We start from the raw sequence: 57353 nt of genomic DNA on the forward strand, positions 1-57353 counted from the left end.
GCAGGTACTGCAGGTCTGGGTGGTGATGAACTTGTTAACCCGGGCGAGACCCTTCTCGCTGGTCGCATTGCTCAGAGCTTCCTGCACAGCGCGTCGCGCATTTCGATAGGTGAAGTCCAGCTCGAAGAGCTTGCCGTTCTTCGAACGGACCGCGATGTGCCGCTTAGCCTGCGGGCCGTTCATCACGATCTCTCGCTCGCTGCCGGTGAGCGCCGAGTATGGGACGTCAGTGCGCACCCCCATCTCTGCGACGACCTGCGGCATGACCGTGAGGCCGAACATGCTCCAGGCGACGACCGCGCCGTCGGCGATGGTCTTCGACATGTCCGGAACCAGCGCATCGTCATCGATCTCGCGCGCGACGCCGGTGCCGGAGCATGAGGGGCATGCGCCGCTCGAGTTGAACGCGAGCGACTCCGCTCCCGGTGGAGAGAAGGTCGCGTTGCACACGGGGCAGACCAGATCTCGGTTTGCGGCGACGTCAATGGTGGGACCGAGTCGATGTCCGTTGGGGCAGAGGTGCTCGCCGAGCCTGGAGAACATGATTCGCAGGACGTTGAGCAACTCCGTGGACGTGCCGAACGTTGAACGAACGCCGGGAACGCTGGGCCGTTGACGAAGCGCCAGTGCCGCGGGCACGTGCCGCACGGAATCCACGGACGCTCGTGCTGCGTGGGACATTCGCCGCCGGGTGTAGGTAGACAAGGCTTCGATGTAGCGGCGCGACCCCTCCGCGTACAGGACACCCATTGCCAGCGAGGATTTTCCTGATCCCGAGACGCCGGCGATTGCCACCATCTGTCGTAGGGGAACATCCACATCGATGTTCTTCAGGTTGTGGACGCGGGCGCCACGTATCTCGGTGACCATCGGAAGGTCGGGGTCCTGGCGCGGTGCGTGCTCGATCATCGAAATGTACCGCACCGAGTGCTAGTGGCCTACGGGCGGCTCGATGATGGAGTCTTCTGGCTTCCGGATCAACATCGCCCCAGCGATCAGAGGAAGAGACGCAACGGCGGCCAGCGTAAACGCGGCTTGCGCGCCCGACGCACTTGCAGCCAACGCGCTCGCCCCCCTAGAGACCTCGCTCGCGGAGACCGCCGACATGATGGTGATCATCAACGCGATTCCGGCTGCGCCGGACACTTGCTGAACGGTGCCGAGCACTGCGGATCCGTGCGAGTAGAACTGTGGGCTCAGAGATCCGAGGGAAGCAGTGAACAAGGGGGTGAACGATAGCGCGAGACCCATGGACAGCACAGTCTGCACGACGGCGATAGCCCATACCGGTGTGAACTCATCGAAGGTCGTGAAGATCCAGAGCATCGCACTCGCGATGACTGCACCCGGTATCAGCAGAGTCCTCGTACCCCGTGCATCGTAAACCCGCCCGATGAACGGTCCGGCAAGTCCCATCGCAAGTGCGCCAGGAAGGACGACGAGCCCCGTCTCGAGCGCCGAACTCCCGAGAACTGTCTGCATATAGAGGGGAAGCACCGTGATGGTGCCGAAGAAGCCGAGCGCCAGCAGCCCCATCTGAGCGATGGAGAGAGAGAAGTTCGCGGACCGGAACACGCTGAGGTCGAGCAGGGCGTCGTTCGTGCGCTGCAGCCTGATCTGTCGCCACCCGAACAAGCCGAGCGCGATGGCGCCGATGCCGAACGATGCGATGAGCGTGAAGGTCGCCACTGAGTTAGCGGCCATGTCCTCTATGGCGCCTTCGCCATGCGCCGTCGATCCACCAACCTGGCTGAGGCCGAACACGAGCCCACCAAATCCCAGAGCGGAGAGAACCACCGAAAGCACGTCGATGTGCACCTTGGAGGTCTCGCCAACATTGTGAATCCATCGCGCGCCGACCACCAGTGCAACGATGGCGATGGGCAGTACCACGCCGAATATCCAGCGCCAACCGGCCGTATCGAGGAGCAGCCCGGACATTGTCGGGCCGATAGCGGGAGCTAGAGACATGACGATGCTGACGCGTCCCATCATCCGACCTCGAGTAGAGGTGGGAACCAATCGCATGATCGTGGTCATGAGGAGTGGCATCATGATCGCCGTACCGGATGCCTGCACTACTCGTGCCACGAGGAGCACCTCGAATCCGGGCGAGACTACGGCAATCAGCGTGCCCAGAGTGAAGAGGCCCATCGCCAGGACGAAAACGGAGCGCGTCGTGATGCGCTGGAGTAGGAATCCCGTTGTGGGGATGACCACCGCCATCGTCAGCATGTAGGCGGTGGTCAACCACTGTGCAGCGACCGCGGTGATGCCCAGGTCGTCGATGAGATGCGGAATCGCGACACCCATCGTCGTCTCGTTGAGAATCGCAACGAAAGCCGCTCCGAGCAACAGCCAGATGACGCGGTTGCTCTCGGAGGTCACGCCACTTCCGGCGTCTTTCTGGGTTACATCCACGGCCTCTACCTGTCCTTGAGAGGCGACGATCCACGAGAACGCTCCGAGCTAGCTGCCGGAAATCCGTGGTTCGTCATCTCCGGTCTGCAATGCGCGAACGGGTGTCCGCCGATCCAGATTATTCTACAAGGCGTAGAGGTGAGTCGGATGCGGAGTTCGTTGTAGACGGTCGTGTCTCGTCGAGGAACGCGCGTTCGATCCACGGCGGACTCGGGCAGATGCTGCCACGGTGAGACTTCGATTCCTGGGCTGATGTCGAAGCTCATCACATGCCGCTGCGTCGTTGATCGTGGGTAAAGAGTGAGAAAGTTCGGCGAAAGATCGCCCCGATTGAGGTGCGCACCTGAAAGGTCAGGAACCGCGGAATGACAAGGAAGCTGTGCTCGAGGGTGCCGCTGGAAGGTGCTCCTTGGTGGGTTCAAATCCCACCGTCACCGCCACCACGAAGGCCCCGAATCCTCACGGATTCGGGGCCTTCGTCATTCTTGTGCGACGTCGCGGTGCCCCGGCGACGTGTCGAGCTCGGCGCAGAACCAGCGCCCCATCCCCGCCCGGTCAGCCCACCCGCGGTTGCTGCTGCGTGATGCAGTGGATGCCGCCGCCGCGGGCGAAGATCGCACGCGCGTCGACCGTGACCACCCGCCGCCCGGGGTACGCGTCGGCCATGATCTCGACGGCGCGCGCGTCGGTGGCCTCGTCGCCGAAGCCGCACAGCACGACGCCGTCGTTGGTGACGAGGTGGTTGATGTAGCTCCAGTCGACCCACCCGTGGTCGTCGCGCAGCGTGGTCGGCGCGGGCACCCCGGTGATCGCGACGGTGCGACCGAGTCGCGCGAAGGCGGTCTCGAGCTCGCCGCGGATGAGGCGTGAGACCTTGAAGTCGGGGTGCGCGGCGTCGGTCTGCTCGTGCAGCAGTACGTGCTCGGGCGAGGCGAAGGTCGCGACGATGTCGACGTGGCCGTTGGTGCCCAGGTCGTCGTAGTCGCGGGTGAGGCCGCGCGAGAGCCAGATGGCGTCGGTCGCACCGAGGGTGCGCGCCATTTCGGCCTCGACGCGGGCGCGGTCGGCGTGGGGGTTGCGGCGGGGGTCGAGCTGCACGGTCTCGGTGAGCAGCACGGTGCCGGTGCCGTCGACGTGCAGTCCGCCGCCCTCGGCCACCAGCAGCGAGTCGATGCGTTCGGCGCCCAGATGCTCGGCGACGACGCGGGCGATGCCGGCCGAGGTCTGCCACTCGGCCCAGTCGGGGGCGCCCCACCCGTTGAAGATCCAGTCGACGGCGCCGAGGACTCCCGGGCGGTCGGGGTCGACGACGAAGGTCGGTCCGATGTCGCGCATCCAGAACTCGTCGAGCGGGGCCTCGACGATCTCGATCGACGAGTCGAGCATGCGGCGGGCGCGGGCCATCTCGGTGGGGTCGACGACCATGCTCACCGGTTCGAACTCGGCGACGGCGTGGGCGACGTCGGTCCAGGCGCGGTAGCCCTCTTCACGCGTCTCGGCGCCCTCGCCGAGGGTGATGCCCTCGCGGGGGAACGCCATCCACGTGCGCTCGTGCGGGGCGGATTCAGCGGGCATGCGCCACATGTCGTGCTCCTTGGTCGGTCGGGTCGGGTCGCGCGGGTCGCGCGGAGGGGTCGGTCAGAAACCGGTGGTCAGCACGCGATCCAGGGCGTCGACGAAGACGTCTACCGAGGCGCGCGTGATGACCAGCGGCGGCTTGATCTTGAGGACGTTCTGGAAGTCGCCGGTGGGTTGCATGATGACGCCGAGCTCGAGCAGGCGATCGCAGATGGCGGCGGTTTCGGCCGAAGCGGGCTCGAGGGTCTCGCGGTCGCGCACGAACTCCACGCCCAGGTACAGCCCCGAGCCGTGCACGGTGCCGATGATCGGGTGGGTCTGGGCGAGTTCTTCCAGGCGGCCCTTGAGGTGCGCGCCGACGACGCGCGCGTTCTCTTGCAGGCCCTCCCGCTCGATGACGTCGAGCACGGCCAGGCCGATCGCCGATGAGACGGGGGAGCCGCCGGTGGATGAGAAGAAGTACCCCTGCGTGCGGTAGCGGTCGGCGATCTCGCGGCGCGTGATGACCGCCCCGAGCGGGTGCCCGCCGCCGATCGACTTCGCCACCGCGACGATGTCGGGTACGGCGCCCTGCTGCTGGAAGCCCCAGAACCACTCGCCCAGGCGGCCGAAGCCCACCTGCACCTCGTCGGCGATCGCGAGGCCGCCGTGGCGACGGATCGCGGCGTAGACGTCGGTGAGGTACCCCTCGGGCAGGGCCACGCCGCCGGCGTTGCCGAAGTACGTCTCGGCGATGAATCCCGCGGGCGCGCGACCGGATGCCGCGAGCTCGTCGATGACGGCGACGGCCTCGGGGGCGTAGTTCTCGGCATCCGTCCCCCGGTGCCGGCCGCGGTACGAGTTGGCCGCGTCGACGGTGTGCACCCACGCGGGGCGCGTGTCGAGGGCGAAGGGGTTGTCGGCGACCGAGGTCGACACCGCATCGCTGGCGTAGGTCCAGCCGTGGTACGCCTCGCGCATCGCGACGATGTCGGGGCGGCCGGTCGCCGCCATCGCGAGGCGGAGGGCGAGGTCGGTGGCCTCGGAGCCGGAGTTGACGAGGAACACCGTGTCGAATCCGTCGGGCAGCGTCGCCGCCAGGCGGTCGGCGTAGTCGGTGATCGCGCGGTAGTGGAAGCGCGAGTTGGTGTTGAGCAGGCGCATCTGCCGCGAGCCCGCTTCGACGACGTGCGGGTGGGCGTGGCCCACCGATGCGACGTTGTTCACCATGTCGAGGTACACGCGTCCGTCGACGTCGATGAGGTGTTCGCGCCAGCCGCGCTCGATGCGCGGGGGAGCGGAGTAGTAGTGCTCCTGCACCTCGGCGAGCACCTCGTGCCGCCGGGCGAGCACGTCGTCGTCGGCTGGGATCGTGGTGGGGATGCCGAGGGCCTCGCCGGGGTCGCCGACGACGTTCCGCCATGCCGCGGCGAGGGCGGGCGAGACGCGCGCGGGCGGCACGGCGCCGTCGGCTGCACGCCGGACGACGAGGCGGGTGCGCGCGGGCAGGATTCCGGATGCCGAGTCCTCGGGCACCCCGCTGACGATCACCGTCTCGTCGCCCGAGGTCCAGGTGAGCGTGTCGCCGTCGACGGTGATCTCACCGGGGGCGAGCGGGGTCGGCTCGGCGAGCCAGAGCGTGACGCCCGTCGGGATGGTCGCCGTCGTCGACGGCAGGGGGGCGACGGTGCCGGTGAGCTGCGCGCGCCCGGCGGGCACGGTGACCATCGCGGCACCGGCGTCGAGGGCGTCGACGGCCGCGGCATCCAGCGTCGACGGATCGAGCCAGGCTCCCGCGTCGTTCAGGGGCGATTCGGTCGAGGCGTCGAGTTCCACGCGCGGCGAGGCGAAGGGCAGCAGGGTTTGCCCCGTCCAGCCGCGCGCGTCGAGCGCGGGGCGACCAAGGGCGGCGCGCGTCACGGCGGTGATCACCGGGAGGGGGACCGATGCCGCCTGCACGAGGATGCGGAACTCGCGGTCGAGTCCGTCGGTGGCGTAGGCGTTCCCGTCGTCGAGGCGCACCTGGGCGCGGCCGCTGAGCACGAGCACGGCGCCGCGCAAAATGACGAGCGGCCAGAGCGCCGTGATCTCGTCGTCGGTGAGATCGCGCAGCTCGTCGAACGCGCGGATGGCGGGGAGCGCCGACTCGGGGGAGGCGCCGTCGTGGTGCAGCACCGACGACACGGTCGTGGCGATCTCACCCACGCGCCACGACGTGCACACGTCGCCGAAGTCGATGACCGCGTCGGGCACGACCGTGCCGTCGGCGCGCAGCACGTTGTCGTCGGTGACGTCGAAGTGCCCGGCCTGCACCGGCAGGGCGTCGGCCACCGGGGCCAGCGCCGCACGGGCGGCGTCGGACGCCCGCTGCACGACGCCCCGCACCTCGGTGTCGGGTTCGAGGGGGAGCAGCGTGTCGATGACGCGACCGGCGTGCCGCAGGTCCCACTGCAGCACCCGGCCGCTGGCGGGGTGGGTGAAGTCGGCGAGCGAAAGGCTCACGGCGCCCGAGAGCGCGCCCAGCGCCGCGACGACGGTGGGGGAGAGGTACCCGGAGCCGTTCAGGGTGCGGCCCGAGATGTTCTCGATCACGCGGGCATGGATGCGGCCCTGCGACGACTCCCACCAGGCGGACAGGACGCCGCGCGGACCCTCGACGATCCGGGGGATGCGCACGTGCGGGCTGCGCTCGGCCACGAGGGCGGCCGCGGCGTCCTGCATGTCGATCTCGGCCGCGCTGAAGACGGGGTTGCTGAGCTTCAACACGCCCAGCGGATCGCTCTCGCCCCGGGGGAACACGCGGAAGTTCTGATCCTGCTGGCTGCCGAGGGCGTGCACGTCGATCTCGACGCCGAAGACGTCGGCGAACAGGCGGCGCACCTCGTCGTCGGACAGCGTGGGCGTGGGCAGATCGACCTGCGAGAAGTAGTCGAAGACGGCGGTCGTGTCGGTGGTCATGTCGATTCCTCGGAGACTCGGGATGTCAGAGAGAGGCGTGCGGGGTGGTCGCGACGGCGCCGGCGACGGCGCCCGCCGCGTCGCGGGCGACGACGACGACGAGCGGACCGGTGGGGGCGACCCATTCGCTCACGGCCTCACCGTAGGCGCCGGGGGTCACCTCGGTCGAGCCGCTCACGCGGTCGCCCTCGCGGCTCGTCTCGACGCGGATGCCGTCGACGTAGGCGACCACGTCGGCGGCGGGGCCCCCGCTCACGATCGCGGTGAAGCGCACGAGCGTGCCGTCGAGCGAGACCTCGTCGACGCGCAGCGAGAGCGCGCCCTGCGCGGCCGGCTTCGGGTCGGCGAACACGGTCTCGTCGGGCAGGGCGGGCGTGCGCGGCGGTGCCGTGCGGCGCTCACCGAGGTCGGCGATCGCCGAGCCCAGCTGCACGAGCCGGGAGTCGCTGTACGCGGGCCCCGCGATGGTCAGGCCGACCGGCATCCCCGTGTCGGCCATGGTGCCCATCGGCACGGTGACGGTCGGGATGCCGAGGTGGCGGGGCACGAGGTTGCCGTTCGAGACCCAGACGCCGTTGCGCCACGCGATGTCGGCCGAGGCGGGGTTCACGTCGGCGTCGGCGGGACCGACGTCGGACTGCGTGGGAAAGATCACGGCGTCGAAGCCCTCGGCCTCGAGCCAGTCCTCGAAGTCGACGCGGCGGGTGTGCTCGAGGCCCCGGAGGCCCCGCTCGAGGCTCGCGACGTCGTGCCAGTCGGGTTGCCACTCTCGGGCGCGCTGCACGTAGTCGGCGATGTCGTACGAGATGTCGAAGTGCCAGATGCCGTAGCGGTCGTGCAGGGAGCCGGGCGGCGGGGGGAAGATGAGCGCGGCGTCGGCGTCGGCCAGGCGGTGCAGCTCGGGGTCGCCGTTCTGACGCAGGAACGTGTCCATCGCCCAGACCGCCAGGTCCCCGACCTCGTCGTCGAGGAACTCGCGGGTGACGAACCCGCGGTCGAGGAAGTCCTCGTCCCCGTCGTGCAGCTTCTCGTAACGGTCGACGACGGGGAAGTCGGTCTCGACGACCTCGGCGCCGGCGGCTTTGAGGTCGGCGCGCAGGGACTCCCACAGCCGAATGACGCTCGCGCGCGTGGCGATGGGGATCGCGTTGTCGGGGTCGCCGTTGATGTAGATGCGGGGCACGGCGAAGCGCAGACCCGCGAGCGACGGGGTCTCGAGCTCGGCGAACGAGGCGGGGCGCACCTCGGAGGGACGCGGGAGCGCGATCCAGGGCTGCGTGCGCCACAGGTCGCCCTCGGTCACGGCGTCGTCGGCGATCACGGCATCCAGGACGTGACGCAGGTCGGCCATCGAGCGGGTGTGCGGCACGACGACGTCCATGGTGGGCACGAGCGGCCAGTTGCCGCGCACCGAGATGACGCCGCGCGAGGGGGTGTAGGCGACGAGGGCGTTGTGCGAGGCCGGCGCGCGCCCCGACGACCACGTCTCCTCGCCCAGGCCGAAGGCGGCGAAGCTGGACGCGGTGGCCGTGCCCGAGCCGTTCGACGAGCCGGAGCCGAACGCCGAGGTGAGGTACTCACCGTTGTAGGGCGATTCCGCGCGGCCGTAGACGCCGCGCTGCATGCCCCCGGCAGCCATCGGCGGCATGGTGGTGAGGCCGAGGAACACCGCGCCCGCGGCCCGGAGGCGTTCGATCGCGAAGGCGTCGTCTTGGGCGATGAGGTTTCGGAAGGCGGGGGATCCGGATGCCACCGGCAGGCCTTCGACCCGGTAGCTGTCCTTCGCGGTGAAGGGGATGCCGTCGAGGCGACCGCGCTGCTCGCCATGGGCGCGACGGGCGTCTGCGGCGCGCGCCTCGTCGAAGACGCGCGGGTTGAGCACGGGGACGGCGTTGAGGCGGATGCCCGAGCGGTCGTAGGCGCCGATGCGGTTGAGGTAGCGGGCGACGAGCTCGACGCTGGTGACGATGCCGGCGTCGAGGGCGGCGTGCAGTCGGTCGATGTCCGCCTCGACGACGGTGAAGGCCTCGGTGGTCATGGCCGTAAACATACACCGTTTGTTTTACGGGAACCAGGCTTTTCTAACACCCCGATGCGTAGGCTCGGAACGAACCCCGGAGGCCACCATCGCTCGACCCACGACCCCGCTGCTGAACCGCGATCTCATCGCGCGTACGGCGCTCGCGCTCGTCGACCGTCACGGCCCCGACGGGGCGAGCGTGCGCCGGGTCGCCGCCCGTCTCGGGGTGAACCCCGCCTCGCTGTACAACCACGTGCCCAATCGCGCGGCCATGGTCGAAGACGTGCGGGCGCTGGTGTCGGAGCACATCGACTTCGCGCCGCTGCGCGACCTCCCCTGGGAAGAGGGCCTGCGCGCCTGGGCGCGGTCGTACCGCCGCGCGTTCGCCCGTCACGCCCGGGCGATCCCCCTGCTCATGACCGAGCGGGCGTCGGCGCCGGTGCTGCTGGCCGGGTATGAGCACTTCGCCGTCGCCGCCGAGGCGGTCGGGTGGCCGCAGCGCGACCTGCTGCCCCTGCTCACGGTCTTCGAGTCGTTCATCCTCGGCAGCGTGCTCGACATGTCGGGTCCGAGCGTGGTGTTCGATCCCACCGGGCAGGAAGAGACGGTGCCGCGCTTCGCGGCCGCGTTCGCCGCGCTCGCCGACGAAGATCCCGACGACCCGGTCGCCACCCGAGCGTTCGAGCTGGGGCTCGACATGCTCATCGCCTCGGCGCGTCCGCGCTGAGGAGTGGTTCGACGCCCCGGAGCAAGACCTCGCCGTCACGGCATCGGACCTGCGACGATTCCGGGATGGATGCCACCACCGACGCCGCCCTGCTGCCCGACCGGCCGCGGGTCGATCACCGCCGTCCGATCGCCCTCGTGGTGGGTGTCGTCGCCGCGGTGCTCTTCGTCGGACTGCGCTTCGCCGTCGAGCTGAGCGGATCGGCGCCGCTGCCGATCGACCAGTGGTGGGACGACGCGATGGCCGACCTGGCGAACCCCGTCGCGGTCATCATCGCCTGGATCCCCGCGATCGTCGGCGGCACGATCGGCATGATCGTCATCGGGGTCGCGACCACGCTCGTCTTCCTGCTGCGGCGGCGCCCCTGGGACGCGCTCGCCGTTTCGGCGGCCATCGCCCTGGTCGTGCTGATCGGTGCGCCGCTCGCCGCCGTGATCGCCCGCGCGCGGCCCGCGGACTCGCTGGCCGAGACCGTGGCCACCTCGTTCCCCTCGGGGCACACCGCCGTGGCGACCACCATCGCCGTGGTCCTCGGCCTGATCCTGCGCCGAGGCTGGGTGTGGGCGGCGGGGGTGGTGTGGGTCGTGGTGATGATGTGGAGCCGCACGTACCTGCACGCGCACTGGTTGTCCGACGTGACGGCGGGCCTGCTCGAGGGGATCGCGGTCTCGACCCTGGTGTGGGCGCTGGTCGAGGTGTGGCGCGTGCGTCGAGCGCAACGCCTCGTCGCGACGGGCGGGTGAGCGTTATCGTTCGCGGATGACCTCCGCATCCGCCGCCGCCGGCAAGGCCCAGGATTCCCGCGCTTTCGAGGCCGCCGCACGCGTCGGCTACGTCGTGCTCGGACTGCTCCACCTGCTCATCGGCGTGATCGCCGTCGGCATCGCCACCGGTGGGGGAGGCGACAGCGCCGACCAGAGCGGCGCCCTGCAGCAGGTGCGCGATGCTCCCGCCGGTCTCGCCCTGCTCTGGGTGATCGCTGTCGGTCTCGCCGCCCTGGCCGTCTGGCAGATCGCCGAGGCCTTCGTCGAGCGCGACTCGGATGCCAAGAAGCGCTGGGCGCATCGCGCGAAGTTCGTCGGCACCGCGATCGCGTACGTGGCCATCGCGGTGACCGCGGTGACGTTGGCGATGGGCGGCAGCTCCGACTCGTCGGAGTCGTCGCAGACCCTGAGCGCGCGCGTCCTCGCGATGCCGGGTGGCGTCGCCCTGCTGGTCGTCGTCGGCGTGGCGGTCGCGGCCGTCGGCGTCGCGTTCGTCGTGCGCGGGTGCACGCGCGCCTTCACGAAGAACCTGTCGATCCCCGCGGGGACCGCCGGTCGCGGCATCCGGGTCTTCGGCACGGTCGGATACATCGCCAAGGGCGTCGCCGTGGGGGTGGCGGGTGTGCTGTTTGTGGTGGCCGCCGTCACGCACGACCCGAACGCCGCGGGCGGGATCGACGCCGCCCTGCGCTCGCTCGCCGCTCTGCCGTTCGGCCAGGTCGTGCTGTGGCTCGTGGGCGCGGGGCTGATCGTGTACGGCCTGTTCTGCTTCGCCCGCGCGCGCTACGCGCGGATGTGACGGTCAGCTCCGCCGGCGCCTCACCCCCGTGAGGGGGGTCGGGCGCCGGCGATGAGCAGCGCCAGACCGCGCTCGAAGGCGCGGGTCGCCACGGGGTCGGACGGATCGTGGTCGGCGAGCGTCGCGTAGGCGGCGGCGAAGCGCGGCACCGTGTCTTCTTGACCCGTCGGGTCGAACATGACCGACGGCCCCGACATGTCGAGCACGCTGCCCAGGATGAAGGACTCGAAGGCCGTCAGCAGAGGCAGGATGTCGTCGCTCGTCCAGCCCACGCGTTCGGCCGCGACCGCGAAGTCCTCGTACTGCGACATGAGCAACGGCGTCGACGACCGGTGCGACATGAGCAGCGGGATGGTGCGCGGGTGGCGCCGGAAAGCGTCGCGGTAGGAGCGCGCCCAGAGCGCGAGGCCCTCTTCCCACTCGCGCTCCCGCAGGAACGATGAGTCGATGCGCGACGACACGAGGGCGCGCACGTCTTCGATGAGGGCGGCCAGGTTCGGCACGTGGTTGTAGAGCGACGTCGGGTGCACCTTGAGGCGGTCGGCGACCCTGCGGATGCTCGCCCCGTCGGCTCCGTCGCGGTCGACGAGCGCGAGGGCGGCGCGCGCGATGGCCTCGCGCGAGAGCTTGGGATGCGACGGCCGGGGCATGTCGACGCCTTCCGATGGGGGTCTGTCCACGCTACGCGACCCGTCGTGTTTCGGCCATGTAAGGCGTGAGTGACGAGTCTGCGAAACCGCCGTCGACGCGGCTCCGGACGCCGTAGATTTCGTAAAACCTACGCTGTATGTTTCATTCAGCTCAGGTCACGAGGAGGTTTCCATGGCAGTCGTCGTCTTCCGCGGCGGAACCGTGCGCATCGACGGGCACCAGCCCGACGTCGACCGGCTCGTCGTCGTCGACGGCACGATCGCCGAGTCCTGGCATCCGGTGCCCGACGATGCCGAGCACGTCGACCTCGAGGGAGGGCTCCTGCTCCCGGCGTTCGGCGACGGTCACGCCCACCCGCTGCTCGCGGGACGCGAGCGCCGCGGCCCGGAGCTCCGCGATGCGGCCAGCGTCGCCGAGATCGTCGCGCGGGTCGGAGCATGGGCCGCACGGTCCGAGGCGCCGTGGCTCGTGGGCGGGAGCTACGACGCCACCATCGTGCCCGGGGGCATGTTCGACGCCCGCTGGCTCGACGAGGCGGTGCCGGATCGCCCCGTGGTGCTGCACGCCTGGGACTATCACACGGCGTGGGTCAACACGGCGGCGCTTCGCGAAGCCGGAGTGGATGCCGACACCCCAGACCCGCCGCTCGGACGCATCGTGCGGCGCGACGACGGTTCGCCTCTCGGCACGCTCGTCGAGCGACCGGCGATCGACCTCGTGCTCGATCGCGCGCCCCACGCCGTCGTCGCCGCCGACGTCGAGGCGCTGGTCTGGGCGGGGGAGCAGCTGGCCGCCCGCGGGATCTCGTGGGTGCAGGAGGCGTGGACCGAAGCGCACGACGTGCCCGCGTGGGTCACCGCCGCGCGGAGCGGCCGGCTCCGCGTCGACGCCGACCTCGCCCTGCGCGCCGACCCCACGCGGTGGCCGGCGCAGCTCGCGGAGCTGCGACGCACCGCCGATGCCGTCGCCGGCGAACCCGGACTCACCTGCCGCACGGTGAAGTTCTTCGTCGACGGCATCATCGAGAACCACACCGCCCACCTGCTGGAGTGCTACCACGACGCCGAGACGCGCGGCCTGCCGAACTGGCAGTCCGAGCACCTGCGCGACGCGGTCGCCGCGTGCGATGCGGTCGGCTTCGACGTGCACCTGCACGCCATCGGCGATGCCGCCGTGCGCGCGGCGATCGACGCGGCCGAGGGGATCGCCGACAGCCTCCGCCGCGGCCGCCGACTGACCATCGCCCACGCCCAGGTCGTCGACCCCGCCGATCTTCCCCGGCTGGCCGACCTCGAGGTCACCTTCTGCTTCCAACCGCAGTGGGCGATGGCCGACGCGGTCATGACCGACCTGACCCTGCCGCGCCTCGGGCCCGGCCGCGAGCGGCAGTACCGCATGCGCGCGGCGCAGGCCGCGGGGGCTCGACTGAGCTTCGGCAGCGACTGGCCCGTCACCTCTCCCGACGTGCTCGCCGGGATCCGCACCGCCGTCACCCGCCAGGACCCCGACGGGGCGCCCACCGGTGGATGGCAACCCGACGAACGTCTCACCGTGGACGACGCCCTCGATGCCGCCACGAGCGGCGTCGCCTTCCAGGCCGGCGATCAGGACCACCGGGGGGCTCTGCGCCCCGGAATGACCGCCGACCTCGTCTGGCTCGACCGCGACATCCGTCGCGGTCCCGCCGACCGCATCGCCGATGCCCGTATCCGGGGCACCTGGCGCCGTGGCGTCCGCACCTTCTGAACCGCTCTTTCCGACTCGAACAGGAAATCGCATGTCCTCATCCGACACCTCGCTGCGGCGAGTCATGGGGGTCCCCTCCCTCGTCATCTTCGGTCTGGCGTACATGGTGCCCCTCACCGTGTTCACGACCTACGGCCTCGTCGCCGTCACCACCGGCGGTCACGTGCCGACCGCCTACCTGGTGACCCTCATCGCCATGCTCTTCACCGCCTTCAGCTACGCCGCCCTCGTGAAGGCCTTCCCCCGCGCGGGCAGCGCGTACACGTACGCCCGCCGAGCCTTCGGCGGCCACGTCGGGTTCCTCACCGGCTGGTCGTTGATGATCGACTACCTGCTGCTGCCGCTCATCAACTACGTGCTCATGGGCATCTACCTGAACGCGCAGCTCCCCGGCATCCCGCCGTGGGTGTTCGCCCTCGCCGGTGTCGTGCTGATCACGGGGCTGAACGTCGTCGGCATCACCGTGGTGCGCAACGCCAACCTGGTCCTGGTGGGTCTGCAGCTGGTGTTCGCCGCGGTCTTCGTCGTCTGCGCGGTGCTGCACGTCGCCCAGAACCCCGGCGTCTCGCTGCTGCAGCCCCTGTACGACGCCGGCCTCACCTTCCCCGGCCTGCTCGCCGGAGCCGCGATGCTCGCGCTGTCGTTCCTCGGATTCGATGCCATCTCGACGCTGTCGGAAGAGGCCCGCGACCCCGAGCGCACCGTTCCCCGAGCGATCATCCTCACCACGATCATCGGCGGGCTCATCTTCACGGTCATCGCGTACGTGTCGACGCTCGTCATCCCCCGCGTCGCCGACCTCGAGAACCCGGATGCCGCCGCCAACCAGATCATGGAGGTCGCCGCCGGTCGCTGGCTCGAGGTCTTCTTCCTCATCGCCTACATCGCCGGCTGCATCGCCGCCGCCCTCGCCTCGCAGGCGAGCGTCGCGCGCATCCTGTTCGCGATGGGACGCGACGGAGTGCTGCCCGCGTTCTTCGCCCGTCTGAGTCCGCGGTACCAGACCCCCGTCGGCGCCGCGCTCTTCGTCGGCGTGGTCTCGCTGGCGGCGCTGGTGGCCGACCTCAACACGGTGGCCTCGCTCATCAGCTTCGGTGCCCTCGCGGCGTTCTCGCTCGTGAACCTGTCGGTCATCAAGCACTTCCTCATCGACGAGCGTCGCCGCGGCGGTGCCGCGATCCTCCGCTTCGGCGTTCTACCGGCGCTCGGCTTCGCGCTGACCGCCTGGCTGTGGTTCAGCCTGTCGGCTCTGGCGTTGACGGTGGGCCTGGTCTGGATCGGCGTGGGGATCGTGTGGCTCGCGGTGCTGACCCGCGGGTTCCGCCGCCGCCCGCCCGAGGTCGAATTCGACGACGAGGCACCGGCGCCCGAGCGCATCGTCGCCTGACGCCCTCGACGAAGCGCCCGCCCCTCGCCGGGGTCGGGCGCTTCGCCGTGGGGGCGCAACCCCCGGGCCGTTTCCAGGTGCGGCGGGTATTCCGGAAGTCGAACCTTCCGATCGAGAGGAACCGCCATGCGGGGAGTCATCATGCACGCCGCCGGAGATGTGCGCGTCGAGGACCGCGCCGACCCGGTCATCGAAGAACCGACGGACGCCGTCATCCGCCTCGCCGCCTCCTGCATCTGCGGCTCCGACCTCTGGCCGTACCGCGGATCCGACGACGTGGATGCCACGCCCATGGGCCACGAGTACGTCGGCGTCGTCACCGAGATCGGCTCCGAGGTGAAGAACGTCGCGGTCGGCGACTTCGTCGTCGGGTCGTTCATGGCCTCCGACAACACGTGCGAGATCTGCCAGGCGGGCTACCAGTCGCGCTGCGTTCACGTCGTGCCGATGGGGCGCGTGGGCACCCAGGCCGAGTTCGCGCGCATCCCGCACGCCGACGGCACGCTCGTCGCCACCCCAGGGCACCCCGACGACGACCTCATCCCCTCGCTCCTGGCCGCGAGCGACGTGCTGGGCACCGGCTGGTTCGCCGCGGTGGCGGCCGAGGTCGGCCCCGGCAAGACCGTCGCCGTCGTCGGCGATGGAGCGGTGGGACTGCTCGGCATCCTGGCCGCGAAGCAGCTCGGCGCCGAGCGCATCATCGCGATGTCGCGGCACGCCGATCGGCAGGAGCTCGCCCGGCGGTTCGGCGCGACCGACATCGTCGAGGAGCGCGGAGACGAGGGCAACGCCCGGGTGAAGGAGCTCACCGGCGGCCTCGGCGCGCACTCGGTGATCGAGGCCGTCGGCACGCAGCAGTCGATGGAACAGGCCGTCCGCTCCACGCGCGCGGGTGGTCACGTCGGCTTCGTCGGCGTCTCGCACGACGTGACCCTCGAGGGTCAGGAGCTGTTCCGCTCGGCCGTGCACCTGCACGGCGGTCCCGCTCCCGTACGGCGGTTCCTCCCCGAGCTCATCCAGCTCATCTGGGACCGCGAGATCGATCCCGGCGCCGTCTTCGACCTGACCCTTCCGCTCGAGGAAGCGGCCGAGGGGTACAAGGCCATGGACGAGCGTCGCGCCACCAAAGTGCTGCTGACGATCCCATGACCACCGCGACGCGGGAACGTCGCGCGGGGGCGGCGGCGGGCCTCGCTCTCGCGCTGATCGCGCTCGCCGGCTGCACGGGGGAGAGGGCCGCGTCCCCCGCGGCGACGCCCGCGTCGACCCCGACGGCCGGAACCCCCGGGTTCGTCGTCCCCGACGGGGAGCCCGAGGTCGTGGCATCCGGATTCACCACCCCCTGGTCGGTGGCCTTCGTCGGGGACACCGCCCTCGTCAGCCAGCGCGACACCGGCGAGATCCTCGAGATCGTGGGCGACGACACCCGCGTGGTGGGGGAGGTGCCCGACCTCGCGGCGCGTGGCGAGGGCGGGCTGCTCGGCATCGCCCACGCCGACGGCATGCTCTACGCCTACGTGACCACCCCCGACGGCAACCGCGTCTCACGCTTCGCGCTCGAGGGCTCGGCCGGATCCTTCGCCCTGGGGGCCGCGCAGACGGTGGTGGACGGCATCCCCTCCGCGAACACCCACAACGGAGGCCGCCTCGCCTTCGGTCCCGACGGCATGCTCTACGTCACCGCGGGCGATGCCGGCGATCCCGACGCGGCGCAGGACCCGGAGTCGCTCGGCGGCAAGATCCTGCGCGTGACCCCCGAGGGTGACGTGCCCGCCGACAACCCCCTCGTGGGCTCGCCGGTGTGGAGCATGGGGCACCGCAACCCGCAGGGCCTCGGGTGGGATGCCGAGGGCACGCTGTTCTCGTCGGAGTTCGGCCAGAACACCTGGGACGAGCTCAACGTCATCGAGCCCGGCGCGAACTACGGCTGGCCCGAGGTGGAGGGCACCGGCGGCGACGACCGGTTCGTCGATCCCGTGCAGCAGTGGGCGCCGGTGGATGCCAGCCCCAGCGGTCTCGCGGTCGTCGACGGCTCGGTGCTCATCGCGAACCTGCGGGGCCAGCGCCTGCGGGTGGTCCCCACCGCCGACCCCACGAGCGCACGGGAGTTCTTCGTCGGGGAGTTCGGTCGCCTGCGCGACGCGGTGCTCGCTCCCGACGGATCGCTCTGGATCGTCACGAGCAACACCGACCGCGGCGGGGGCGGCGACGACGCCGTGCTGCGGGTGCCGCTGACGGCGGGCTGAGCGGCCCGTCCGGTCACCGGAGTCGGAGCGCGCCCTACGGCGTCAGCACCGTGACCCCCGCGTCGGCCAACGCTGCGGCGAGGTCGGGAGAGGGCGGAGCGTCGGTGATGAGGTAGTCGGCCTTCTCGAGCGGGGCGACCTGGGCGAACAGGCGCCGGTCGAGCTTGGAGGAGTCGGCGAGGATCGCCGTGCGATCGGCGCGCTGGATCATCTCGCTCATCATCGTGGCGTCGCCGAGGTTGCTGGTCGAGAAGCCCGAGGCGTCGACCGCGCCCACCGCGATGAGCGCGTAGTCGCAGCGGATCTCGACCTCGGGGGTGTGCGAGTTCATCGCGAGGGTCACCGGCCCCGTCGTCGCCTGCGTGATGGTGCGCACCGCTCCGCCGAAGAGGAAGAGGTCGCGGAAGACGCTGGGGGAGATCTCGGCGGGGATGCGCAGGTTGTTCGTCGCGATCGTCAGGTTGCGATGGTTGCGCAGGGCGCGGGCGACGGCGAGCGTGGTGGTGCCGGCGTTGAGCACCAGCACCGAGCCGTCTTCGATGAGGTCGGCGGCCAGCGTGGCGATGCGTTCCTTCTCGGAGATCTGCATCTGCAGGCGCACATCGAGGCCCCGATCGCGGCCGGGAACCGACATGGCGCTGACGGCGCCGCCGTGCGTGCGGACGACGATGCCCTCGCGGTCGAGCTGATCGAGGTCGCGGCGCACCGTGTCGATCGAGACGCCGAAATGCGAGGCGAGGTCGACGACCGTGACCTGACCCGACTCGGCGACGTAGGCGGCCAGCTCGGCTTTGCGTCCCGCGGGCAGTCGCCTCTTCGTCGTGGCTGTGGCTGCGTCCATGCCGTCATCTCTAGCACAGAGCGGCAACCGAATCGGCACGCGTTGTGTGAAAACGGCATGGAAACGCAGTAAAGACGCGTTTTTTGCTGCTTGTCGCGCAGTTCGATGCGGCAATTGTCACGAATCTGCATCGGACGCTTGACCGACCCCGCAGGTGAGCGCATACTCGTGCTGAAAGCAGCAATAACGCGCACAACAGCGCTAAATACAGCAAATCTCAATGAGGAGAAACGATGGACAACAGCGGGCGCCGGCGTCGGAACGCCATCAAGCTCGTCGGTGTCGCAGCAGCGGCCTCGACCCTCCTGGCCATGGCGGGGTGCTCGTCGAACGGCGCCGCCACCTCGGCAGACGGAGACGTCACGATCGAATTCGCCCAGTGGTGGGAGCCCGAGCTGGGAGACGGCCAGTTCCGTGGCCTCATGGACCAGTTCGAGCAGGAGAACCCGGGCATCAAGGTCGACCTGGTCAGCGGACCGTACGCGTCGACCAAGGAGCAGCTCTTCGCCGGAGCCGCCTCCGGCACCATGCCTGACGTCGTCGGCCTTGACGGCGCGTGGGTGAGCGACTTCGCCAAGCAGGGCGTCATCGCCGACCTGACGAAGCTCATGGGCGACTCGGGCTACGACGACAGCCAGCTGGCCAGCCAGATCCAGGTCGACGGCAGCACGTACATGATCCCCGTCGTGAACTTCGTGTACCCGATGTTCACGAACGACGGCATCCTCGCGGAGGCAGGTGTCAGCGCACCGCCGTCGACGCGCTCCGAGTTCGCCGACGCGGCCAAGAAGATCTCGGCGCTCGGCGGCGACGTCTCGGGTTGGGTGCTTCCGCTCTCGCTCGAAGCCCCCAACGGCGTGCAGAACGACGTCATGTCGTGGGCCTGGGCCTCGGGCGGCTCGATGCTGAAGGACGGGCAGCCCGACCTCACCAACGCCGACGTCACCTCGGCCACCGACTACATCCAGCAGTTGTGGAAGGACGGGGTCATCGCCCCCGGCTCGTTCACGATGAAGGAGCAGGACAAGGTCGAGGAGTTCACCAACGGACGCGTCGGCATGATGATCGACTCGCTCGCGCACATCAACCTCATCCGCGAGTCCAACCCCGACCTGACCTTCTCGATCTCGGCGATCCCCGCCGAAGACGGCTTCACCGGTGAGCGGGGCATCCCCTACGCCTCGTGGGGGATCGGCGTCGCCGAGAACTCCGAGCACAAGGACGCCGCGTTCAAGCTCGTGCAGTTCCTGATGGGCACCGACGTCAACAGCGAGCTGTCGACGATGGCCAAGGCCTTCCCCGGCAACACCGAGAGCGTGCCGACCTTCGTCGAAGACGACGCGCTGTTCAAGACGGCATTCGACATCTACAAGGCCGGCTACCCCGCCAACGAGTTCACGGGCCTCCCCGTCGCCGAGGAACTCATGCGCCAGTTCGGCACCCAGTTCCAGTCGGCTCTGGACGGTCAGCAGTCGATGAGCGACGCGCTGAAGAAGACGCAGGACGAATGGACGTCGGAGTTCTGATCCGACCCCGATCCGGGATGCCGCACCGCCCCCACGCACGGTGCGGCATCCCGCTCAGCGAAAGCCGCACATCATGACCATGCGCACCCTCACACCCCCCGACACCGAGGTGATCGTCACCGGACGACCGCTCTCGCGCCGCACCCGCCAACTCCGCAAGGCCGGCGAGGCCTACGCGTTCCTGTCGCCGACCCTGATCCTGCTGTTCGTCCTGATGATCGTCCCGATCGTCATGGTGATCGGCTACTCGTTCCAAGACAACGTCATCCTGAACAAGAGTCCCGAGGTCGTGGGCGTCGACAACTACGTCGCGATCCTCACCGACCCGGGCTTCTGGAAGGCGACCGGCAACACCCTCTTCTTCACCCTCACCAGCGTCGCCGCACACCTCGTGCTCGGACTCTCGTTCGCGATGCTGCTGAACAGCCGGCTCATCGGCGCGATCCCCCGGGCGATCTTCCGCGGCCTGTACGTGCTGCCGTGGCTGTTCACCGTCGCCGTCATCGCCGTGCTCTGGCGCATGCTGCTCTCGCCGAACGGCATCGTGAACTTCCTGCTGAACACCGACATCGAGTGGCTCGCCTCTCCGTCGCTCGCGCTCGGCACGGTGACCTTCATCAACATCTGGGCCGGCTACCCCTTCTTCATGGTGAGCCTGCTCGCGGGACTCCAGGGGATTCCGAGCGACCTGTACGAGGCGGCGACCGTCGACGGTGCCAGCCCCGCGCAGCGGTTCTGGAACGTCACCATCCCGCAGCTGCGCCCCATCATCGTCAGCCTCGTGCTGCTCGACCTGATCTGGACGTCGCAGCAGTTCGCCCTCATCTGGCTGACCACGGGCGGCGGTCCGATCGACGTCACCGAGATGCTCAGCACCTACACCTACAAGCTCGCATTCGCGAAGTACGACTTCTCGATGGCCTCCACCTCGGCGGTGCTGGTCCTGGCGATGTCGATGATCATCGCGGTGCTCTACGTCCGCCAGCAGAAGGCGAGGGACTGACATGGCCCTGACCACCCCCGCGCGCCCGCGCGTCATGAGCACCGTCGCACGCCGCCGGTTCGCCCAGACCGGCGTGTTCATCGGCCTCCTCCTCGGTGCGGTCTTCGCCGCGGGGCCGGTGCTGTGGATGCTGTCGAGCTCGTTCAAATCGAACACGCAGATCTTCGAGCTCCCGCCGCGCCTGATCACCGAGACGTTCTCGTTCGACGCGTACATCTCGATCTTCACCAACCCCGAGACGGTGCGCTTCTTCATCAACAGCTACGTCGTCGCGGGAGCCGTGACGATCCTCACGCTCCTGGTGGCGATCCAGGCCGCGTACGCCTTCAGCCGGTTCGAGTTCCGCGGCAAGCGCATCGTCAACGTCATCATCGTCAGCGTCCAGGCCGTGCCGCCCATCACCCTGCTCATCCCGTACTTCGGGCTCATGGTGGGACTGGGGCTGTACAACACCTATCCGGGCCTCATCTTCACCTACATGGTGTTCACGCTGCCCTACGCGATCATCATGATGACCGGGTACTTCAACACCCTGCCGAAGGAGCTCGACGAGGCCGTCCGCGTCGACGGGGCCGGATCCTTCACCGCCCTCTGGCGCGTGCTCGTACCCATCTCGATCCCCGGGATCGTCTCGGTGGGCATCTACACCTTCATGATCGCGTGGAACGAGTTCCTCTTCGCGCTGACCCTCACGCGCACCATCGACATGCGCACGGTGCCGATCGGCATCCAGTTGCTCATGGGACAGCACTCGTACGAGTGGAACCAGATCATGGCGATGAGCATCCTCGGCTCGATCCCCGTGCTGCTGCTCTTCCTGTTCTTCCAGCGCTTCTTCATCAGCGGCCTGACGGCCGGCTCGGTGAAGAGCTAAGCCACCCGACCCCACCCAACAAGGAGAATCTCCGTGCTCTACACCGGCAAGTCCATCCTCGACGTGGCGAACGCCCACAGCTTCGCCATCCCGGCCTTCAACATCAGCGACTGGTCGATGTTCACCGGGATCATGGACATCAGCGAAGAGAAGTCCGCTCCGGTCATCATCGCCATCCACCCCGACGAGGTCTCGCACATCACGACCGACCTGATCGCCGCGATGCGCTCCCGCGCGCACCGCTCGAGCGTGCCCGTCGCCATCCACTGGGACCACGGCGGAACCTACGAGCAGATGATCGTCGCGATCCAGTCGGGCTTCACCTCGGTGATGATCGACGCCTCGCTCGAGCCCTTCGAGCAGAACGTCGCCCTCACCCGCAAGGTCGTCGAGGCCGCGCACGCCGTGGGCGTGCAGGTCGAGGGCGAGCTCGGCACGATCGGCGCGAACGACAGCTACGGAGAATCCGGCGCCGCCGAGATCATCTACACCAACGTCGACGACGCGGTGCGCTTCGTCGAGCAGACCGGTGTCGACAGCCTCGCGATCGCGATCGGCACCTCCCATGGTCTGTACCCGGCCGAGAAGAGCCCCGAGCTGCGCCACGACCTGCTCGAGCAGATCAAGGCCGCGGTCGGCATCCCCCTCGTGCTGCACGGCGGCTCGAGCAACCCCGATGCGGAGCTGCGCCGTGCGGTCGAGCTGGGCGTGAACAAGATCAACATCTCCAGCGACATCAAGGTGGCCTACCACGACCGCATGCGCGAGATCCTCGGCACCGACCGGCGCCTGCGCGAGCCCAACGCGATCCAGCCCGAGCCCATCGCCGCGATGAAGATCACCGCGGCGGAGAAGATCGACCTGTTCGGCGCCGCCGGCAAGGCCGACCTGTACTGATCGGACGGTGACCGACGTCATGGCAGAAGACCTCGTCCTCGGACTCGGCGGCACCGTCGACTACGAGATCCGATGGGATGCCGCGGTGCTCTCCGCGCTCGCGCAGAAGCACGGCATCCGTCGAGACGAGCTGACCACCACGACGCCGATCATCGACGAGCGCTCGCTCGTGATCACGGTGCTCGCCTTCCTCGCCACCGGCGGGGGAGGCGAGCGCTTCGTCCTTTCGTCGCGGATCGTCGAGCAGTTCGCGGCCCACTTCGACAAGGAGATCACCCTCGGCGGCACGGGCGTGCGCGCGGGCATCGCCCTCGATCGCATCGGCGTCCCCACCGTGCAGCACCTCGTGAGCATCGACGACAACGTGCGGCGCCTGCTGCCGGCCTCGATGCGGGTGGTGTCGTCGGCGACGCGCGACACCCTCGACCCGCACCTGATCGTGCAGTACCCCGAGGGGACGACCGTGCACCTCGCGGACGCGGCGGTGACCGCTCCGGCATCCAATCGCCTGATCTTCGCCAACGACGCCCCCAACCGCGAGATGGCGATCGCCGAGGGACTCGGCGAGGTGCTCGAGGGAGCCGCGGCGTTCCTGATCTCGGGCTTCAACACCATGCAGGATGCCGACCTGCTCGCGCGTCGGCTCGACGACCTCGACGCGGCGATGGGCCACCTGCCCGCCGACGCCCTCGTGTACTACGAGGACGCGGGCTTCTACCAGCGGGAGCTGTCTGCCCTCGTGCGCGCCCGCCTGCTCGAGCGCATCGACGTGTACGGCATGAACGAAGACGAGCTGCAGGAGTACCTCGGCCGTCCGGTCGACCTGCTCTCGCCCGACGACGTGGCCGCCGCCCTCGCCGAGGTGCACGTGCTCATTCCCGCGCGCACTCTGGTGGTGCACACGAAGTACTGGGCGATCGCCGTGGGTCCCGCGGCCGCCGCGCACCGCGCCGGTCTCGACAGCGCGGTGCGCACCGCCGCGACCCGGTACCGGCTCGGCGATGCCTGCACGGCCGCCGACCTCGACGAGACCGCCCGGCTTCCCCGCCACGCGGGTGGGGCGGCTGTGGTGGCAGCGCTCCGCGAGCGCCTGGGGACTATCGGCGTGCCCGCGTTCGTCGTCGACACGGCCCACCCCACCACGATCGGCCTGGGCGACACGTTCGTCGGCGGATTCCTGGCCGCCGTGCCGGCTGCGGCGCGCACGGCGACGGGGGTCGCCCTGGAACGTGCGCTCGACGCGGCGGCGACCGCGCCCTGACCGGGGCTGGACGAGCGCGCACTGCCTTGGGCGCTCCGCGCATGACGAGCGAGGCCCCCGTCAGCGCGTCGCGGTGTCGGCGTCGGGGTCGGAGAAGGGGCCGCACGCGGCGATCACGCGGCGCAGGCTCACCGCGGCCTCCCACGCGTCGAGGGGCTCCTCGTCGGCCGCGAGCTCACGCAGCCGATCGGTGTACCCCGTGAGCGCCGTTTCGGCCTCGTGCAGCTGCGGGCCCGTGCTCTGCGGGTCGGGCGGAGTGACGGCCAGGTGCGACACGCTCTCGATGGCCTGGGCGAGCGCGAGCCGGGCGTCCGGGGGCAGACGCGTGTCGACGTCGGGCCCGGCGGTCAGGCGGCCGAGGGCCGCCGCCAACTCGCGGGTGGCGTCGGCGATGCCGGTGAGGGCGTCGAGGCGACGGCGGTTCAGGTCACGCGGAGCCTGCAGGCGCCGGCCGCGGGGGTTGTACCGGCGACTCTCGTCGGCGAGCTCGACCTCTTCTTTCACGTCGGCGAGGGTGCCGGTGAGACCCTCCGAGGCCGCGTCGGCGGCGGCGGGGTCGAAGGCGTGACCGGCGAGCGAATCGGCGATCGCGCGCAGGGCGTCGCCGAGAGCATCGCGCAGGTGGCCCAGCCGGTCGTCGGCCCGCTGCACCCGCAGCGGGGGCACCACCACGAGGTTCACCACCACACCGACCACGACGCCGAAGGCCATCGTCATCAGGTACGACGACGAGTAGCCGTCGGGGTCGGCGCCGCCCAGCAGCAGCACGAAGAGTCCCGCGATGGCCACCCAGTCGCGGCCGACGCCGAGCGCGCGTACGCCGGCCAGCAGCACGCCGATCAGGATGACGACCGCGACCGCCACGATGCGCGGCAGGCCCGCTCCCACCACGGCGAGGCTCGCGAGGCCCAGCCCGATGCCCAGCGCGAGACCGACGACCGCCTGCACCCCGCTCGAGGCGGAGCGGGCGACGGTGGGGTACATGCTGACGAGCACGCCCAGCGGGGCGTAGTACGAGTACTCGCTCTGCGCGAAGGGCACGAGGGGCGCGAGATACCAGGCGAGGGCGGCCGCCGCAGCGGTCTTGGCGGCCAGCAGGAGGCGGTCGGGGGTGACCGCGTCGGACCACCACCGTCGCGGATCGAGGGACGGGGACAATCTCATGAGCGATGAGTGCGCGGGCGAGTCGACACCGAACCCATCCTGCGGGCGTCGCGACGCGCGGTCGCGGGGGTTGCCGTGGCGCGGCGGGCGAGGTACCCCTCAGCTGCGTGGGCGGTAGGCCTCCCACAGCACCCGGGTGTGGCGCGCCTTGGCCTTCTCCACGCCCGTCTCGTCTTTGCGTGCCGCGCTGACCCACTCGGCGGCGCGGCTGGCCATGGCGCCGAGCACCATGCGCACGTCGGCGTGCGAGGCCGGGGGAACCACGGCGTCGGCCGCCGGCATCCGGCCCTTCGCCGCCAGCTCGTCGCGCACGTGCCGCACGACCAGGTCGGCCACGCCGACGGCGTGACTGTTCACGACGCAGTGCGCGGCCCCCTCGATCTCCCACCGGCGCGCGGAGCGGGCGCGGGCGACCAGACGCGAATGCAGCCGGCGCGGCGAGGGGCGGTCGAACTCGCCGCGCACGAGCAGCAGGGTCGCGTGAGCCGCACCGATGCGGTCCGAGATGCGGTAGCGCAGCATGTGCGGCAACGTCTCGAAGAAGTAGAGGAACCCGCACAACAGGTAGGCCGACACCGCCAGCAACGCGATGTGCACGGACTCGCGCAGCGTCGACTGCACGAAACGCACCGCTTGGGTGAGGGCGTGGGCCTCGCTCTCGTCGACGACGGGACTCACGAGCACCGCGTGCGAGAGGTCAGGCCGCCGCGCGAGCACTTCGGTGACCACCTGCGTGCCCATCGAGTGCCCGATGAGCACGGGGTCGTCGAGGTCGTAGTGGTCGAGCACCCCCTCGACCTGGTCGGCGAAGAAGGAGGCGGTGGGCTGCTCCCCCGACGCGGGGACCCCGCCGAAGCCCGGCAGGTCGAGGGCGAAGACGTCGCCCTCGTTCGCGAGCAGCGGTGCGAGGAACTCGAAGTACGTCGATGCCACCCCGATGCCGGCCACGAGCACGAACGAGCGCCCCGTCGTGGCCCCGCTGGATACGCGGGTGACCCTGGTTCGCGCGTCGCCGCGCCGATAGGTCTCGACCTGGACGTCGGCGGGTCTCGGGTCGCGGGGCATCGATCCAGGATGCCGTACTCGCCTGGGCGCTCTGTCAATCCCGGGGGCCGTGTCGACCGCGTCGGCCTAGCCTCGACCCATGAGCGATTCCTCCCGAGAAGAAGAGACCCTGGGTGCCGTCCGCGACAGCGACAACCCCGCCGAGAAGGACCCCTCGGACTGGATCACCGGCGACGAGCCGATGACCGCCCCGCAGCGCAGCTACCTCGACACGCTGGCACGCGAAGCCGGCGAGGAGATCCCCGCCGACCTGAACAAGGCCGAGGCGTCGGAGCAGATCGAGCGTCTGCAGGCCGAGACCGGCCGCTCCACCAACTGACGGTCGCCTCGCGACCCGGGCGTCCCGTCCGACCTGCTGGTCAGGTCGTGCGGGACGCTCTGTCGTGGAGCCGCAGCTCGTCGATGTCGTGGGTCTCACCGCGGGCGATGTCGTCGAGGAAGTCGGCCACGATGCGCCGCTCGGCGGCACCCAGACGCCCGGCGGCCGCGGAAGCCGAGGAGTGGCGCACCGCCAGCACGCGGCGGGCGGGGGAGTCGGCGTCGATGGTCTCGCGCACGACGATCGAACGGCGGTCGCCCGGGTACGGTCCGCGCTCCACCCACCCGGCTTCGGCCAGTCGATCGATGAGGGCGGTGGTCGCCGCCGACGAGATGCCCAGCATCTCGGCCAGCAGACGCGGCGTGACGGGGGCGTCGTCGGCGTCGCGCTGCAGCAGGAACCGCAGCACCTTGGCGTCGTTGGGGCCGATGCCGAGCGACTGGAGTGCGGCCCGCTCGGAGGCGACCCCGGACTCGGTGAGGTCGGTGAGGGCCTTGACGACGTCGTCTGCCGACGTGGTGTCTTCCATCTCGCCTCCCGCGATCTCTCGGCGGCCTAGTGTCTCCGAGGCCGATCAAGTAGACAGCCTCGCTACTAACCATGGTAGCTGTCCGCCTCGCGCAGGGGCAGGGGGCTGGGCGATTCCCTGTCATAGGATGCCCAGGTGGAGAACGACTCGGGCGAAACGCGCTATTGGTACGGCGCCGCGGACGAGGATCGTCGCCGACGCGCCATCGAGGTGCTGCAGGCCTTCCGCGTGTACCGCGCTGCCGAGGTGGCGATGCGCCGACGCACCCGCGAGTCGATGTCGATGGGCGAGAACGAGCTCCTCGTGCTGCGCTACCTGCTGCGGGCCGCCGGACAGCAGCGTCAGGTCTCACCGAGTGAGCTGACGCGGTACCTCGGTGTCTCGACGGCGTCGACGACCGCCATCGTCGACCGTCTCGAGAAGTCCGGCCACGTCACCCGCACGCCCCACCCCACCGACCGGCGCAGCATCTTCATCGTCGCCACCGCGGCCAGCGACGACGAGGTGCGCGCGACGCTCGGGACGATGCACTCCCGCATGATGAGCGCCGTCGTCGACATGACGCCGGAAGAGAGCGCCGCGGTCATCGCGTGCCTCGGCCGCCTGCAGGATGCCGTCGACCAGGTCGATCCGCACCCGGAACCGGTCGACTCCGAGCGGTGAGTCGCCGACCGACGTCAGCGGGGTGACGCTCGCGGCATCCGGGCGGCAGTCCGCCGGTCCGGGTCAGGACCCCGGGTGCTCCGGCTCGGGCACCAGCAGGAGGCCGCCCGAGGAGTTCGCGGAGTTCGCCAGGTCTTCGACCCACGCGCGGCTCAGCAACGCCGGCTCCGGCTCGTCGAAGACGAAGCGCAGGGGGATCGACGGGTGCAGCCACACCGTGCTGCGACCCACGTCCTGCCCCGGACCGTGCGTCCACGACAGCGTGAAGCTCTCGCCACGGCGGAGCTTGGTGGCGATGACCACCTTGAGGTGCGCGAGCGCGCGATCCTCGATGTCGATCGGTGTCGCGGCGTCTCCGTAGTAAAGCGTTCCCACACGCTCACGCTAGTCGTGTGGAGCGTGGAGCCCGTCGGGGTTGCCTCACCGCCCCGCGCCGTGGCACCGGATGGCGGATGCCGCTCTGCGTTCCTCGGCTAGGCTCGGACGCATGGGCAGATTCATCTACGACACCGTCGCGAACGCCGTCGACATCGATGACCGCACGCTCGCACACCTGCGCATCGTCGTGATGAACAAGCTGCGCCGCTCGGAATCGTTCATGTTCGACGTCGAGGTCGGTGACGGCAGTGGCCGCCGCAGCTTCTGGATGCACCCGTCGGTGCCCATCCAGTTCCACTTCTACGGGAGCCGTCAGCCCCGCATCAACCGCGTGTGGGTCGAAGACCTCATGCTCGCGGCATCCGGACCCAACGGCCTGGCCATCACGCCCGAGCCCAGCGAAGACGCGGGCGTCGAAGAGGGCTGATCGTCGGCGCGGCGCCGAGAGTGCCGCGGGTCGGGCGCGTTCAGTGCGCCGATGACGAGGCGTCGGCCTCGGCGGACGGCGCGATGTCTTCGGCGACGAGCATGATGCCGCCCGAGGAGTTCGCCGATTCGGCCAGCCGCTCGATCCACTCGCGACTCAGCATCGTGGGTTCCGCCTCGTCGAAGACGAAGCGCAAGGGAATGGCCGGGTGCAGCCACAGCGTGCTGCGGCCGCGCTCCTCGTCGTCGCGGTGACGCCACGAGAGCGTGAAGCTCTCGCCACGACGGAGCTTCGTCGAGATCACGACCTTGAGATGCGCGAGCGCGCGATCCTCGATGTGGACGATCGTGCCGCTTCCGCCGTAATGAATGGTCCCCATGCGGCCCACGATACGCGAGGGTCTCGCCGGATACGCCGAGGATTGCCCGGTGTCAAGACCGCCGGACGGGACGGGGTGCCCCTGAGATCGTGGGACCTTCACGGAAGGAGGGCGCCATGACTCATCCCCCCACGCCTTGGCACCCGGAACCCGGCGACGAATCCGACGATCTCCCCCACGTCTTCGACGGACTCATCGGCATCGACGTCATCGACGGCGAGCTCGTCCCCCGCGCCTCGGAGCCGCCACGCCGCTGATGCTCCCAGGGCCCTCGTAGGCGCGCTGGATAACGTCGAGGTCATGACGGACTCGCTGGACGAACAGCAGATCACCGTCTCGGGTGCGGCGTTGCGAGCCCTGAGGGACGATTTCCAACGGTTCCTCATGGAGTACCGCTTCGGGCTGGCCGAGGTCGAGACAAAGATCTCGATCCTGCGCGAAGAGTTCCAAGAGATGCACGCCTACAACCCGATCGAGCACGTGTCGAGCCGGGTGAAGTCACCCGACAGCCTGGTCGACAAGGTGCGGCGCAAGGGCGTCGAGACCGACTTCGACTCGATCCGCGCAGCGATCACCGACATCGCCGGCATCCGCATCACCTGCAGCTTCGTCGATGACGCCTACCGCTTGTCCGACCTGCTCACCCGGCAGGACGACATCACCGTGCGCGAGGTGAAGGACTACATCGCCGAGCCCAAGGCCAACGGCTACAAGAGTCTGCACGTGATCGTCGAGGTGCCCGTGTACCTCTCGACCGGCCGGGTCGACGTTCCCGTCGAGGTGCAGTTCCGCACCATCGCGATGGACTTCTGGGCCAGCCTCGAGCACAAGATCTACTACAAGTACGACCGACTCGTGCCCGACGATCTGCTCGCCGAGCTGAAGAACGCCGCCGACACCGCGGCCGAGCTCGACGCGCGCATGGAACGGCTGCACCGCGAGATCCGCGGAGCGCAGCCGGGGGTGGTCTCGCTCTGACGAGCCCGTCAGAATGGAACGATGAGCGACGACGCCGGCCTCCTCGACGAGGTCGCAGCCGAACTGCTCGTCCTGCCGCCCGCGCGATTCACCGCGGCCCGTAATGCGCGAGCCGCCGACGTGGCGGGACCGGTCGGTCGCCGCATCGCGCGACTGCGCAAACCCACGGTCGCCGCGTGGGCGGTCAACCTGCTCGTGCGCGACGGGCAGCTGGGCGAGGCCGTGGAGCTCTCCCGCGCTCTGCACGAGGCGCAGGACGACCTGGATGCCGCGGAACTCGCCCGCCTCGGACGTCAGCGGCGTCAGCTCGTCACCGCCCTCGCCCGGCGCGCGGGAGAGCTCGCCGCCGCGGAGGGCACGCCGCTGAGCGGCGCGATGGTCGACGCGGTGCAGAAGACCATCAACGCCGCCGTCGTCGATTCCACGGTCGCGGCGGCCGTACTGACGGGACGGCTCGTGGCGCCCGTCGACCTGGCCGATCTCGAGTCCGATGCCTTGGGGGCCGCGGTCGCCGGGTCGGTCCCCGGCGTGGTGCCCGCCGCCGGTCCGCGCGACGATCTCGCGGCCCGACGCGCGCGCAAAGCCGCCGAGCGGGCCGTGCGCGAAGCCGAGCGTGCGCGCGCCGAGGCCGATCGCGACCTGGCCGGCGCCGACAAGCGGCTGGACTCGGCGCGAGAGAAGGCCGATCGGGCGAACGAGCGGGTCGACGCGCTGCGCGCCGACCTCAAGCGGGCGGAGGCCGACGCCGCGGCCGCGGCCGCCGCGGTCGATGCGCGTGAGGGCGAGCGCGCCTTGGCCGTCGAGACCGCTCGGTCGGCGGCCCGAGCGCTCGAACGGGCGGAAGCTGCGAGCGATGATGGAGAGGGCGCATGAGCGAGTCCACGGTGACGGCGATCCTCGACGCCGCGCGTCGGCGCCTGACCGACGCCCCGCGCGAGCGCATCGGGGAACTGCAGGAGGGGCGGCGGTTGCTCGGCATCCCGCGTGCGGCGCGCATCGCGCAGCGCGGGACGGCGTGGCACCTCGGGGTGCTGCTCGTGATCGACGACGGCGTGCTCGCCACGGGCGACATCGTGCGCGCGCACGAAGAGGTGCGCCGCGGTTTCGCCGCCGAATCGCAACGCCGCCGCGCCGAGCTGTCGGCGGCGGCGGCGCGCGGCGGAGTGCCCGAGGGTGAGACGGTGCACATCGGGTGGCACCCCATCGACCTCGCCGCCCTCGATGCGGCATCGAGCCCCCTCGCCGTCCGCGGGGGAGAGGCGCTCGTGCGCTGGAGCGCGGCCGGGGGATACCAGCCGCTCGCCCGATACCTCGAGGAGCGCATCGAGCTGTTGCGTCATCCACCCGAGCGCGCGTGACGCCCCGCGCATAGTCGGGGGTTCGCCGGGTGTCAACTCTCGCGTCCCCGGTCTGTTCCGCGAGCGACGCTGGTCTATCGTGAGCGACGTGCAGCAGGTATGGCCAGGATCCAGTTATCCCCTCGGGGCCACTTACGACGGTAACGGGACGAACTTCGCCCTGTTCAGTGAAGGAGCGGAGCGCGTCGAGCTCTGCTTCTTCGAAGAAGACGGAACGGAGACGCGCTTCGAGCTCGTGGACGTCGACGCGTTCGTGTGGCACGGCTACCTCCCCAACATCCAGCCCGGACAGCGGTACGGCTACCGCGTGCACGGGGAGTACGACCCGGCCAGCGGCAAGCGCTACAACGCGAGCAAGCTCCTGCTCGACCCGTACGCCAAAGCCGTCGAGGGGCAGATCGACTGGGGCCAGCCGGTCTTCAGCTACGAATTCGGCGACCCCGACTCGTTCAACGACGAGGACTCCGCCCCGCACATGATGAAGGGCGTGGTCGTCAACCCGTTCTTCGACTGGTCGGGCGATCGCCAGCCCAAGATCCCGTACGCCGAGAGCTTCATCTACGAGGCCCACGTGCGCGGTCTCACCCAGCTGCACCCCGACGTGCCCGAGGAACTGCGCGGCACCTACGCCGGCATCGCGCACCCGGCCGTCATCGACCACCTGAAGAAGCTCGGCATCACCGCCATCGAGCTCATGCCGGTGCACCAGTTCGTCAACGACTCCACTCTGGAAGAGAAGGGTCTGTCGAACTACTGGGGCTACAACACCATCGCGTTCCTCGCTCCGCAGAACACCTACTCCTCGACCGGTGACCACGGTCAGCAGGTGCAGGAGTTCAAGGCCATGGTCAAGGCACTGCACGCGGCGGGCATCGAGGTCATCCTCGACGTGGTCTACAACCACACCGCCGAGGGCAACCACATGGGCCCCACCCTCTCGATGCGCGGCATCGACAACGAGGCCTACTACCGCCTCGAAGACGACGACAAGCGCTACTACACCGACTACACCGGCACCGGCAACAGCATGAACGTGGGCAACCCCCACACGCTGCAGCTGATCATGGACTCGCTGCGCTACTGGGTACTCGAGATGCACGTCGACGGCTTCCGCTTCGACCTCGCCTCGACTCTCGCTCGCGAGTTCTACGAGGTCGACAAGCTCGCCACCTTCTTCGAGCTCGTGCAGCAGGATCCGGTGGTCTCGCAGGTCAAGCTGATCGCCGAGCCGTGGGACGTGGGCCCCGGCGGGTACCAGGTCGGGAACTTCCCGCCCCAGTGGACCGAGTGGAACGGCAAGTACCGCGACACCGTCCGCGACTTCTGGCGCGGCGAGCCGCAGGCCCTCGCGGAGTTCGCCTCGCGCCTCACAGGTTCGGCCGACCTGTACGAGCACTCCGGTCGGTTCCCGGTGGCATCCATCAACTTCGTCACCGCGCACGACGGCTTCACGCTCCGCGACCTCGTGTCGTACAACGAGAAGCACAACGACGCCAACGGCGAAGACAACAACGACGGCGAATCGCACAACCGCTCGAGCAACATGGGCGTCGAGGGGTCGACCGACGACCCCGATGTGTTGAAGCGTCGCGCGCAGCAGCAGCGCAACTTCATCGCGACGCTTCTGCTGAGCCAGGGTGTGCCCATGCTGCTGCACGGCGACGAGCTCGGTCGCACGCAGGGCGGCAACAACAACGGGTACGCCCAGGACAACGAGATCACGTGGGTGGACTGGTCGAACATCGACACCCCGCTCATCGAGTTCACCGCCGCCCTCGCGCGTCTGCGTAAGCAGCACCCCACCTTCCGACGCAGCCGGTTCTTCGACGGCCGCCCCGTGAAGATGGAGGAAGGCGCTCCCATCCCCGACGTGGTGTGGCTGCGTCCTGACGGCTCACTCATGCAGCCCGAGGACTGGGACAACGGCTTCGGGCTCGCGGTCGGCGTGTTCCTCAACGGCCAGGGGATCCGCGAGCGCGACCGTCGCGGCGAGTCGATCAGCGACGACCACTTCCTCGTGCTCTTCAACGCGGGTGACGACAAAGTCGACTTCCGGCTTCCCGACTTCGAGTACGCCCCCAAGTGGGACGCCTACGTCGACACGGCGGGCGAGCGGGCCAACACCGAGCCGCTCAACCCCGGCGAGACGCTGCCGCTGGAGCCCAAGTCGCTCATGGTGCTGCGCGAGCACCACCTTCCCGAGCCCGAGATCGACCACTCGGTCGCGGCCTCGCTCACGGCGCAGATCCAGGTCATCGGCAACGACGACCTGCCAGGTCAAGCACCCAAGCCGGAGCTGTGAGCGACATGCGGCATCCGCTTTCGACCTACCGCCTGCAGATCCGCGAATCGTTCACCCTCGACGACGCCGCCGAGGTCACGGGATATCTCCGTGACCTCGGGGTCTCGTGGGCGTACCTCTCGCCGATCCTCGAGGCCACCCCCGGCTCCGACCACGGCTACGACGTCGTCGACGTCACGCGCGTCGATCCCGCCCGCGGAGGTGCGGAGGGTCTCGACCGCTTCGCCGCCGCGGCGCGCGCCGAAGGGCTCGGCATCCTGATCGACATCGTGCCCAACCACATGGGCGTCTCGGAGCCGCGCTCGAACGCCTGGTGGTGGGACGTGCTGCGTCAGGGGCGCGCCTCGGCGCACGCGACCGCCTTCGACATCGACTGGGAGTTCGGTGGCGGCAAGGTGCGCGTGCCGGTGCTCGGCGACCACCTCGACGCGGTCATCGACGAGATCTCGTACGACCCCACACCGGCCGACGACGCCCCCGACGGGCTCATCCGGTACTACGACCACGCCTTCCCGGTCGCACCGGGAACGGGGACGGATGCCGCGGCCTCGGGCTCGCGCGATGCCATCGAGGCGCTGCTCGACGCGCAGAACTTCGAGCTGCGGTTCTGGCAGGACGAGGCGGCCGAGCTCAACTACCGCCGTTTCTTCGCCGTCACGACCCTCGCGGGCGTGCGCGTCGAACGGCCCGAGGTGTTCCAGGCGACCCACGCCGAGATCCTCCGCTGGGTGCGCGAGGGCCTCGCCGACGGCCTGCGCGTGGACCACCCCGACGGCCTCGTCGACCCGGGCGGCTACCTCGACCAGCTCGCGGCCGCTCTCTCCGAGGCCGGCGGCCCGGATGCCGGGTACGTGCTCGTGGAGAAGATCCTCGAGCACGGCGAAGCCCTGCCCTCGTGGTGGAAGACGGCCGGGACCACCGGATACGACGCCCTCGCCGAGATCGACCGCGTGCTCACCGACCCCGCCGGAGAGGCGGCGCTCGACGCCCTCGATGCGCGACTGCGTACCGCCAGCGATCTCGCACCGCTGACCGGCTGGCACGACCTCATCCACGACACCAAGCGAAAGATCGCCGACTCCATCCAGGTGTCGGAGATCCGCCGGATCGTGCGCGGCCTTCCCGCGCCGCTCCGCGAGGAGTTCGAGGTCGAGGTGCTGCAGGACGCCCTGGCCGAGATCCTCGCGTGCTTCCCGACCTACCGCTCGTACCTCCCCGCCGGTCGCGCGCACCTCGACGCCGCCGCGGGCGAGGCCGAGGTGCGCCGCCCCGAGCTGGGGGACGTGATCGAGAAGCTCGTGCCCGCACTCGCCGACACCGCGCTCGAGATCGCCTGGCGTTTCCAGCAGACCACCGGGCCCGTGATGGCGAAGGGCGTCGAAGACACGGCGTTCTACCGCTTCACGCGTCTCGGCTCGCTCACCGAGGTGGGCGGCGACCCCGGGCAGTTCTCGCTCGACGTCGCCGGCTTCCACGCGGCGCAGGCCGCGCGGCACGCCTCGTGGCCGACCGCGATGACGACGCTCTCGACCCACGACACCAAGCGCGGCGAGGACACGCGTGCCCGCATCGCGGTGCTCGCCGAGATCCCCGAGCGCTGGGCCGAGGTGCTCGAGGAGTTCCGCGGCATCGCCTCGACCGGGCACGGGCCCTTCGACGCCCTGCTGTGGCAGGCCATCGTCGGAGCGTGGCCCGCCACGGCGTCCACGCGTCACGGGCTGTCGGAGTACCGCGAGCGTCTGCACGCGTACGCCGAGAAGGCCGCGCGCGAGGCGTCGGAGGTCACCGGCTGGTGGGAGCAGGACGAGGCCTTCGAGGAGCGCATGCACGCCCTGGTCGACGCGGCCACCGGTCGCGCTGCCGACCGCGTGCGCGCGTTCGTCGACGAGATCTCGGCCGCGGGCTGGTCGAACGGCCTCTCGGCCAAGCTGCTGCAGCTCCTCGGCGCGGGTGTGCCCGACGTGTACCAGGGCTCGGAGCTGTGGGAGCAGTCGCTCGTCGACCCCGACAACCGCCGCGCGGTGGACTTCGCCGAGCGTCGCCGACTGCTCGCCTCGATCGACGCCGAGGGTGCCGCAAGCCCCGCGGTCGATGAGACGGGCGCGGCCAAGCTGCTCGTGACCTCGCGCGCCCTGCGCGTGCGGCGCGAGAAGCCCCTCGACGTGTACCGGGCGCTCGAGGCCGCGGGAGTGGCATCCGATCACGTCGTCGCCCTGGACCGCGGCGGAGTGTTCGCCGTGGCGACCCGTCTGCCGTGGGGCCTGGCCGAGCGCGGAGGCTGGGGCGACACCGTGTTGCTGCTGCCCGAGACGCCGGTCACCGACGTGCTGACCGGCCGCGAGTTCCCCGGCGGCCCCACCCCTCTGTCGGCCCTGCTCGCGACGTACCCCGTCGCCCTCCTGGTCCGCTGACCTCCCGCGTGAGGCGCCGAGAATCGTCGCCTCACGCGCCCCCGAAGCGACACTTCTTGGCACCTCACGCGTAAGGAACGACCTCATGAGCATTGCCGTCTGGGCACCGAAGAGCACGCGGGTGCGGCTGCGCCGGCTCGACGACAGCGGCGACACCGTCGTCGAGGACATCGAGATGGCGGCCGGTGACGGCGGCTGGTGGACGGCTCCGACGCGCCTCGCCGACGGCGAACGCTACGGCTTCGTGCTGGGCGACGGCGACGACCTGCGTCCCGACCCGCGCTCGCGCCGCCAGCCCGGCGGCGTGCACGAGGCCTCGGCGTGGTTCGACCCGTCGGTCTACACGTGGAACGACACCGCCTGGACGGGCAAGCAGCTCGCGGGCGGCCTGATCTACGAGCTGCACCTGGGGACGTTCACCCCCGAGGGGACCCTGGATGCCGCGATCGGCCGCCTCGAGCACCTCGTCGACCTGGGGGTGACCCACGTCGAGCTGCTGCCCGTCAACGGCTTCAACGGCACCTGGAACTGGGGATACGACGGGGTGCTCTGGTACACCGTGCACGAGGCCTACGGCGGACCCGAGGCGTACCAGCGCTTCGTCGACGCGGCTCACGCGGCGGGGCTCGCCGTCATCCAGGACGTCGTCTACAACCACCTCGGCCCCTCGGGCAACTACCTGCCCGAGTTCGGCGAGTACCTGCGCGAGGGCAGCCGCAACACGTGGGGCGACTCGGTCAACCTCGACGAGGACGCGGTCCGCTCCTACATCGTCGAGAACGCCCTGATGTGGATGAGTGACTACCACGTCGACGGCCTGCGCCTGGATGCCGTGCACGCGCTGCTCGATCACCGCCCGGTGCACGTGCTGCAGGAGATCGCCGAGCGCACCGACGCCCTGTCGGCGCACCGCGGCCTGCCGCTCACGACCATCGCCGAGAGCGACATGAACGACCCGAAGCTGATCCTGCCGCGCGAGGCCGGGGGCTACGGCCTCACCGCGCAGTGGTCGGACGACTGGCACCACACCGCGCACGTCGCGCTGACCGGCGAGACCATCGGGTACTACGAGGACTTCGCGGCGCTCGACGCGTTCGAGAAGGTCTCGGAGGGCGGCTTCTTCCACGACGGCAGCTACTCCACCTTCCGCGAGGAGAAGCACGGTCACCCCATTCCGGATGCCGTGCCCAACTGGCGCCTGGTCACCTTCGCCCAGGACCACGACCAGATCGGCAACCGGGCCGCCGGCGCCCGGCTGTCGCAGTCGCTGCCCTACGACCGCCTCGCGGCGGCCGCCGTGCTGACGCTGACGGCGCCCGGCACGCCCATGCTGTTCATGGGCGAGGAGTGGGGCGCGACCACCCCGTGGCAGTTCTTCACCTCGCACCCCGAGCCCGAGCTCGGCAAGGCCACCGCCGAGGGGCGCATCGCCGAGTTCGAGAAGATGGGCTGGGACGAATCCACCGTCCCCGACCCGCAGGACCCGTCGACCTTCGAGAACTCGAACCTCGACTGGGACGAGGTCGGCGAGGGCGATCACGCGCAGCTGCTGGGCCTGTACCGCGAGCTGGCGAAACTGCGCCGCGAGCGTCCCGAGCTCACCGACCCCTCCCGCGAGGGACTGTCGGCGTCGACCCGCGAGGCGTCGGGCGGTCGCGTCTACGAGCTGCGGCGCCACGACCTCTCGGTGATCGTGAACCTGTCCGAAGTCGAGATCACGGCATCCGTGGCCCGCGAGGCCCGCGTGCTGCTCGCGACGACCGAGGGCGTGGTGCTCGACCGCGACACGCTGACGGTGCCCGCGGGAGCCAGCGCGATCGTCGCCCCCGCGCGGTAAGACACCACGACGGCCCCATCCCCGCGCGGGATGGGGCCGTCATCGTGCGCGGCTCAGACCTCGAGCGAGCTGCGTCCCGTGTGCCCGGGCGGGAGGCCGGAGCGGTCCACGCGGAGGCGCACCGCCGACGCCACGGCCGCGGTGTCAGTCGATGCTCGGGCGCAGCAGTCGCATGCCGCTCACGGCCACCGGCACCAGCAGCACGACGACGGCCACGATGATCGCGGTGATTCCGATCGGCGTGCTCTGCGGGGAGCCCGTGAAGCGCTCGACCGCGAGCCAGCCGAGACCCCAGGCCAGGGCCAGGGCCGGGGCCACGCGCCAGGAGCTGCGCCACGCGATGGCGAGTCCGATGAGGGCCACCACGATCAGAACGGTGATGCCGATGGCATCCGCCCCCTGCTCCCAGCTGGGCGGGACGACGGTGGTGAGCCAGGCGGCCGTGTTCGCGACGGTGGCGAGGGTGACCCAGCCCAGGTGAAGGCCCGTGACACCGTCGATCAGCACCGAATCGACCACTCCGCCGCGGGGCTCGCGCGTGGCGACGGCGACGCGGAAGGTCCACCCGAGGGCGGCGAGCAGCAGCACGATCACGACGACCGTGAGGAACAGCGTGCCGAAGCGCGCGGTGACCAGCCACAGCCCGTTCAGCGTCATGGTGAGGGCGATGAGCCAGCCGAGCGCCCGCTGGCGCGGATTCGCGCGCTGTCGGGGGAGGGCCTGCCAGATCGCGTAGACGATCAGTCCGAGGTAGATGAGCGACCAGATCGAGAAGGCGGGGCCGGCGGGGGCGAGATACGAACCGTCGGTGTCGAGTGCGCCGCCCTGCTGGTCCTCGACGGCGGAGTTGCCGAAGGCTCCGGCTCCGATGACCGCCGCGATGAGCATGAACGACAGCGCGGAGAGGACGACGATCTGGCGTGCGAGGTCGACCCCGCGTGATGGTGTGGAGGCGTTCATGTCTAGAAGACTAGATAAGCTAGCGAGTTTTACGCATCGGGCTTGACATCACGGCATCCGGTATCGACGCGGGGCGGCACGGCCCGACCGCGCGGAACGGGATGCCGAGGAGCTCGGGTGCGGCCCGGTCAGGCCGAGACGACGCGGGCGGCGAAGGAACGCAGCAGCCGGGTGGGCTGCTCGACCGAGGCGGTGCGCACGTGCGCCGAGACCTCGTCGAAGGCGTCGGCGTCGAAATAGCCCGCATCGCGGTAGACGACCATGCGCGCCACGAAAGCGTCGGCCGTGGGCTCGGGGTGGAACTGCGTCGCCCACAGCCCCGCACCCGCGCGGTAGGCCTGCACGGGGCAGGCGTCGTTCTCGGCGAGCAGAGTGGCGGTGGGCGGCACGCTCGCGGTGCCCTCTTTGTGGGCGGTCAAGGCCTCGAACCGCGGACTCAGGATGCCGAAGAGTTCGTCGTCGCGACCGGCCGCGGTCAGGGTGATGTCGGTCGGTCCGGTGCCCTCGGGGTGCATCAGCGTGACCTCCCCGCCGAGCAGGCGCGTGACCACTCCGATGCCGAAGCAGGTGAACAGCGCGTTCGTGCGCCCCTCGATCGCCGTCGCGGCCAGACGCTCGAGGTCGCCTTCGAGCCGGCGCTGCGCGTCGGTCTTGTCGGGGTCGGTGACGTTGAAGGGGCTGCCGCCCACGACCACGGCAGCGAAGCGGTCGAGGTCGTCGGGAAGGGGATGACGCACCAGGTCGTGGTGGATGAGGTCGTCGTCGCCGACGCCCAGGCCGTCGCGGAACGACGCCCACTCGGCCGCAGCCGCCGTGCGCTGCGGCCGGGCGCAGACGTAGAGCAGGCGTGCGGTCATCCCGAAATTGTATGCGGGTGAGTGCGCGGCGGGCAGGCCCTGGACATACGGCGACACGCGATCGCGCCGCCCGCCCGGGTCAGCCGCCGACCGGGGCCGACGACGACGTGACGGGTCGGGTCAGTGCGGGCACCGCGTCGACCCGGATCCGCACGCGGTCGCCGGGCGTGAGACGCACCTCGGCGGGGTGCTGCACGTGCACGCCCGTCCCGTCGTCCACGCGCAGCATCGAGCGCCGCATGCTCCCGAGGAACGTGCTGGATTCGACGACCGCGTCGACGCCGGAGTCGCCGGGCGCCACCACGCGCACGTTCTCGGGGCGCACGAACACCTCGCACGGGCCGTCGGGGGCGGGGGCGAGCAGCGGCAGCTGCTGACCCCAGACCGACACCGTCCCCGCGGAGACGATCCCGGGCACCACGCTCGACGCTCCCACGAACGCCGCGACCTCGGCGCCGGCGGGCCGCGAGTAGAGGTCTTCGGGGCTCCCCACCTGCAGGATGCGACCGGCGCCCATCACGGCGACCCGGTCCGACACCGCCAGGGCCTCCTCCTGGTCGTGCGTGACGAAGACGGTCGTGGTGCCCAACCGCAGCTGGATGCGGCGGATCTCGTCGCGCAGCTGCACCCGCACCTTGGCGTCGAGGGCCGAGAGGGGCTCGTCGAGCAGCAGCACACGCGGCTCGGTCACCAGAGCGCGGGCGAGGGCCACGCGCTGCTGCTGACCGCCCGAGAGCTGGTGGGCGTATCGATCGCCGAGGTGGCCGAGCCCGACGAGGTCGAGGGCATCGCTCGCGCGCCGGCGGGCCTCGGTCGCGCCGACCCCGCGGCGGCGCAGTCCGAACGCCGTGTTGTCGAGCACCCGCAGGTGCGGGAACAGGGAGTACGACTGGAACACCATGCCGATGTCGCGCTTGTTCGTGGGCACGCGCGACACGTCGCGCCCGCCGATGCGCACCTCGCCGTTGTCGGCGTGCTCGAGTCCCGCGAGCACGCGCAGCGCCGTGGTCTTGCCGCAGCCCGAGGGCCCGAGCAGCGAGACGAACTCCCCGGGGGCGACGTCGAGGTCGACGCCGTGCAGCACGCGGGTGGATCCGTACTCCTTGACGACGCCGCGCAGTTCGACCCCCGCGCGGGTGCCGGTGGCGAGGGTGCTCGCGGCGGCGTCGGGGAGCGTCCGGATGGGGGTGTCGGCGGCGGTCATGGGGTCTTCCTTCCGGCGCCGATGCGTCCGACGCGGCCGATGACGAGGAGCAGCACGAACGCGAACGCCAGTGCGAGCAGGGTGAAGATGGCGGCGACCCAGCCGTCTTGCTTGTTGACGACCACGAGGGCCGTCTGCAGGGTCTGACGGTTCAGCAGCGAGGCGATCGTGAACTCGCCCAGCACCACCGCCACCGAGATGAGCGCGGCGGCGAGCAGGCCCTGCCGCAGATTCGGCACGATCACGCGCAGCAGCACGGAACCCCAGCCGGCGCCGAGGGTGCGCGCGGCCTCGGCGAGGGTCGTGACGTCGATGGCGTCGATCGAGGCCTGGATCGAGCGGTAGGCGAAGGGGAGCACGAGGATGCCGTACGCGAAGGCGAGCGTCCAGGCCCCGGTCCCGAGAGTGCGACCTATCTGCAGATAGATGGGGGTCAGCCCCACCACGAGCACGATCGCGGGCAGCGAGATCGGCAGCAGGGCGACGAACTCGAAGACGCGTCGCAGGCGCGGGAACGCGAGCGCCACCAGCACCATGGTCGGGGTGAACAGCCCCACCACCAGCAGCACGGTCACCCCCGCGAGGAGCAGGGAGTTGCCGAGGCCCGTCCAGACGGGGCGGTACTTGGCGGCGTTGGCGGGGTCGAACAGGCCGGCCCACCGGTCGAGAGAGAGGCCCGAGCCGCCCGGCAGCGGGGTCAGGGTGAAGAGCACCGTGGCCACGAAGGGGACGGCGAACACCACGCCGACGACGAGGCCGATGATCACGCGCACCGCGCGCGGGGGAGCGAGGGGGTTCACGACTGCCACCTCGCCGCGCGACGCTGGACGAGCGAGTACAGCGCCATGGCGATGGCCACGACCACGATCATGCCGAGCGCGAGGGCGCCCGCGAGGTTCTCGCGCCCGAGGACCGTCTCGCTGGTCAACGCGGTGCGGATCTGCAGCGGGACGATCTGCGACCCCTGGCTGGCGAGGGCGGCGGCGGTCGCGTACGACGAGAAGGCGTTGGCGAACAGCAGCAGCAGGCTCGCCAGGAACGAGGGGGCGAGCACCGGCATCCCCACGTGTCGCCAGAAGCCGGCGCGGGTTCCGCCGAGGGCCAGGTGCGCCTCCACCCACTGCGGCCTCAGCGCGGCGAGGGCGGGCATGAACGTGATGATCATGAGCGGCACCTGGAAGATGAGGTAGGCCAGCGCGACGCCCGGCAGGTCGTACAACCACACGCCGTTCTCGTAGAACGCGATGCCGGTCAGCTGCCGCACGAACACCGTCACCACTCCCTGCGCCCCGATCGCGGCGATCAGCACGAAGGCGAGCATGACGCCGCCGAACTGGGCGAGGACTCCGGATGCCGCGTCGACGGCCGTGCGGATCGCCCCCGTCTCGGGGAGCCCCAGCAGGGCCAGGCACACCAGCGCTCCCACGATCGCCCCCACGATCGCGGTGACGAGCGACAGCGCCGCAGAGTTGACGAAGGTGGTCACCACCAGCGGGTCGCCCAGAGCGGCGAGGTTGGCGAGGGTGAACGCCCCGTCGCCGTCGACGAACCCCGACGCCACGGCGAGCACCGTGGGCAGGGCCAGGAGCAGCGCGACATAGGCGACGAAGGGGAGCAGCCCCAGCCAGGCCCAGCTGCGGCGCGCCGCACCCCGCGGCGCCGGAGCGGAGGGCTCCGGCGCCGCGGGGGCGACGACCTGGTGAAGGACGGTCACTGCAGCGCCGTCGCCCACTTCTGCCCGAGCGTCTCGCCGGCGGCCGTGGACTGCGCCTCGGTGGGCACGACGGTGTCGTCGGGGGCGGCGGGCAGGGCTGCGGCGAGGGTCGCGTCGATCGTGCCGGCCGAGGTCATGGCCTCCATGCGGGCCGGACGCGCGCCGCCCTTGAGCCACAGGTTCTGCACGTCGTCGCTGTACAGGAACTCCTGCCACAGACGCGCTGCGGCCGGGTTCGGCGCATCCTTGTTGATGGCCTGGTTGTAGTAGCCGGCGTAACCGGTGCCGGGGAGCACGACGGTCTTCCAGGTGGGAACGGCCGAGGCCTGGGCGGCGTTGAGGTAGTCCCAGTCGAAGACGACCGGGGTCTCGCCGCTGGCGATGGTGGCGTCGGTCGGGTCGACCTTGAGGAAGTTCCCGGCGGCGTTGAGCTGCCCGAAGAAGTCGATGCCGGGCGTGAAGTCGTCGAGCGTTCCCTTCTGCTGAACCGTCGCCAGGCCGACGGCCGCGAAGGCCGAGCCCGCCTGCGTCGGGTCGCCGTTGATGGCCACGGCGCCCTTGTAGGCCGGCTTGAGCAGGTCGCTCAGCTGGCTGGGCGCGGGGAAGCGGGCGGAGTCGTAGCCGACCGACATGTACCCGCCGTAGTCGCCGACGAACAGGCCCGAGCTCTCTTTGAGCGCGTCGGGGATCTCGTCAAAGGTCGCGACCTTGTAGGCGGCGAAGGAGTCGGTGTTCTGCAGGGCGACGGCGAGACCGAGGTCGAAGACGTCGGGGGCGGTGTCGAGGCCCTGGTTGGCCGTGGCCGCCTGGATCTCCTCGGCGCTGGACACGTCGGGCGACTGCTCGTTGATCGTGATCTCGGGGTACCGCTCGGCGAACAGGTCGAGGATCTCGCCGTAGTTGGCCCACGTGCGCGGCAGCGCGATGACGTTGAGCTGGCCCTCGGCCTTCGCGGCCGCCTCGAGGTCGGTGAGGGTTCCGAAATCGGCGAGGCTCGTGGCCGTGGCGGCGTCGACGCCACCCTCGGACGAGGAGGCGGAGCTGCCGCCGGCGCACCCGGCGAGCGATAGAGCCGCGACGGTGACGAGGGCGATACCGGCGATGGACCGGCCGGGGGAAAGGCGCGGGAATGACATGGATTTCCTCTCGTGTCTCTCGGGGGATCGACGGGGACGCCGATACGAGACGGAGGAAAGCTATGGGCGGCCCGTGACCATTCGGAGCGGGACGGGTGAACTCGGCTCGTCCGCCGTCGAAACGGATGGGGGACGAGGCGAGGGCGTCGGGCGGTGCTCAGCGGGAGGAACGCGTCGCGCGACGGCGCACCAGCGCGGCGCCCAGTGCGAGGGCGGCGATCGCCCAGAGCGCGGCCGCCGACGAGAGCTCCCCACCGGAGCGGGCGAGTTCCCCGCCCGTGGCCGCCGTGGGGGAGGGGACCGGGTCCGCCAGCGAGAAGCTCGGTGCGACCGCGCCGATCGCCACCGGCCACCGGGCGTCCGCGAGGTAGGCGTCGAGGAAGGGGGCCCGATCCCCGGCGGTCGGCACATCGGCCGACGTGCCCTGCGCGTGCAGGGTCAGGGTGCCGCCGTCGATCGTGACGGTGGTGTCGCGAGGGGAGGGCCGCCAGAGGAGGGAGTCCGTCGTCCCCACCGTCAGCAGCGCGGCGTGCCCCGCCGACAGCGTCCAGTCGAGGGCGCGGAGGGTGACGGAGGTCGTGCCGCCGGCATCCACCGGGGTGAGGGTCTCGTCGATGAGGGTCGGGATGCCGTCGACACCGACGTCCCACAGCCGAACATGCGCCGCACCCTCGCCGCGCGTCTGCAGCACCACCTCGGCGCTGCCCGTCAGGCGCGTCTCCTCGGCGACGGGGACCGACAGCGTCTGCGAGGCACCGAGCGTTTCGGCGGTTCGCGGCGCCGTTCCGAAGAACGACCCGTCGCCGTCGTCGCCGTCGGGCAGAGCACCGGCGCCCTCGCCCGTGTCGACGTACTGCGCGGGGGCGAGGGCGGACGTGACCTCGCGCGTCGTCCCCGGCCACTCCGCCTGGGTCCGCCAGCGCCCGAGGTTGTCCTGCAGGGCGAACGAGGGCGCGGGACCCTCCTCGTCGCGAAGGTGGGCGTCGAAGAACGCGCGCACCTCGCCGAACCAGTCGGCGCGCCCCATCTGCAGGCGACCGGCGGAGTCGACGTCGTTTCCGGCGACGTGGTCCCACGGCCCCGCCCAGGCCGACACCGGCCCTTCCAGACCGTCGACGACGTCGACCAGTCCGTCGGCGCGGGTGTTGCGCTCGGTCCAGCCCTGGGTGAACAGCAGCGGTACCGTCGACCCCTCCGCCCGGCTCGCGAGATCGCGCGCGGCCCATTCGGGTGACGCGCGCTCGGCGACGAGGGTGTCGGCGAGCAGCGACGTCGCGCACTCGGGGTGACGTTTCTCGTAGGTGGCGTTGTCGCGGTAGCGGTCGGTGTCGGGCGGGATGACGAGGCCGTCGACGTGTCCCGGGGTCGCGATGCCGGGAAGGGCGGCCATCTGCAGGTACGCCTCGGGCGTGGCCCGATTGTTCTCGGTCGGGATGCCGTTCTCCCACAGGTACGAGTACGGATCCCACACCGGTTCCTGACTGACGACGGCGGCGAGGCCGGCGGGACGCGCGGCCACCCCCATCAGGCCCGTCATCGCGTCGTAGGACTTCCCGTACATCCCGACCCTGCCCGTCGACCAGGCGGCGCTCGCCGCCCACTCGACGGCCGCCGTCACGTCGGCCTGCTCACCCGGACCGGCGAAGTCGAGGCACCCGGTGCTGCCGCCGAAACCGCGCAGGTCGACGAAGACCATCGTGTACCCGGCGGCCAGGAGGCCGCCCTCGTCGATGAGCGCGCGATGGCGCTGTGTCGGACCGGTGAAGGGCCGGTGCTCGTCGGCGGCGGCGCCGCTGTGCGAGAAGTAGGGACCGATCGAGAGGATGACGGGGGTGCGCGCATCCGGAGGCAGGTGCGCCGGCCGCAGCACGTCGGCGTGTAGCTCGACGGGGTCGCCGTCGGTGGGGGCGGCGGGCGAGGGCAGGTACTGCTCGGTCCACACCGCGCCCTCGGGGACGGAGGGGTTCTGCGCGTGCGTGACGCCGGAGGCCACGTCGGAGGCGGAGGTCGTCGTCGTCGGCGTCGCCGGGGCAATGGATGCCGCGGGTGTCGGCGCGATGTCGAGGTCGGGGGTCGCCGCGGACGCACCGCCCGCCCAGAGCAGCGTCATCACCACGCTCGACGTGACGATGAGCCCGGCCGTTCGACCCCGCATTCCCACTCCCTTTTCCCCCGCAGGTTATCGCGCGGCGGATGCGCGGATGCGAGACCGCGAGCGGCCTCGGCTCAGCGGGAGGAACGCGCCGTGCGGCCCCGCACGACGCCCACGAACGCCTCGACATCGGGCGTCGTGTTCTCCCGCAGCCAGGCCAGCGCGACCGTGGACACGGGTCCGCCCCGCAGGACCCGGTACTCCACGTCGCGACGACGGTGCGCGCGAGCGAGGGACATCGGCACGATCACCACACCCACGCCGGTGGCGACGGTGGCGATCGCCTGGGCGGTGTCGCCGGGGGGCGCGAACGCGGGGGGCACGGCATCCGGGACGATGACGTGCAAGACGTCATCGGCCGCGGCGATGACCACCTGCCCCGCGAGGTCGGCGAGCGCGAGCTCGTCGGCGGCGGTGAGCTCGGAATCCGTGGACATCACCACGACCGGCTGCTCCTCGTAGAGCTCGATCACGTGCAGGTCCTCGGATGCCGCCAGAGGCAGGCGCACCAGGGCGGCATCGAGGTCGTCGATGGCCGCGCGCTGGTGCTCGACCGTGATCTCTCGAAGCGCCAGCGAGACGTGGGGCATGCGTTCACGCCACAGATCGATCCACTTGCCGGGCGTCGCGCCGGGGACGGCGCCCAGGACGAAGGTGCGCGGCTCCTCCCGAGGGGGCGGGGTCGGGCGGGCGACACTCTTCTTCGCGGGTCGTGCGCGGCCCGCGGCGACGGGACGGGCGGGTCCGCCGCGCCGGGGCGCGCCGCCGCGTCCCCGAGAGCCCTTGCCGTTGACCATGACTCCAGGCTAGCCGCGGGAGTAACGTGAGAGCGTGATCGGTATTCTGGCGCTCGTCGTCGCGGGACTCGCGGCCCTGCTGCACGTGTACATCTTCGTGCTCGAGAGCGTGCGCTGGACGAACCCCCGTACGCGGAAGGTCTTCGGCATTCCCGACCAGCAGACCGCTGAGATCACGAAGTCGATGGCCTACAACCAGGGCTTCTACAACCTGTTCCTGGCGATCGGCGCGATCATCGGGATCATCGTCTGGGTCGTCAGCGGAATCGGCGACCCGGTCGGACGCACCCTTCTGGCCTTCTCGCTCGGCTCGATGCTGGCCGCGGCCCTGGTGCTCGTGAGCACGGGCCGCAAGAACCTGCGCCCCGCGGTGATGCAGGGCACCCTGCCTCTCATCGGGCTCGTGCTGACGTTCCTCGCCTGAGCTCTCGCCGGCGCGGAGCCGACGGCGGCCGAGCCCGTCGGGCACACGAAAACCCGCACGCTCCGAGAAGTCGTGCGGGTCGTGGATGCCGATGAAACGGCGGAGTCAGGCGGCCAGGCGCAGCCCCCGACGGTCGGTGGCGACGGCTTCGCCGTCGTTGATGATCTCGTCGTCGCCGATCAGCGAGCCGGTGGCGATGCGGGCGTTGTGGCCCACCTGCGTTCGCACGCCGATGTGAGCACCCGCGCCGATCACCGCGCCCGCGCAGATGTGCGCGTGCGGCTCGATGTGCGCCTCGGGTCCGATGACGGCGTCGGACTCGATCCAGACCCCGCGACCGACGCGAACGCCCGCGGCGATCTGCACGCCGGGTTCGACGTAGGCACCGTTCTCGACCAGCGCCGACGGGTGGACCTTCGCGCCGTGCGCGACGAGTCCGCGACCGTTGACGTGCTTGCGGTAACGCAGCGTCTCGCCATGGTCGTTTTCGATGTCGATGTAGTTCTTACCCACGATCCCCTCCGGACGGCTATCGGGTCAGCCGACATGTATGACAACGGGTGCAGAATCGGCTTCATTCCCTCGAATGCTTCTTCGTCGCCCGTGCCATGATCGGTTTGCTCGACGTCGAGAGAAAGTGCGGCACGCTTCCCGGCGTCGGTGTCTTCCCCCGTTCTCCCACGGCGACCCGGGAGACACGGGCGGCTTGACACGCGGGGGCGAGGGTGGGCTGTCGTAACGACGATGAGCGCGGGTCGGCCCGCCCTCACGCCGTCACGCGGAGGGACGCCTCACCCGGGCTGGCAGGTGGGGCACCAGTACACGTTCCGCTCGCTCGTGGACGAGGCGCCGAGGCTCGTGGCGCGGATGGGCGTGCCGCAGCGCCGGCACGGGGCTCCGTCGCGGCCGTAGACCCAGAACCGTCGTCCGGGGCGGCTGTCCCCGGTGAAGGTGCGTTCGGGGCGGGGGAGGTTGGTGCGGATCATGCGCTCGCCGAGGGCGATGGTGGCCTGCACGTCGATCTCGTTCGCCGGGGTGGTCGGCGCGATTCCGCGCACGAAGAGCAACTCGTTCGCGTAGACGTTGCCGAACCCCGCGACGTTGCGCTGGTCGAGGAGTGCGACGTGCGCGGCGCGATCGTCGGCCGAGACGCGGCGGACCGCCTCTGCCTCGTCCCAGTCATCGGCCAGGAGGTCGGGTCCGAGATGACCGATCACGGTGTGCTCGTCGACCGTGCGGAGGACCTCGACCATCGCGAGGTCGAACCCCACGGCATCCGCCCCGCTCACCCCGACGATCGCGCGTGCCTTGAACGCTTGACGTCGCCACCGTTCGCCGGGGCGGTAGACGTCCCACCGGCCCTCCATCTTGAGGTGGGAGTGCAGCGTGTAGCCGCCGATCCGGTGCAGCAGGTGCTTGCCGCGCGCGGCGACCTCGTGCACGGTCTCACCGCGCAGATCGGCGGTCGCACTGCCGGGCACGCGGATGTCGAACCGCGTCACCACCTTGCCGGTCAGGGCCGCCGACAGCTTGGCGGCGGCGCGGTAGACGGTGTCGCCCTCAGGCACGGTGCGCTCCCGGGGGGTGGGGCGTGGGGGAGGTCGGCCGGGGCGTGGGTGGGGTCGGTGCCAGCGCCAGCGCCGGAGCCGTGGCCGGGGTCGGGGCCAGAGCTGGGGCTGAGGTCTGGGCCGGGGACGCCGCGGCGTCGGTCGCGCGGGAGCCGCGTTCGGGCCGGCGCGGCCGGACGAACGTCGCGGGCGACGTCGGTGCGGGGGTGGTGCGGGTCACCGGCCCGCCGCGCTCACGCACGAGCGGCCTCGCGAATGGCGTCGCCGGCGGTGAGTTTGCGCAGGGTCAGCCCCTTCGGGGACTCGACGAACCCCGCTTCGCGGAGAGCGCGTCCGACCGCGGTGCCGTACACGAACTCTCCGTTGACCTGCTCGACCGTGAGGGTCTCGAGGCGACGTCTCTTCGCCGTCTCGGCGAGGTCACGGGTCGCGGCCTGCAGCTGCGCCTCGTCGTCGGTGAAAGCCAACGCGCTACGGCCGCCACGCTCGAGATACAGGGTCAGGTCGCCGTCGACGAGCACGACGAGTCCGCCGGCTTTGCGCCCGGGACGGTGCGTGACGCCCTCGATCGAGGGCCACCCGAGGGCCGCACCGTACGGATTGGCCGGGTCGGTGGCGGCGAGGGTGATCGCGCGTCGTGGTGGGGGGTCGGCGACCGCCGCGAACTCGCGCAGACGGTCGACGGTGGCGGAGGCGGCGAACTGCGCCGCCCCGAGCTTCTCGATGACGTACCCGCGGCGGCAGTGGCCGGCCTCTTCGAAGCCCGCCAAAATGCGGTACACCTGCGCGAAACCGCCGGGGACGCCCTCGGACTGCACCGCCCCTCGCGTGACGACGCCGTACCGATCGAGCAGCAGGCTGGCGGTGGCGGTGGCCCGGGCAGCGGGATCCGGCTCGCGTTCGGGAAGCAGGGACCATCGGCCGCCCAGCGACGGCGGGCGAGGAGCCGAGGTCGCGCGCGGCATCGTCGCGCCCCGGTACATGCGTGCGCGCGGAGCCCGACGGGCGACGCGGTGGGACTGCCCGCCGCCGCTCAACAGGGTGCGCACCGGCGCGAAGGTGTCGTTCGTGACGCGTCCCGCCCAGGTGAGAGCCCACAGGGCGTCGTTCACCGACTGCTCGTTCTCGGCGCCGGCCAACTGCCTGAGCTGACCGGCGAAGTACGCGCCCCCGCCGTCGAGGGCACCGAGGATCCGCGCCTCCAACGAATCGGGAGCCGGATCGTCGGCGTCATCCGGGTCTTGCCGCGTGAAGGGGGCGGCCTCCGCCGGGTGCAGGGCGATCCAGCCGTCGCGGCCGGGCAGGGTGCCGTGTCCCGACCAGACGACCTCGCCCGTCGCGGTCAGCTCGTCGAGCAGGGCGGGGGAGTAGTCGGCGACGCGCGATGGCAGCACCAAGGATTCCCACGCGCTCGCGGGGAGGGGAACACCCGCGAGTTGCTCGATCACCGCGAGCACGCCGTCGATTCCCTCGAGCGGGCGGCCGAGGTGCTGCCAGACCGGCAGGAACCGCGCGTAGGCGGCGGGAGGGACGGGCTCCACGCTGCCGCGGATCGCCGCCAGCGAGCGCATGCGCAACCGGCGCAGCACTTCGACGTCGCACCACTCGGTGGCGTCGCCACGGGTTCCGCCCGACGCCTCGGGAAGGAAGAAGCCGCTCGCGAGGCGCCCCTGCGACTCGAGGCGCTGCAGCGTCAGCCGCGCGACGGCGATCCCCACGCCCAGGCGAGCGGCCACCGCGTCGGTGGTGAACGGCGCGTGCGTGCGCGCGTATCGGGCGACCAGGTCGCCGAGCGGGTCGGCCAGGGGCTCGAGGAAGGCGTTCGGGATGCCGACGGGGAGCGCGGCGCCCAGCGCGTCGCGCAGACGCCCGGCGTCTTCGATACCGGCGACCCGCGCGATGCCCGCGATCGTCAGGCGGATCGCGCGGCGGTCGTCGACGAGGGTCGCGAGGTGGCGTTCCGCCTCGGCCAGGGCGTCGGTCTCGGCGTCCAGTCGCGCGGCGACCTCGCTCGCGTCGAGCGGGCCGAGGATGCGCAGCAGATCGGCGACGCCCTCGACGCCTCGCGCGCGACGGTCGGGGTCGAGCCGCTGGGCCTCGCGCTCGAACTGGGCGATGACGTCGGGATCGAGGAGCTCGCGCATCTCGACCTTGCCGAGCAACTCGCTCAGCAGAGCAGGGTCGACCGACAGCGCGGCGGCGCGGCGCTCGGCGAGGGGCGAATCGCCCTCGTACATGAACGCCCCGACGTACCCGAAGAGCAGATCGCGGGCGTACGGCGAGGGCTGCGAGGTCGTGATCTCGACGAGGCGGATGCGCCGTTCGCCGATCTGCCGGGTCAGGCGCAGCAGCGCGGGAAGGTCGTAGACGTCTTGCAGCACCTCGCGGAGCGTCTCGAGGATGATCGGGAACGCCGGGTGGCGCTTCGCGACCTCGAGCAGCTGAGCCGAGCGTTGGCGCTGCTGCCACAGGGGGGAGCGACGGTTCGGATTCAGCCGGGGCAGGAGCAGGGCGCGTGCCGCGCACTCGCGGAAGCGCGAGGCGAACAGCGACGAGCCGCCCACTTCGTCGGTGACGATCTGCTCGAGTTCGTCGGGTTCGAAGACGAAGAGGTCGGCCCCGGGCGGTTCGGCGGCGGCATCCGGAACCCGCGCGATGATGCCGTCATCGCTCGCGACGGCGGCCCCCTCGACGCCCAGGCGCTCGCGGATGCGGGCGTTCACTGCGAGGGCCCACGGGGAGTGCACCTGCATGCCGTACGGGGAATGCAGGATGATGCGCCAGTCGCCGACCTCGTCGCGGCTGCGCTCGACGGTGAGCGTGCGGTCGGTGGGCAGGCTGCCGGTGGCTTCGCGCTGTTCGGCCAGGTAGGCGAGCAGGTTGGAGATGGCGTTGTCGTCGAGACCGGATTCGCGCAGGCGCTTCTCGGCCTTGGACCGGTCGCCCCCCGCCAGCTCTCTCGAGAAGGCGCCGAGCGCCTCACCGAGCTCGGCGGGGCGGCCGATGCCGTCGCCGTGCCAGAAGGGCAGCTTGCCCGGTTGGCCGAAGGCGGGCACGACGTTCACCCGGTCGTGCGTGATCTCGACGATGCGCCAGCTGGTCGTGCCCAGGGTGAAGACGTCGTTGACGCGCGACTCGTAGACCATCTCTTCGTCGAGCTCGCCCACGCGGGCGTTCTGCGACTCGCCCGCGACGAAGACTCCGAAGAGGCCGCGGTCGGGGATCGTGCCGCCGCTGGTGACCGCCACCCGCTGCGCGCCCGGCCGCCCGGTGAGCGTGCCCGCGTCGCGGTCCCACACCAGGCGTGGCCGCAGCTCGGCGAACTCGTCGGACGGATACCGCCCGGCCAGCAGGTCGAGGGTGGCCTCGTAGGCCGAGCGGGGAAGGGATCGGAACGGCGCGCTGCGCTTGACGGTCTCGAACCACTCCTCGACGTCGATCGAGCCCAGGGCGGAGGCGGCGACCGTCTGCTGCGCGAGGATGTCGAGCGGGTTCTGCGGCACCGAGATGGCCTCGATGCGCCCCGCCAGCATGCGCTCGGTCACGACGGCCGTGTGCAGCACGTCGCTGCGGTGCTTGGGGAACAGTGCCGCGCGGCTCACCTCGCCCACCTGGTGGCCCGCGCGTCCGACGCGCTGCAGCCCGGAGGCCGCGCTCGGGGGCGACTCCACCTGGATGACGAGGTCGACCGCGCCCATGTCGATGCCGAGCTCGAGGCTGCTGGTCGCGACGACGCAGCGCAGGACGCCCGACTTCAGTTCGTCTTCGACCTGGGCGCGCTGCTCCTTCGAGACCGAGCCGTGGTGGGCCTTCGCGAGGATCGCGGCGACGCCCGCCGACGAGCCGGCCTGCGCCATTTGCGCCGCCGGCACGGTCGGATCGGGCACCTCGATGCCGACCCGCTCGGCGTAGATCTCGTTCAAGCGCCCGGTGAGCCGCTCGGCCAGGCGGCGGGAGTTCGAGAAGACGATGGTCGACCGCCGCTCGAGGATGCGGTCGACGATGGCCTCTTCGACGTGCGGCCAGACCGACCCGGCCATCTCGGTACTCTCGGGGCGATCCGAGAACCATTCGCCGTCTGCGGCCTCGTCGGGGGCGGGGCTGCCCGGCGGCGGAGGCGGGTTGAGCATGTCTTCGATGGGCACGACGACCGACAGGTCGAACGCCTTGGTGGCTTTGGGTGCCACGATGTCGACCGGCTGCGCACCGCCGAGGAACCGCGCGACCTCGTCGATGGGTCGAACGGTCGCCGACAGGCCGATCCGCTGCGCGGGCTTGTCGAGCAGCGCGTCGAGGCGCTCGAGGCTCACGGCCAGGTGGGCGCCGCGCTTGGTCGCGGCCACCGCGTGCACCTCGTCGATGATGACCGTGTGCACGCCGCGCAGGGTCTCTGCCGCCTGGCTGGTCAGCATCAGATACAACGACTCGGGGGTCGTGATGAGGATGTCGGGCGGGGCGGTGACGAGCTTGCGGCGGTCGCTGGAGCTCGTGTCTCCGGAGCGCACGCCCACGGTGACGGACGGCACCTCGATGCCCAGCCGGCGGGCGGACTGACCGATGCCGACGAGCGGGGAGCGGAGGTTGCGCTCGACGTCGACGCCGAGCGCCTTCAGCGGCGAGATGTAAAGGACGCGAGTGGTGGTCGGTGGGGTCTTCGCGAGGGTGGTCTTCGCGGCGCCGCGCGGGCGACGCGGCGGGGGAGCGGCCTCGGGCCCGTCGGGGGTCTTCTCGCGGAAGATGCGGTCGATCGCGAAGAGGAACGCCGAGAGCGTCTTGCCCGAGCCGGTGGGGGCGACCACGAGCGCGTTGCGGCCCGACGACACGGACTCCCACGCGCCCTTCTGCGCGTTGGTCGGAGCGGGGAACGCACCGCGGAACCAGTCCCGCGTGGCGGGCCCGAATCTCTCGAGTACGTCAGCCATGCCGCCATCCTCTCTCGGACCTCCGACATCGGGTCGGGGTTGACGTTCGCCCGTCGCGGAACGGCCGCTGCGCTCGGGTGTCCGTCCCGTGCTTCGCGGCCTCTCGACCGAACGATCGGCCCCTGTCGTCACCCCTCCGCCGGGGTGCCCCCCTCGGCCAGACGCGCCTCGAGGAACGCGCGCACGTCGTCGAGTTCGTCCTGCGAGACCGAGTGGGTCAGCCCGGGGTAGACGCGACCGCTCAGCTCGCTGTGGGCCGGCAACCACTGGGCCGTCATGTCGACGAGGTGCGCGGGGATGACGTCGTCGCGCGAACCGCGTCCCCAGAACACGGGCGGTCGCCGCTCGGCCAGCACGGCGTCGCCCGGCAGCTCGCCGGCGGCGGCGTACCCGGCCAGCACGACGGTGAAGGCCACCGCGTCGGGGTCGACGCGCAGGGTCTGCACCGCGACGGCGCCGCCCTGCGAGAACCCCAGCAGCCCGACCGGCCGCGGCCCGACCTCTTCGCGGATCCAGGAGAGCAGCCCCTCGGCGGCGCGCGTGATCGCGACGGGGTCGCGGCCGTCGAGACCCTCGATCGGGTACCACGACGCCCCGGGGGTGGGCCACGGCGGGGTGAGCGGCGCGCGCACGCTGGCCATCACGAAGTCGGCGGGCAGGTGCGGCACGAGCCCGAAGAGGTCGTGCTCGTCGGACGCGTAGCCGTGCAGCAGCAGGAGCACCGGCCGATCGCCGCGTTCCTCGGGCGGCGCGGACCAGCGCACGAGGGCGGAGTCGAGGGGAGGGTGGGTGCTCATGCGGCCCATTGTCGCAAAGGCCTCCGACATCCGCTGTGGGCGAAGACACGCGGCATCCGGGGCGGACGGTTGATATACAGGGATCATGCCCGTACGCACCCCCGACCCCGATTCCGGCGACAACGGCGACGAGAACGAATCGTTGTCGGCGTCCTTCTCGGGCGCCTCGGGGGGCCCGAACCCCAACCCGGGGTGGTTGAGCGAGGTGGAGCTGGCCGAGGCCCGCCGCCGCCTGCCGATGCTGTACGTCGAGGCGCTCCCCGTGCGCACCGACGGCATGGGGGCCGTCACCCAGGTCGGCATCCTGCTGCGGGCGACGCCTCTCGGCGAGATGACCCGCACGCTCGTGTCGGGGCGCGTGCGCTACGGCGAGACCGTGCGCGACGCACTGTTCCGCCACCTCGAGAACGACCTCGGCCCCATGGCCTTCCCCTCCCTGCCCCCGTCGCCGACGCCGTTCACCGTCGCCGAGTACTTCCCGATCCCGGGCGTCAGCGCGTTCCACGATGATCGCCAGCACGCCGTCGCGCTCGCCTTCGTGGTCCCCGTCACGGGAACCTGCGAACCGCGTCAGGACGCCCTCGAAGTGACGTGGCTGTCGCCGCAGGAAGCGGCATCCGAGGCCCTCTCCGACGAGATGGAGGGCGGGCGGGGCACGCTCATCCGCCTGGCGCTCGCCTCGGTCGGCGCGCTGCGCTGATCCCCTCGCGGATGCCGTTCCGCGGCCTGGCGGCGGTGGCGTCGGTCCTCGACGTTGCCGGTGTCGGAGGTCGTCCCTAGGGTCGGAGGATGCCGCATCCTCCCCTCGAACCCCTGTCCCTTCCGCTCGACCGCGCCGGCTGGTTGAGCTTCGCCGGGGAGCGCCCGGCCGAGCGTCTCGCCCGCGTGGCCGAGATCGACCGCCGTCTCGTCGCCGAGACGGCGCTGACCACGAGCGAGCGCCTCGACCTCTGGAACGACGCCGACATCGCGCTCGCCGAGGCCGCCGCGCCGTCGCACCTGCTCAGCGAGTGCCACCCCGACGCCGAGGTGCGCGCGGCCGCCGAGGCGCAGGCCCAGGCGATCGACGCGGCGCAGGCGCGCCGGCTGCTCGATCGCGACCTGTGGCACGTGTTCTCCGACGCCGACGCCGCGGGCCTCGACGCCGCGCAGCAGCGCCTGCTCGACCACCTCCGCCGCGATTTCCGCCGCGGTGGTGTCGACCTCGACGACGCGGGCCGCGCGCGCGTGCAAGAGCTCGCCGCCCGCGACACCGCTCTGTCGCAGACGTTCTCGCGCCACATCCGCGAAGGACGCCGCGAGGTCCGCGTCCCGGCCGCCTCGCTCGACGGACTCCCGGCCGACTTCCTGGCGGAGCACCCCGCCGACGACGAGGCCATGGTGACGCTGACCACCGAGTACACCGACCTCATGCCGGTGCGCGAGTACGCCCGCGACATCTCCGTGCGTCACGCCCTCGTCGGGGCGTACAACGATCTGGCGTGGCCCGAGAACGAGGCCGTGCTCGCCGATCTGCTCGCCGTCCGTGCCGAGCGGGCCGCCCTCCTCGGCTACGGCGACTGGGCCGATTACGAGACCGAGACGCGCATGATCGGGTCGAGCGCCGAGGTGCGCGCGTTCCTCGATCGGGTGGCCGAGGCCGTCGCCCCCGCCGCCGCGTCCGAGTACGCCCGCGTGCTCGAGCGCCTCCGCCGCGACGAGCCCGACGCCACCGAGGTCACGATCGCCGACTTCTGGTATCTGCTCAGCGCGCTCAAGCGCGAGGAGTACGACGTCGATGCACAGCTCGTCCGTTCGTACTTCCGCTTCGATCGCGTGCTCGACGGCGTCCTCGCCACGACGGCGCGCCTTCTCGACGTCGAGTACTTCCCCGTCGACGCGCCGTCGTGGCACGACGACGTGCGCACCTACGACGTCGTCCGCGCGGGCGAGCGGCTCGGCCGCATCCACCTCGACCTGCATCCTCGCGACGGCAAGTACAACCACGCCGCGTGCTTCGGGCTCGTGCCCGGCATCACGGGGCACGCGCTGCCCGAGGGGGCGCTGCTGTGCAACTTCTCGCGCGGTCTGCTCGAGCACGACGAGGTCGTCACCTTCTTCCACGAGTTCGGTCACCTCGTGCACGACATCCTCGGCGGTCATCACCGCTGGGCGTCGTTCACGGGGATCGCGACCGAGTGGGACTTCGTCGAGGCACCGAGTCAGCTGCTCGAGGAATGGGCGTGGGATGCCGAGGTCCTGGCATCGTTCGCGGTGAACGACGAGGGCCGGGCCATTCCCGCCGACCTCGTCGCGCGCATGCGCACCGCCGACGCGTTCGGCCGCGCCCTCGAGGTGACCCGGCAGCTCGGACACGCCACGACGTCGTACCGCCTGCACGTCGAGCGTCCGACCGACCTGCAGGCTGCGGTCGACGGCTACTACCGGTCGGCGAGCCCGGTCACACCCCTCCCCGGGTCGCACTCGTACGCCGGCTTCGGCCATCTCACGGGCTACGGCGCCTGCTACTACACCTACCAGTGGAGCCTCGTGATCGCGCGCGACCTGCTGTCGGCCTTCGCCGGCGACCTGTTCGACGTCGAGACGGCGCTCCGCTATCGGCGCGAGATCCTGGAGCCCGGCGGAACCCGCGACGCGCGCGACCTGGTCGAGGCCTTCCTGGGTCGCGAGAGTACGTTCGACGCCTACCGCGACTGGTTGGCGGTGGCGTGATGCGGTGAGGGCCGCGGCATCCTGGATCGGATGCCGCGGCCCTCACCGCAGCCGGGGTCAGGCCGTCGTCTCGCGGGCGATCGCGGCGACGAACGCGTCGATGTCCTCGGCGGTGGTGTCGAACGAGCACATCCAGCGCACCTCGCGGCGCAGCTCGTCCCAATCGTAGAAGCGGAAGCTCTGGCGGAGGCGGTCGGCGACACCGGCCGGCAGTGTCGCGAAGACACCGTTCGCCTGCGTCGGCTGGGTGAACTGCACGCCCTGGATCGAACCGTCGGCGAGCCCCGCTTCGACGCCGGCGCGCAGGCGCTGCGCCATCGCGTTGGAGTGGCGGGCGTTGCGCAACCACAGGTCGTCCTCGAGCAGAGCCACCAGCTGTGCCGAGACGAAGCGCATCTTGCTCGACAGCTGCATGTCGAGCTTTCGCAGGTAGGTCAGGCCGGTCGAGGCCGCCGGGTCGAGAACGACGATGGCTTCGCCGATCATCGCTCCGTTCTTGGTCCCGCCGAAGCTCAGCACGTCGACGCCGGCATCGCGGGTGAACGCCCGCAGCGGCACGTCGAGGGCCGCGGCGGCGTTGGAGATCCGCGCGCCGTCCATGTGCAGGCGCATGCCGTGCCCG

The 57353-nt window shown here is 70.8% G+C and carries 49 protein-coding genes and 1 pseudogene (2 of these 50 cut by a window edge); 25 read left to right on the top strand and 25 right to left on the bottom strand.

What is annotated here, in order from left to right; translation table 11 throughout:
• The 5 genes and pseudogenes from IFU19_RS07720 to IFU19_RS07740 form a co-directional block, all read right to left on the bottom strand.
• A protein-coding gene (locus IFU19_RS07720; protein ID WP_192013378.1) for an excinuclease ABC subunit UvrA crosses the window boundary here: on the bottom strand, nt 1–909 show its start. Its footprint begins 1629 nt before the window's first position; 909 of the gene's 2538 nt are visible here — the first part of the coding sequence; the start codon lies at nt 907–909; its stop codon lies off the left edge, out of view.
• 21 nt (nt 910–930) lie between these two features.
• Nucleotides 931–2421 (bottom strand): MDR family MFS transporter, encoded by a 1491-nt coding sequence (locus IFU19_RS07725; protein WP_342343392.1) that lies wholly within the window; start codon nt 2419–2421, stop codon nt 931–933.
• 555 nt (nt 2422–2976) lie between these two features.
• On the bottom strand, nt 2977–3996 hold the full coding sequence (locus IFU19_RS07730) for an agmatine deiminase family protein (RefSeq protein ID WP_191916416.1): 1020 nt from the start codon (nt 3994–3996) through the stop codon (nt 2977–2979).
• 63 nt (nt 3997–4059) lie between these two features.
• Nucleotides 4060–6936 carry an aminotransferase gene (locus tag IFU19_RS07735; RefSeq protein WP_192013379.1) on the bottom strand — a complete coding sequence of 959 codons (2877 nt, stop codon included), beginning with the start codon at nt 6934–6936 and terminating at the stop codon, nt 4060–4062.
• Between the two features lie 364 nt (nt 6937–7300).
• Nucleotides 7301–8974, bottom strand: a pseudogene (locus IFU19_RS07740) (amidase); the annotation flags it as partial.
• On the opposite strand from IFU19_RS07740, the gene IFU19_RS07745 reads away from it, so the two are divergent.
• The 3 genes from IFU19_RS07745 (at nt 8973) to IFU19_RS07755 (ending at nt 11246) form a co-directional block, all read left to right on the top strand.
• On the top strand, nt 8973–9683 hold the full coding sequence (locus IFU19_RS07745; protein WP_249405396.1) for a TetR/AcrR family transcriptional regulator: 711 nt from the start codon (nt 8973–8975) through the stop codon (nt 9681–9683). The pseudogene IFU19_RS07740 and the gene IFU19_RS07745 overlap by 2 nt on opposite strands.
• A gap of 65 nt (nt 9684–9748) precedes the next feature.
• Nucleotides 9749–10426, top strand: coding sequence for a phosphatase PAP2 family protein (locus tag IFU19_RS07750; protein WP_191916407.1), 678 nt, complete (start codon nt 9749–9751; stop codon nt 10424–10426).
• A 16-nt stretch (nt 10427–10442) separates the two neighbouring features.
• Nucleotides 10443–11246: a DUF1206 domain-containing protein gene (locus IFU19_RS07755; RefSeq protein ID WP_191926996.1), complete on the top strand. Its 804-nt coding sequence runs from the start codon at nt 10443–10445 to the stop codon at nt 11244–11246.
• 20 nt (nt 11247–11266) lie between these two features.
• Here IFU19_RS07755 and IFU19_RS07760 read toward each other — a convergent pair whose 3' ends face one another.
• Nucleotides 11267–11896 carry a TetR/AcrR family transcriptional regulator gene (locus IFU19_RS07760; protein WP_191926995.1) on the bottom strand — a complete coding sequence of 210 codons (630 nt, stop codon included), beginning with the start codon at nt 11894–11896 and terminating at the stop codon, nt 11267–11269.
• 172 nt (nt 11897–12068) lie between these two features.
• Between IFU19_RS07760 and IFU19_RS07765 the strand changes: the two genes are divergently transcribed.
• From IFU19_RS07765 to IFU19_RS07780, 4 genes are all read left to right on the top strand, one after another.
• Nucleotides 12069–13643 carry an amidohydrolase gene (locus IFU19_RS07765; protein WP_192013382.1) on the top strand — a complete coding sequence of 525 codons (1575 nt, stop codon included), beginning with the start codon at nt 12069–12071 and terminating at the stop codon, nt 13641–13643.
• Nucleotides 13644–13674: 31 nt separating this feature from the next.
• Nucleotides 13675–15030 carry an APC family permease gene (locus IFU19_RS07770; RefSeq protein WP_055935857.1) on the top strand — a complete coding sequence of 452 codons (1356 nt, stop codon included), beginning with the start codon at nt 13675–13677 and terminating at the stop codon, nt 15028–15030.
• A 126-nt stretch (nt 15031–15156) separates the two neighbouring features.
• Nucleotides 15157–16179, top strand: a complete 1023-nt coding sequence (locus IFU19_RS07775) for a zinc-dependent alcohol dehydrogenase family protein (protein ID WP_192013383.1) — start codon at nt 15157–15159, stop codon at nt 16177–16179.
• A complete protein-coding gene (locus tag IFU19_RS07780; RefSeq protein ID WP_192013384.1) occupies nt 16176–17276 on the top strand; it encodes a PQQ-dependent sugar dehydrogenase in 1101 nt (366 codons plus the stop codon). Before IFU19_RS07775 ends, IFU19_RS07780 begins: the two co-directional genes overlap by 4 nt.
• Before the next feature lie 34 nt (nt 17277–17310).
• Here IFU19_RS07780 and IFU19_RS07785 read toward each other — a convergent pair whose 3' ends face one another.
• The gene (locus tag IFU19_RS07785; protein ID WP_055833427.1) at nt 17311–18117 is read right to left on the bottom strand and encodes a DeoR/GlpR family DNA-binding transcription regulator; all 807 of its coding nucleotides are present in this window, start codon (nt 18115–18117) and stop codon (nt 17311–17313) included.
• Between the two features lie 233 nt (nt 18118–18350).
• On the opposite strand from IFU19_RS07785, the gene IFU19_RS07790 reads away from it, so the two are divergent.
• The 5 genes from IFU19_RS07790 to IFU19_RS07810 all read left to right on the top strand — a co-directional run bounded on the left by IFU19_RS07790 (nt 18351) and on the right by IFU19_RS07810 (nt 23678).
• On the top strand, nt 18351–19643 hold the full coding sequence (locus IFU19_RS07790) for an ABC transporter substrate-binding protein (protein ID WP_055935867.1): 1293 nt from the start codon (nt 18351–18353) through the stop codon (nt 19641–19643).
• Between the two features lie 73 nt (nt 19644–19716).
• Nucleotides 19717–20646: a carbohydrate ABC transporter permease gene (locus IFU19_RS07795; protein ID WP_055935870.1), complete on the top strand. Its 930-nt coding sequence runs from the start codon at nt 19717–19719 to the stop codon at nt 20644–20646.
• 1 nt (nt 20647) lies between these two features.
• The gene (locus tag IFU19_RS07800) at nt 20648–21520 is read left to right on the top strand and encodes a carbohydrate ABC transporter permease (protein ID WP_199858689.1); all 873 of its coding nucleotides are present in this window, start codon (nt 20648–20650) and stop codon (nt 21518–21520) included.
• Nucleotides 21521–21553: 33 nt separating this feature from the next.
• Nucleotides 21554–22417, top strand: a complete 864-nt coding sequence (locus tag IFU19_RS07805) for a ketose-bisphosphate aldolase (protein ID WP_055833435.1) — start codon at nt 21554–21556, stop codon at nt 22415–22417.
• A 7-nt stretch (nt 22418–22424) separates the two neighbouring features.
• The gene (locus IFU19_RS07810; protein ID WP_342343393.1) at nt 22425–23678 is read left to right on the top strand and encodes an ADP-dependent glucokinase/phosphofructokinase; all 1254 of its coding nucleotides are present in this window, start codon (nt 22425–22427) and stop codon (nt 23676–23678) included.
• A 60-nt stretch (nt 23679–23738) separates the two neighbouring features.
• Here IFU19_RS07810 and IFU19_RS07815 read toward each other — a convergent pair whose 3' ends face one another.
• On the bottom strand, nt 23739–24842 hold the full coding sequence (locus IFU19_RS07815; RefSeq protein ID WP_192013385.1) for an FUSC family protein: 1104 nt from the start codon (nt 24840–24842) through the stop codon (nt 23739–23741).
• A 99-nt stretch (nt 24843–24941) separates the two neighbouring features.
• The gene (locus IFU19_RS07820) at nt 24942–25907 is read right to left on the bottom strand and encodes an alpha/beta fold hydrolase (RefSeq protein ID WP_055833440.1); all 966 of its coding nucleotides are present in this window, start codon (nt 25905–25907) and stop codon (nt 24942–24944) included.
• 79 nt (nt 25908–25986) lie between these two features.
• Between IFU19_RS07820 and IFU19_RS07825 the strand changes: the two genes are divergently transcribed.
• A complete protein-coding gene (locus IFU19_RS07825; protein ID WP_192013386.1) occupies nt 25987–26226 on the top strand; it encodes a DUF3072 domain-containing protein in 240 nt (79 codons plus the stop codon).
• A gap of 40 nt (nt 26227–26266) precedes the next feature.
• Here IFU19_RS07825 and IFU19_RS07830 read toward each other — a convergent pair whose 3' ends face one another.
• Complete coding sequence (locus IFU19_RS07830) at nt 26267–26755, bottom strand: MarR family winged helix-turn-helix transcriptional regulator (RefSeq protein WP_055935875.1); 489 nt, start codon at nt 26753–26755, stop codon at nt 26267–26269.
• A 135-nt stretch (nt 26756–26890) separates the two neighbouring features.
• On the opposite strand from IFU19_RS07830, the gene IFU19_RS07835 reads away from it, so the two are divergent.
• Nucleotides 26891–27418 (top strand): MarR family winged helix-turn-helix transcriptional regulator, encoded by a 528-nt coding sequence (locus tag IFU19_RS07835; protein ID WP_055833449.1) that lies wholly within the window; start codon nt 26891–26893, stop codon nt 27416–27418.
• 63 nt (nt 27419–27481) lie between these two features.
• Here IFU19_RS07835 and IFU19_RS07840 read toward each other — a convergent pair whose 3' ends face one another.
• On the bottom strand, nt 27482–27793 hold the full coding sequence (locus IFU19_RS07840) for a DUF7882 family protein (RefSeq protein WP_055833451.1): 312 nt from the start codon (nt 27791–27793) through the stop codon (nt 27482–27484).
• Between the two features lie 112 nt (nt 27794–27905).
• Here IFU19_RS07840 and IFU19_RS07845 point away from each other — a divergent pair, with 112 nt between their 5' ends.
• The gene (locus IFU19_RS07845; protein WP_055833454.1) at nt 27906–28223 is read left to right on the top strand and encodes a DUF7882 family protein; all 318 of its coding nucleotides are present in this window, start codon (nt 27906–27908) and stop codon (nt 28221–28223) included.
• A gap of 40 nt (nt 28224–28263) precedes the next feature.
• Here IFU19_RS07845 and IFU19_RS07850 read toward each other — a convergent pair whose 3' ends face one another.
• A complete protein-coding gene (locus IFU19_RS07850) occupies nt 28264–28602 on the bottom strand; it encodes a DUF7882 family protein (protein WP_055833458.1) in 339 nt (112 codons plus the stop codon).
• 116 nt (nt 28603–28718) lie between these two features.
• Here IFU19_RS07850 and IFU19_RS07855 point away from each other — a divergent pair, with 116 nt between their 5' ends.
• The 7 genes from IFU19_RS07855 (at nt 28719) to treZ (ending at nt 37488) form a co-directional block, all read left to right on the top strand.
• Nucleotides 28719–28859, top strand: coding sequence for a hypothetical protein (locus IFU19_RS07855; RefSeq protein WP_156458694.1), 141 nt, complete (start codon nt 28719–28721; stop codon nt 28857–28859).
• Between the two features lie 43 nt (nt 28860–28902).
• Nucleotides 28903–29580: a GTP pyrophosphokinase gene (locus IFU19_RS07860; protein ID WP_055833460.1), complete on the top strand. Its 678-nt coding sequence runs from the start codon at nt 28903–28905 to the stop codon at nt 29578–29580.
• A 21-nt stretch (nt 29581–29601) separates the two neighbouring features.
• Nucleotides 29602–30453, top strand: a complete 852-nt coding sequence (locus tag IFU19_RS07865; protein WP_192013387.1) for a transposase — start codon at nt 29602–29604, stop codon at nt 30451–30453.
• A complete protein-coding gene (locus IFU19_RS07870) occupies nt 30450–30938 on the top strand; it encodes a glutaminase (protein ID WP_192013388.1) in 489 nt (162 codons plus the stop codon). The genes IFU19_RS07865 and IFU19_RS07870 overlap by 4 nt, the downstream gene beginning before the upstream one ends.
• A gap of 79 nt (nt 30939–31017) precedes the next feature.
• Nucleotides 31018–33240 (top strand): glycogen debranching protein GlgX, encoded by a 2223-nt coding sequence (glgX, locus tag IFU19_RS07875; protein ID WP_235561570.1) that lies wholly within the window; start codon nt 31018–31020, stop codon nt 33238–33240.
• A gap of 5 nt (nt 33241–33245) precedes the next feature.
• Nucleotides 33246–35651: a malto-oligosyltrehalose synthase gene (gene treY / locus IFU19_RS07880; protein WP_192013389.1), complete on the top strand. Its 2406-nt coding sequence runs from the start codon at nt 33246–33248 to the stop codon at nt 35649–35651.
• 85 nt (nt 35652–35736) lie between these two features.
• On the top strand, nt 35737–37488 hold the full coding sequence (gene treZ / locus IFU19_RS07885) for a malto-oligosyltrehalose trehalohydrolase (RefSeq protein WP_192013390.1): 1752 nt from the start codon (nt 35737–35739) through the stop codon (nt 37486–37488).
• A gap of 144 nt (nt 37489–37632) precedes the next feature.
• On the opposite strand, the gene IFU19_RS07890 is transcribed toward treZ, so the two are convergent.
• The 8 genes from IFU19_RS07890 to IFU19_RS07925 form a co-directional block, all read right to left on the bottom strand.
• Nucleotides 37633–38448, bottom strand: coding sequence for a tryptophan-rich sensory protein (locus IFU19_RS07890; RefSeq protein ID WP_192013391.1), 816 nt, complete (start codon nt 38446–38448; stop codon nt 37633–37635).
• A gap of 128 nt (nt 38449–38576) precedes the next feature.
• Nucleotides 38577–39305: a glutamine amidotransferase-related protein gene (locus IFU19_RS07895; RefSeq protein WP_055835801.1), complete on the bottom strand. Its 729-nt coding sequence runs from the start codon at nt 39303–39305 to the stop codon at nt 38577–38579.
• Nucleotides 39306–39384: 79 nt separating this feature from the next.
• Nucleotides 39385–40509, bottom strand: a complete 1125-nt coding sequence (locus tag IFU19_RS07900) for an ABC transporter ATP-binding protein (protein ID WP_192013392.1) — start codon at nt 40507–40509, stop codon at nt 39385–39387.
• The gene (locus IFU19_RS07905) at nt 40506–41309 is read right to left on the bottom strand and encodes an ABC transporter permease (RefSeq protein ID WP_055833479.1); all 804 of its coding nucleotides are present in this window, start codon (nt 41307–41309) and stop codon (nt 40506–40508) included. The genes IFU19_RS07900 and IFU19_RS07905 overlap by 4 nt, the downstream gene beginning before the upstream one ends.
• A complete protein-coding gene (locus tag IFU19_RS07910) occupies nt 41306–42223 on the bottom strand; it encodes an ABC transporter permease subunit (protein WP_192013393.1) in 918 nt (305 codons plus the stop codon). Before IFU19_RS07910 ends, IFU19_RS07905 begins: the two co-directional genes overlap by 4 nt.
• Nucleotides 42220–43359, bottom strand: a complete 1140-nt coding sequence (locus IFU19_RS07915) for an ABC transporter substrate-binding protein (RefSeq protein ID WP_055833486.1) — start codon at nt 43357–43359, stop codon at nt 42220–42222. The genes IFU19_RS07910 and IFU19_RS07915 overlap by 4 nt, the downstream gene beginning before the upstream one ends.
• A gap of 157 nt (nt 43360–43516) precedes the next feature.
• Complete coding sequence (locus IFU19_RS07920; RefSeq protein ID WP_192013394.1) at nt 43517–45514, bottom strand: CocE/NonD family hydrolase; 1998 nt, start codon at nt 45512–45514, stop codon at nt 43517–43519.
• A 71-nt stretch (nt 45515–45585) separates the two neighbouring features.
• On the bottom strand, nt 45586–46308 hold the full coding sequence (locus IFU19_RS07925; protein ID WP_192013395.1) for a LysR family substrate-binding domain-containing protein: 723 nt from the start codon (nt 46306–46308) through the stop codon (nt 45586–45588).
• A gap of 37 nt (nt 46309–46345) precedes the next feature.
• On the opposite strand from IFU19_RS07925, the gene IFU19_RS07930 reads away from it, so the two are divergent.
• Nucleotides 46346–46732, top strand: a complete 387-nt coding sequence (locus tag IFU19_RS07930) for a DUF1304 family protein (protein WP_192013771.1) — start codon at nt 46346–46348, stop codon at nt 46730–46732.
• 105 nt (nt 46733–46837) lie between these two features.
• Here the strand turns inward: IFU19_RS07930 and IFU19_RS07935 are convergent, their stop codons facing one another.
• From IFU19_RS07935 to IFU19_RS07950, 4 genes are all read right to left on the bottom strand, one after another.
• A complete protein-coding gene (locus IFU19_RS07935) occupies nt 46838–47245 on the bottom strand; it encodes a transferase (RefSeq protein ID WP_055833497.1) in 408 nt (135 codons plus the stop codon).
• 278 nt (nt 47246–47523) lie between these two features.
• A complete protein-coding gene (locus tag IFU19_RS07940) occupies nt 47524–48300 on the bottom strand; it encodes an Fpg/Nei family DNA glycosylase (RefSeq protein WP_192013396.1) in 777 nt (258 codons plus the stop codon).
• A gap of 233 nt (nt 48301–48533) precedes the next feature.
• Complete coding sequence (locus IFU19_RS07945; RefSeq protein WP_192013397.1) at nt 48534–53222, bottom strand: ATP-dependent helicase; 4689 nt, start codon at nt 53220–53222, stop codon at nt 48534–48536.
• A gap of 128 nt (nt 53223–53350) precedes the next feature.
• Nucleotides 53351–54019 (bottom strand): alpha/beta hydrolase, encoded by a 669-nt coding sequence (locus tag IFU19_RS07950; protein ID WP_192013398.1) that lies wholly within the window; start codon nt 54017–54019, stop codon nt 53351–53353.
• Between the two features lie 85 nt (nt 54020–54104).
• On the opposite strand from IFU19_RS07950, the gene IFU19_RS07955 reads away from it, so the two are divergent.
• Nucleotides 54105–54719, top strand: a complete 615-nt coding sequence (locus IFU19_RS07955; protein WP_055833509.1) for an NUDIX hydrolase family protein — start codon at nt 54105–54107, stop codon at nt 54717–54719.
• Between the two features lie 89 nt (nt 54720–54808).
• Nucleotides 54809–56731: a M3 family metallopeptidase gene (locus IFU19_RS07960; protein ID WP_192013399.1), complete on the top strand. Its 1923-nt coding sequence runs from the start codon at nt 54809–54811 to the stop codon at nt 56729–56731.
• Between the two features lie 57 nt (nt 56732–56788).
• Here IFU19_RS07960 and IFU19_RS07965 read toward each other — a convergent pair whose 3' ends face one another.
• Nucleotides 56789–57353 carry the 3' portion of a threonine aldolase family protein gene (locus tag IFU19_RS07965; protein WP_055833516.1) on the bottom strand. 503 nt of this gene lie beyond the right edge of the window, so the window shows 565 of its 1068 coding nt (coding positions 504–1068); its start codon lies off the right edge, out of view — the gene reads right to left on this strand; the stop codon is at nt 56789–56791.

The sequence above is a fragment of the Microbacterium sp. CFBP 8794 genome (assembly GCF_014841235.1).
GTDB lineage: Bacteria > Actinomycetota > Actinomycetes > Actinomycetales > Microbacteriaceae > Microbacterium.

Excerpts from the sequence above, each read along its gene's own strand:
- IFU19_RS07730 (WP_191916416.1), bottom strand. The coding sequence starts at position 3,996 with ATGCCCGCTGAATCCGCCCCGCACGAGCGCACGTGGATGGCGTTCCCC.
- IFU19_RS07735 (WP_192013379.1), bottom strand. The coding sequence starts at position 6,936 with ATGACCACCGACACGACCGCCGTCTTCGACTACTTCTCGCAGGTCGAT.
- IFU19_RS07745 (WP_249405396.1), top strand. The coding sequence starts at position 8,973 with ATGGCCGTAAACATACACCGTTTGTTTTACGGGAACCAGGCTTTTCTA.
- IFU19_RS07750 (WP_191916407.1), top strand. The coding sequence starts at position 9,749 with ATGGATGCCACCACCGACGCCGCCCTGCTGCCCGACCGGCCGCGGGTC.
- IFU19_RS07755 (WP_191926996.1), top strand. The coding sequence starts at position 10,443 with ATGACCTCCGCATCCGCCGCCGCCGGCAAGGCCCAGGATTCCCGCGCT.
- IFU19_RS07760 (WP_191926995.1), bottom strand. The coding sequence starts at position 11,896 with ATGCCCCGGCCGTCGCATCCCAAGCTCTCGCGCGAGGCCATCGCGCGC.
- IFU19_RS07765 (WP_192013382.1), top strand. The coding sequence starts at position 12,069 with ATGGCAGTCGTCGTCTTCCGCGGCGGAACCGTGCGCATCGACGGGCAC.
- IFU19_RS07770 (WP_055935857.1), top strand. The coding sequence starts at position 13,675 with ATGTCCTCATCCGACACCTCGCTGCGGCGAGTCATGGGGGTCCCCTCC.
- IFU19_RS07775 (WP_192013383.1), top strand. The coding sequence starts at position 15,157 with ATGCGGGGAGTCATCATGCACGCCGCCGGAGATGTGCGCGTCGAGGAC.
- IFU19_RS07780 (WP_192013384.1), top strand. The coding sequence starts at position 16,176 with ATGACCACCGCGACGCGGGAACGTCGCGCGGGGGCGGCGGCGGGCCTC.
- IFU19_RS07785 (WP_055833427.1), bottom strand. The coding sequence starts at position 18,117 with ATGGACGCAGCCACAGCCACGACGAAGAGGCGACTGCCCGCGGGACGC.
- IFU19_RS07790 (WP_055935867.1), top strand. The coding sequence starts at position 18,351 with ATGGACAACAGCGGGCGCCGGCGTCGGAACGCCATCAAGCTCGTCGGT.
- IFU19_RS07795 (WP_055935870.1), top strand. The coding sequence starts at position 19,717 with ATGACCATGCGCACCCTCACACCCCCCGACACCGAGGTGATCGTCACC.
- IFU19_RS07800 (WP_199858689.1), top strand. The coding sequence starts at position 20,648 with ATGGCCCTGACCACCCCCGCGCGCCCGCGCGTCATGAGCACCGTCGCA.
- IFU19_RS07815 (WP_192013385.1), bottom strand. The coding sequence starts at position 24,842 with ATGAGATTGTCCCCGTCCCTCGATCCGCGACGGTGGTGGTCCGACGCG.
- IFU19_RS07820 (WP_055833440.1), bottom strand. The coding sequence starts at position 25,907 with ATGCCCCGCGACCCGAGACCCGCCGACGTCCAGGTCGAGACCTATCGG.
- IFU19_RS07825 (WP_192013386.1), top strand. The coding sequence starts at position 25,987 with ATGAGCGATTCCTCCCGAGAAGAAGAGACCCTGGGTGCCGTCCGCGAC.
- IFU19_RS07830 (WP_055935875.1), bottom strand. The coding sequence starts at position 26,755 with ATGGAAGACACCACGTCGGCAGACGACGTCGTCAAGGCCCTCACCGAC.
- IFU19_RS07845 (WP_055833454.1), top strand. The coding sequence starts at position 27,906 with ATGGGCAGATTCATCTACGACACCGTCGCGAACGCCGTCGACATCGAT.
- IFU19_RS07850 (WP_055833458.1), bottom strand. The coding sequence starts at position 28,602 with ATGGGGACCATTCATTACGGCGGAAGCGGCACGATCGTCCACATCGAG.
- IFU19_RS07855 (WP_156458694.1), top strand. The coding sequence starts at position 28,719 with ATGACTCATCCCCCCACGCCTTGGCACCCGGAACCCGGCGACGAATCC.
- IFU19_RS07860 (WP_055833460.1), top strand. The coding sequence starts at position 28,903 with ATGACGGACTCGCTGGACGAACAGCAGATCACCGTCTCGGGTGCGGCG.
- IFU19_RS07865 (WP_192013387.1), top strand. The coding sequence starts at position 29,602 with ATGAGCGACGACGCCGGCCTCCTCGACGAGGTCGCAGCCGAACTGCTC.
- IFU19_RS07870 (WP_192013388.1), top strand. The coding sequence starts at position 30,450 with ATGAGCGAGTCCACGGTGACGGCGATCCTCGACGCCGCGCGTCGGCGC.
- treY (WP_192013389.1), top strand. The coding sequence starts at position 33,246 with ATGCGGCATCCGCTTTCGACCTACCGCCTGCAGATCCGCGAATCGTTC.
- treZ (WP_192013390.1), top strand. The coding sequence starts at position 35,737 with ATGAGCATTGCCGTCTGGGCACCGAAGAGCACGCGGGTGCGGCTGCGC.
- IFU19_RS07890 (WP_192013391.1), bottom strand. The coding sequence starts at position 38,448 with ATGAACGCCTCCACACCATCACGCGGGGTCGACCTCGCACGCCAGATC.
- IFU19_RS07895 (WP_055835801.1), bottom strand. The coding sequence starts at position 39,305 with ATGACCGCACGCCTGCTCTACGTCTGCGCCCGGCCGCAGCGCACGGCG.
- IFU19_RS07900 (WP_192013392.1), bottom strand. The coding sequence starts at position 40,509 with ATGACCGCCGCCGACACCCCCATCCGGACGCTCCCCGACGCCGCCGCG.
- IFU19_RS07915 (WP_055833486.1), bottom strand. The coding sequence starts at position 43,359 with ATGTCATTCCCGCGCCTTTCCCCCGGCCGGTCCATCGCCGGTATCGCC.
- IFU19_RS07920 (WP_192013394.1), bottom strand. The coding sequence starts at position 45,514 with ATGCGGGGTCGAACGGCCGGGCTCATCGTCACGTCGAGCGTGGTGATG.
- IFU19_RS07925 (WP_192013395.1), bottom strand. The coding sequence starts at position 46,308 with ATGGTCAACGGCAAGGGCTCTCGGGGACGCGGCGGCGCGCCCCGGCGC.
- IFU19_RS07945 (WP_192013397.1), bottom strand. The coding sequence starts at position 53,222 with ATGGCTGACGTACTCGAGAGATTCGGGCCCGCCACGCGGGACTGGTTC.
- IFU19_RS07950 (WP_192013398.1), bottom strand. The coding sequence starts at position 54,019 with ATGAGCACCCACCCTCCCCTCGACTCCGCCCTCGTGCGCTGGTCCGCG.
- IFU19_RS07955 (WP_055833509.1), top strand. The coding sequence starts at position 54,105 with ATGCCCGTACGCACCCCCGACCCCGATTCCGGCGACAACGGCGACGAG.
- IFU19_RS07960 (WP_192013399.1), top strand. The coding sequence starts at position 54,809 with ATGCCGCATCCTCCCCTCGAACCCCTGTCCCTTCCGCTCGACCGCGCC.